Source organism: Hyphomicrobium sp., assembly GCF_047600905.1.
Classification (GTDB): Bacteria; Pseudomonadota; Alphaproteobacteria; order Rhizobiales; family Hyphomicrobiaceae; genus Hyphomicrobium_B.
On record NZ_JASGKD010000001.1, the window covers coordinates 902,032 to 959,702 of the forward strand.

Annotated in this window: 48 protein-coding genes (2 of these 48 only partly in view); 30 read left to right on the forward strand and 18 right to left on the reverse strand. The window is 59.8% G+C overall.

The annotated features are described in order from the left end of the window. The 10 genes in view from QM780_RS04540 to QM780_RS04585 are tightly spaced (at most 27 nt apart) and all read left to right on the forward strand, a layout consistent with a single transcriptional unit that may run on beyond the window. On the forward strand, nt 1-99 hold the final stretch of the coding sequence (locus QM780_RS04540) for a sarcosine oxidase subunit delta (RefSeq protein WP_415069297.1). It extends 201 nt beyond the left edge of the window; only the last 99 of its 300 coding nucleotides appear in the window; its start codon lies beyond the left edge, outside the window; its stop codon occupies nt 97-99. Continuing rightward, nucleotides 96-3,131: a sarcosine oxidase subunit alpha family protein gene (locus QM780_RS04545; protein WP_415069298.1), complete on the forward strand. Its 3,036-nt coding sequence runs from the start codon at nt 96-98 to the stop codon at nt 3,129-3,131. Before QM780_RS04540 ends, QM780_RS04545 begins: the two co-directional genes overlap by 4 nt. Continuing rightward, the gene (locus QM780_RS04550; protein WP_415069299.1) at nt 3,124-3,756 is read left to right on the forward strand and encodes a sarcosine oxidase subunit gamma; all 633 of its coding nucleotides are present in this window, start codon (nt 3,124-3,126) and stop codon (nt 3,754-3,756) included. The genes QM780_RS04545 and QM780_RS04550 overlap by 8 nt, the downstream gene beginning before the upstream one ends. Then, on the forward strand, nt 3,753-5,156 hold the full coding sequence (locus QM780_RS04555) for an L-serine ammonia-lyase (RefSeq protein WP_415069300.1): 1,404 nt from the start codon (nt 3,753-3,755) through the stop codon (nt 5,154-5,156). The genes QM780_RS04550 and QM780_RS04555 overlap by 4 nt, the downstream gene beginning before the upstream one ends. Before the next feature lie 27 nt (nt 5,157-5,183). Then, nucleotides 5,184-7,250: an FAD-dependent oxidoreductase gene (locus QM780_RS04560; protein WP_415069301.1), complete on the forward strand. Its 2,067-nt coding sequence runs from the start codon at nt 5,184-5,186 to the stop codon at nt 7,248-7,250. 2 nt (nt 7,251-7,252) lie between these two features. Further along, the gene (locus QM780_RS04565; RefSeq protein ID WP_415069302.1) at nt 7,253-9,133 is read left to right on the forward strand and encodes a (Fe-S)-binding protein; all 1,881 of its coding nucleotides are present in this window, start codon (nt 7,253-7,255) and stop codon (nt 9,131-9,133) included. Beyond that, entirely contained in the window at nt 9,130-10,248 is a 1,119-nt protein-coding gene (locus tag QM780_RS04570) for an electron transfer flavoprotein subunit alpha/FixB family protein (protein WP_415069303.1), read from the forward strand. The genes QM780_RS04565 and QM780_RS04570 overlap by 4 nt, the downstream gene beginning before the upstream one ends. Then, nucleotides 10,245-11,012, forward strand: a complete 768-nt coding sequence (locus QM780_RS04575) for a hypothetical protein (RefSeq protein ID WP_415069304.1) — start codon at nt 10,245-10,247, stop codon at nt 11,010-11,012. The genes QM780_RS04570 and QM780_RS04575 overlap by 4 nt, the downstream gene beginning before the upstream one ends. A 26-nt stretch (nt 11,013-11,038) precedes the next feature. Continuing rightward, on the forward strand, nt 11,039-12,319 hold the full coding sequence (locus QM780_RS04580) for an aromatic ring-hydroxylating oxygenase subunit alpha (RefSeq protein WP_415069305.1): 1,281 nt from the start codon (nt 11,039-11,041) through the stop codon (nt 12,317-12,319). A gap of 5 nt (nt 12,320-12,324) precedes the next feature. Continuing rightward, nucleotides 12,325-13,434, forward strand: a complete 1,110-nt coding sequence (locus tag QM780_RS04585) for an FAD-binding oxidoreductase (RefSeq protein WP_415069306.1) — start codon at nt 12,325-12,327, stop codon at nt 13,432-13,434. Nucleotides 13,435-13,456: 22 nt separating this feature from the next. Here QM780_RS04585 and choV read toward each other — a convergent pair whose 3' ends face one another. The 4 genes from choV to QM780_RS04605 form a co-directional block, all read right to left on the reverse strand. Next, on the reverse strand, nt 13,457-14,647 hold the full coding sequence (gene choV, locus QM780_RS04590) for a choline ABC transporter ATP-binding protein (protein WP_415069307.1): 1,191 nt from the start codon (nt 14,645-14,647) through the stop codon (nt 13,457-13,459). Next, complete coding sequence (gene choW, locus QM780_RS04595; RefSeq protein ID WP_415069308.1) at nt 14,644-15,498, reverse strand: choline ABC transporter permease subunit; 855 nt, start codon at nt 15,496-15,498, stop codon at nt 14,644-14,646. Before choW ends, choV begins: the two co-directional genes overlap by 4 nt. Before the next feature lie 101 nt (nt 15,499-15,599). Next, nucleotides 15,600-16,529 carry a choline ABC transporter substrate-binding protein gene (choX, locus tag QM780_RS04600; protein WP_415069309.1) on the reverse strand — a complete coding sequence of 310 codons (930 nt, stop codon included), beginning with the start codon at nt 16,527-16,529 and terminating at the stop codon, nt 15,600-15,602. Between the two features lie 263 nt (nt 16,530-16,792). Further along, nucleotides 16,793-17,833 (reverse strand): GlxA family transcriptional regulator, encoded by a 1,041-nt coding sequence (locus QM780_RS04605; RefSeq protein WP_415069310.1) that lies wholly within the window; start codon nt 17,831-17,833, stop codon nt 16,793-16,795. A 408-nt stretch (nt 17,834-18,241) separates the two neighbouring features. Between QM780_RS04605 and betB the strand changes: the two genes are divergently transcribed. Beyond that, a complete protein-coding gene (gene betB, locus QM780_RS04610; protein ID WP_415069311.1) occupies nt 18,242-19,702 on the forward strand; it encodes a betaine-aldehyde dehydrogenase in 1,461 nt (486 codons plus the stop codon). Between the two features lie 43 nt (nt 19,703-19,745). Beyond that, on the forward strand, nt 19,746-21,407 hold the full coding sequence (betA, locus tag QM780_RS04615; protein ID WP_415069312.1) for a choline dehydrogenase: 1,662 nt from the start codon (nt 19,746-19,748) through the stop codon (nt 21,405-21,407). 3 nt (nt 21,408-21,410) lie between these two features. Here the strand turns inward: betA and QM780_RS04620 are convergent, their stop codons facing one another. Both QM780_RS04620 and QM780_RS04625 read right to left on the reverse strand, forming a co-directional pair. Further along, entirely contained in the window at nt 21,411-22,964 is a 1,554-nt protein-coding gene (locus QM780_RS04620) for a DHA2 family efflux MFS transporter permease subunit (protein WP_415069313.1), read from the reverse strand. Continuing rightward, nucleotides 22,951-23,838: an HlyD family efflux transporter periplasmic adaptor subunit gene (locus tag QM780_RS04625; protein ID WP_415069314.1), complete on the reverse strand. Its 888-nt coding sequence runs from the start codon at nt 23,836-23,838 to the stop codon at nt 22,951-22,953. Before QM780_RS04625 ends, QM780_RS04620 begins: the two co-directional genes overlap by 14 nt. 537 nt (nt 23,839-24,375) lie before the next feature. Between QM780_RS04625 and QM780_RS04630 the strand changes: the two genes are divergently transcribed. Beyond that, nucleotides 24,376-25,020: an N-acetyltransferase gene (locus QM780_RS04630; protein ID WP_415069315.1), complete on the forward strand. Its 645-nt coding sequence runs from the start codon at nt 24,376-24,378 to the stop codon at nt 25,018-25,020. Nucleotides 25,021-25,036: 16 nt separating this feature from the next. Here QM780_RS04630 and QM780_RS04635 read toward each other — a convergent pair whose 3' ends face one another. Further along, complete coding sequence (locus QM780_RS04635; protein WP_415069316.1) at nt 25,037-25,219, reverse strand: hypothetical protein; 183 nt, start codon at nt 25,217-25,219, stop codon at nt 25,037-25,039. A gap of 188 nt (nt 25,220-25,407) precedes the next feature. Next, a complete protein-coding gene (locus QM780_RS04640; RefSeq protein WP_415069317.1) occupies nt 25,408-27,066 on the reverse strand; it encodes a L,D-transpeptidase family protein in 1,659 nt (552 codons plus the stop codon). 529 nt (nt 27,067-27,595) lie between these two features. Here QM780_RS04640 and QM780_RS04645 point away from each other — a divergent pair. Both QM780_RS04645 and QM780_RS04650 read left to right on the forward strand, forming a co-directional pair. Beyond that, nucleotides 27,596-28,936: an undecaprenyl-phosphate glucose phosphotransferase gene (locus tag QM780_RS04645; RefSeq protein ID WP_415069318.1), complete on the forward strand. Its 1,341-nt coding sequence runs from the start codon at nt 27,596-27,598 to the stop codon at nt 28,934-28,936. Nucleotides 28,937-29,034: 98 nt separating this feature from the next. Beyond that, nucleotides 29,035-29,904 carry a DUF1194 domain-containing protein gene (locus QM780_RS04650; RefSeq protein WP_415069319.1) on the forward strand — a complete coding sequence of 290 codons (870 nt, stop codon included), beginning with the start codon at nt 29,035-29,037 and terminating at the stop codon, nt 29,902-29,904. 17 nt (nt 29,905-29,921) lie between these two features. Here the strand turns inward: QM780_RS04650 and QM780_RS04655 are convergent, their stop codons facing one another. From QM780_RS04655 to QM780_RS04675, 5 genes are all read right to left on the reverse strand, one after another. Further along, complete coding sequence (locus QM780_RS04655) at nt 29,922-30,122, reverse strand: hypothetical protein (protein ID WP_415069320.1); 201 nt, start codon at nt 30,120-30,122, stop codon at nt 29,922-29,924. Nucleotides 30,123-30,232: 110 nt separating this feature from the next. Beyond that, nucleotides 30,233-31,045, reverse strand: coding sequence for a formylmethanofuran dehydrogenase subunit C (locus tag QM780_RS04660; RefSeq protein ID WP_415069321.1), 813 nt, complete (start codon nt 31,043-31,045; stop codon nt 30,233-30,235). After that, a complete protein-coding gene (gene fhcD / locus QM780_RS04665; RefSeq protein ID WP_415069322.1) occupies nt 31,045-31,950 on the reverse strand; it encodes a formylmethanofuran--tetrahydromethanopterin N-formyltransferase in 906 nt (301 codons plus the stop codon). Before fhcD ends, QM780_RS04660 begins: the two co-directional genes overlap by 1 nt. Continuing rightward, nucleotides 31,947-33,611, reverse strand: coding sequence for a formylmethanofuran dehydrogenase subunit A (locus tag QM780_RS04670; protein ID WP_415069323.1), 1,665 nt, complete (start codon nt 33,609-33,611; stop codon nt 31,947-31,949). The genes fhcD and QM780_RS04670 overlap by 4 nt, the downstream gene beginning before the upstream one ends. Nucleotides 33,612-33,631: 20 nt before the next feature. Continuing rightward, the gene (locus QM780_RS04675) at nt 33,632-34,915 is read right to left on the reverse strand and encodes a formylmethanofuran dehydrogenase (RefSeq protein WP_415069324.1); all 1,284 of its coding nucleotides are present in this window, start codon (nt 34,913-34,915) and stop codon (nt 33,632-33,634) included. Between the two features lie 220 nt (nt 34,916-35,135). Here QM780_RS04675 and QM780_RS04680 point away from each other — a divergent pair, with 220 nt between their 5' ends. The 4 genes from QM780_RS04680 (at nt 35,136) to QM780_RS04695 (ending at nt 37,893) form a co-directional block, all read left to right on the forward strand. Next, nucleotides 35,136-35,681 carry an SRPBCC family protein gene (locus tag QM780_RS04680; protein WP_415069325.1) on the forward strand — a complete coding sequence of 182 codons (546 nt, stop codon included), beginning with the start codon at nt 35,136-35,138 and terminating at the stop codon, nt 35,679-35,681. Between the two features lie 66 nt (nt 35,682-35,747). Continuing rightward, on the forward strand, nt 35,748-36,644 hold the full coding sequence (locus QM780_RS04685) for a YncE family protein (RefSeq protein ID WP_415071969.1): 897 nt from the start codon (nt 35,748-35,750) through the stop codon (nt 36,642-36,644). Between the two features lie 188 nt (nt 36,645-36,832). After that, entirely contained in the window at nt 36,833-37,522 is a 690-nt protein-coding gene (locus QM780_RS04690) for a hypothetical protein (protein WP_415069326.1), read from the forward strand. Beyond that, a complete protein-coding gene (locus QM780_RS04695; protein WP_415069327.1) occupies nt 37,519-37,893 on the forward strand; it encodes a hypothetical protein in 375 nt (124 codons plus the stop codon). The genes QM780_RS04690 and QM780_RS04695 overlap by 4 nt, the downstream gene beginning before the upstream one ends. Nucleotides 37,894-37,951: 58 nt before the next feature. Here QM780_RS04695 and QM780_RS04700 read toward each other — a convergent pair whose 3' ends face one another. Beyond that, nucleotides 37,952-38,920 (reverse strand): quinoprotein relay system zinc metallohydrolase 2, encoded by a 969-nt coding sequence (locus QM780_RS04700; RefSeq protein WP_415069328.1) that lies wholly within the window; start codon nt 38,918-38,920, stop codon nt 37,952-37,954. A 447-nt stretch (nt 38,921-39,367) separates the two neighbouring features. On the opposite strand from QM780_RS04700, the gene QM780_RS04705 reads away from it, so the two are divergent. The 5 genes from QM780_RS04705 to QM780_RS04725 all read left to right on the forward strand — a co-directional run bounded on the left by QM780_RS04705 (nt 39,368) and on the right by QM780_RS04725 (nt 46,064). Next, the gene (locus QM780_RS04705; RefSeq protein WP_415069329.1) at nt 39,368-41,188 is read left to right on the forward strand and encodes a methanol/ethanol family PQQ-dependent dehydrogenase; all 1,821 of its coding nucleotides are present in this window, start codon (nt 39,368-39,370) and stop codon (nt 41,186-41,188) included. A 294-nt stretch (nt 41,189-41,482) separates the two neighbouring features. Continuing rightward, nucleotides 41,483-42,154, forward strand: coding sequence for a c-type cytochrome, methanol metabolism-related (locus QM780_RS04710; protein WP_415069330.1), 672 nt, complete (start codon nt 41,483-41,485; stop codon nt 42,152-42,154). Nucleotides 42,155-42,327: 173 nt separating this feature from the next. Further along, the gene (locus QM780_RS04715) at nt 42,328-43,269 is read left to right on the forward strand and encodes a substrate-binding domain-containing protein (RefSeq protein ID WP_415069331.1); all 942 of its coding nucleotides are present in this window, start codon (nt 42,328-42,330) and stop codon (nt 43,267-43,269) included. Nucleotides 43,270-43,354: 85 nt separating this feature from the next. Next, nucleotides 43,355-43,960, forward strand: coding sequence for a PQQ-dependent catabolism-associated CXXCW motif protein (locus QM780_RS04720; protein ID WP_415069332.1), 606 nt, complete (start codon nt 43,355-43,357; stop codon nt 43,958-43,960). 241 nt (nt 43,961-44,201) lie between these two features. Beyond that, complete coding sequence (locus QM780_RS04725; protein WP_415069333.1) at nt 44,202-46,064, forward strand: monovalent cation:proton antiporter-2 (CPA2) family protein; 1,863 nt, start codon at nt 44,202-44,204, stop codon at nt 46,062-46,064. 1 nt (nt 46,065) lies between these two features. Here QM780_RS04725 and QM780_RS04730 read toward each other — a convergent pair whose 3' ends face one another. Further along, nucleotides 46,066-47,226: a mannosyltransferase family protein gene (locus QM780_RS04730; protein ID WP_415069334.1), complete on the reverse strand. Its 1,161-nt coding sequence runs from the start codon at nt 47,224-47,226 to the stop codon at nt 46,066-46,068. Between the two features lie 294 nt (nt 47,227-47,520). Between QM780_RS04730 and tkt the strand changes: the two genes are divergently transcribed. The 5 genes from tkt to QM780_RS04755 all read left to right on the forward strand — a co-directional run bounded on the left by tkt (nt 47,521) and on the right by QM780_RS04755 (nt 54,089). Continuing rightward, nucleotides 47,521-49,530, forward strand: coding sequence for a transketolase (gene tkt / locus QM780_RS04735; protein ID WP_415069335.1), 2,010 nt, complete (start codon nt 47,521-47,523; stop codon nt 49,528-49,530). Between the two features lie 44 nt (nt 49,531-49,574). Continuing rightward, the gene (locus QM780_RS04740; RefSeq protein ID WP_415069336.1) at nt 49,575-50,786 is read left to right on the forward strand and encodes a phosphoglycerate kinase; all 1,212 of its coding nucleotides are present in this window, start codon (nt 49,575-49,577) and stop codon (nt 50,784-50,786) included. A 32-nt stretch (nt 50,787-50,818) separates the two neighbouring features. Continuing rightward, nucleotides 50,819-51,616, forward strand: coding sequence for a cytochrome c biogenesis CcdA family protein (locus QM780_RS04745; protein ID WP_415069337.1), 798 nt, complete (start codon nt 50,819-50,821; stop codon nt 51,614-51,616). 13 nt (nt 51,617-51,629) lie between these two features. Beyond that, entirely contained in the window at nt 51,630-52,448 is an 819-nt protein-coding gene (thiD, locus tag QM780_RS04750) for a bifunctional hydroxymethylpyrimidine kinase/phosphomethylpyrimidine kinase (RefSeq protein WP_415069338.1), read from the forward strand. A 393-nt stretch (nt 52,449-52,841) separates the two neighbouring features. Beyond that, nucleotides 52,842-54,089: an OmpP1/FadL family transporter gene (locus QM780_RS04755; RefSeq protein WP_415069339.1), complete on the forward strand. Its 1,248-nt coding sequence runs from the start codon at nt 52,842-52,844 to the stop codon at nt 54,087-54,089. 70 nt (nt 54,090-54,159) lie between these two features. On the opposite strand, the gene QM780_RS04760 is transcribed toward QM780_RS04755, so the two are convergent. Next, on the reverse strand, nt 54,160-54,708 hold the full coding sequence (locus QM780_RS04760) for a hypothetical protein (RefSeq protein ID WP_415069340.1): 549 nt from the start codon (nt 54,706-54,708) through the stop codon (nt 54,160-54,162). Between the two features lie 142 nt (nt 54,709-54,850). Here QM780_RS04760 and QM780_RS04765 point away from each other — a divergent pair, with 142 nt between their 5' ends. Further along, complete coding sequence (locus tag QM780_RS04765) at nt 54,851-56,065, forward strand: MFS transporter (protein WP_415069341.1); 1,215 nt, start codon at nt 54,851-54,853, stop codon at nt 56,063-56,065. Here the strand turns inward: QM780_RS04765 and dgcA are convergent. Together dgcA and QM780_RS04775 are read right to left on the reverse strand one after the other, a co-directional pair. Then, nucleotides 56,062-57,039 carry an N-acetyl-D-Glu racemase DgcA gene (dgcA, locus tag QM780_RS04770; RefSeq protein WP_415069342.1) on the reverse strand — a complete coding sequence of 326 codons (978 nt, stop codon included), beginning with the start codon at nt 57,037-57,039 and terminating at the stop codon, nt 56,062-56,064. The genes QM780_RS04765 and dgcA overlap by 4 nt on opposite strands. 53 nt (nt 57,040-57,092) lie before the next feature. After that, nucleotides 57,093-57,671: the final stretch of a hypothetical protein gene (locus tag QM780_RS04775; RefSeq protein WP_415069343.1), read on the reverse strand. It continues 2,184 nt past the right edge of the window; only the last 579 of its 2,763 coding nucleotides appear in the window; its start codon lies off the right edge, out of view — the gene reads right to left on this strand; the stop codon is at nt 57,093-57,095.

Consider the following 57,671-nt stretch of genomic DNA (forward strand, 5'->3'; position numbering starts at 1 on the left):
TTCGTGGTGAAGCGAAACACAGCAACCAATGCTGTCGCGGGATCGTGGACGCTTGCCGAAGGCCGCAAGGCTTATGATTCAGAAGGTGAGACGCAGTGACGAGCTATCGCGTCAAACATCCCGAAGCGCGCGTCGATTTCGGCCGACCGCTGACGTTCTCCTTCGACGGTCAGTCCTATGACGGCTTTGCGGGCGATACGCTTGCCTCGGGTTTGCTCGCAAATGGCGTGCGGATGCTTGGCCGCAGCTTCAAGTATGGACGACCGCGAGGCATCGTCGGCGCCGGGCCTGAAGAACCGAACGCGCTGACGCAAGTTGAAACCGGCGCGCTGACGATTCCGAATCTCAAGGCGACGCAGGTCGAGCTTTACGATGGCTTAGTCGCGCGGCGAACGACCGGCTGGCCGACCCTGGCGTTCGATTTCAAAAGCTTCTGCGGCCCGTTCTCGCGTTTCATGCCGGCTGGGTTCTATTACAAGACGTTCCAGAACCGAAAGCTGTGGCCACGTTTCGAGCACATCATTCGGCAGGCGGCCGGGTATGGCACTGCGCCGGAAGAAGCGGATACCGAGAAATACGATCATAAGAATTGCCATACACAGGTTCTGATCGTCGGCGGCGGAGCTTGCGGATTGTTGGCGGCGCTAGATGCGGGACGTGCCGGCCTTAACGTCGTCCTGGTCGATGAGCAGAGCGAGATGGGTGGCTGGCTGCTATCGTCGCCCCATTCGAACATCGGAGGAGAGAGCGCGGGAGATTGGCTCAAAGCCGTGCTCGGCGAACTGGAAAGTCTGCCTAGGGTACGCCTGTTGACGCGCACGAGTGCGTTTGCATTGCACGACATGAATCTGGTCCTCGCTGTCGAGCAGCTTCAGGATCATCTTCCGCCTGCGAGCCGTAGCGATTCGGTGCCGCGGCAAAGGCTGCATCGCATCCGGGCCGAGCGAATCGTTCTCGCGAGCGGCGCGATTGAGCGGCCTCTGGTGTTCGGCAACAATGATTTGCCGGGCATTCTGACGGCATCATCGCTGACGACGTATCTCAATCGTTATGGAGTGGCCGTCGGTAAACGCGTGTTGCTGCAGACAAGCAATGACTCTGTCTATCAAGGTGCGTGCGATCTTGCCCGTGCCGGCTGCTCAGTGGTGTTGGCGGATACGCGCTCGCATCCCAATACCCTCTGGGAGCAGCGAGCGCACGCTGCGGGCGTCGACGTGCGGCCTGGTTTTGGCATTGGCGCGGCGTTCGGCAAGCAAGCCGTCAAGGGTGCACAGCTCGTCAAGCTCGAGACGGACAGAAACGAGATCGTTGCCAACGGCCCAATGATCGAATGTGACGCGATCGGAAGTTCCGGTGGCCTTTCGCCGACGGTTCACCTCTATTGCCATGACGGCGGGCGTCCGCTGTGGGATGAAGCGAAGCTCGCGTTCGTCGCTCCGGCGTTTGGCCGGGCTGCAGCGGGCATTTATTGCGCCGGGGCGATTTCCGGAACGTTCGGGTTGCAAGCATCGCTGGAGCAAACGCAGCAGGTTATCGATGCTGTGATCGGCTCTTTCGGGAAGTCGTCCGTTCGGGGCGCTCGCAGCCTTGAGACCGATGAGCCGGAAAGCATCCCGGCACGTCGCATCTTTCGGGTTCCCGACGGCAAGGCCGAGGGCCACGGCAAAAAAGCGTTCGTCGATTTTCAGAACGACGTAACGGCCGCCGATATTCATTTGGCGGTGCGCGAGAACTATCGCTCGATCGAACATATCAAGCGCTATACCGCTCTCGGATTTGGAACCGATCAGGGTAAGCTCTCCAACGTCAACGGATTTGCGATCGCTGCTGATGCGCTGGGCAAGAGCATTCCCGAAGTCGGGACGACGACCTATCGGCCGGCTTATTCGCCCGTGACATTCGGAACGCTCGCGGGCGCACACGAGGGAGATACGTTCGAACCGAAGCGATACACCGCCATGCATTCGGCGCACGTGGCAAGAGGCGCCGTGTTCGAGACCGTCGGGCAGTGGTTACGACCGCAGTATTTTCTACGGGCGGGCGAAGACAAGGATGCGGCGGTGCGCCGGGAGTGCATGGCGGCGCGGCGGGGCGTCGGCATCATGGATGCGTCGACGCTCGGCAAAATAGACATCCAGGGCAAGGACGTCCGTGAGTTTCTCAATCGAGTTTATGCCAATGCATGGACACAGCTCGCGCCCGGCAAATGCCGCTACGGGTTGATGCTCGACGAGAACGGCATGGTGATGGACGACGGCGTGACCGCTTGTCTGTCCGACAATCATTTTCTCATGACGACGACGACGGGCGGCGCCGGTCGTGTGCTGACATGGCTGGAAAACTGGCATCAAACGGAATGGCCGGAACTCGATGTCTATATGACATCCGTCACCGATCATTGGGCGACTGCGGCGGTTGTCGGACCCAAAAGCCGGGAGGTTCTGGCCAAGCTCTGCTCCGATATTGATCTTTCGCCGTCTGCATTCAAATTCATGGATTGGCGAGAGGGGATCGTCGCTGGCGTTCCGGCGCGCGTCTTTCGCATCAGTTTCTCGGGCGAACTGGCGTTCGAAGTAAATGTCGATGCAAGTTACGGACTGCATGTCTGGGAAGCGCTCATCGAGGCTGGCGCCGAGTTCGGTATCACGCCCTACGGCACCGATACCATGCACGTGCTGCGTGCCGAAAAAGGTTTCATTATCGTCGGCCAAGATACGGACGGATCGATGACGCCGTTCGACCTCGACATGGCATGGGCGGTTGCGATGAAGAAGCCTTTCAGCTTCATCGGCAAGAGGTCGTTCGCGCGCAGCGATACCTCGGCACCGAACCGGAAGCAGCTTGTCGGTTTATTGACGGAGGATTCTGCCGTCGTGCTGGCGGAGGGGGCGCAGATCATCGAGCAGCCAGATACGACGCCACCTGTTCCGATGCTCGGGCACGTTACATCGAGCTATTTCAGCCCGGAACTCAACCGTTCGATCGCAATGGCAGTGGTCAGGGACGGCATCAACCGGCGTAGCGACGAGAAGCGGGGCTCGCTTTATGCCTATTCCGGCGGCAAGACGCATAAAGTGAAAGTCGTATCGGCGGTGTTCGTGGACCCAAAGGGAGAGCGGCAGAATGCCTGAGCCGGTTATGCAATCGCCTCTGCGCTCTTTTGGGCTTGCGAGCCAGGCACAGCCTGTCGACGCCTCCCGCGGCGTATGGGCCAACGAGGATCCGCTGCTCGGGTACATCAGCCTTCGTGGCGATTCCGCCGATCCGACGTTCGTCGATCGCGCCACCGCGGCGATCAGTGTGCCGCTTCCGATTGCACCCTGCACGTTTGCGGTCTCGGGTGCGGTCAAGGCACTTTGGGTTTCACCGGACGAATGGATGATCGTTTGTCGCCGAGATCAGCTCGCCGCATTGTCGAGCGGTCTCAAATCTTCGCTACAGGGTCTTCGCAGCCAGGTGGCCGACAATTCGGGCGGATACACGCAAGTCCTGCTTTTCGGCCCGAACGCGCTCGATGTGCTTGAACACACCAGCGTCTATGATTTTGCCGGGCTCGCAGCCGGCCGTGTGGTCGGGACGACGTTCGGCAAGGCTTCGCTGTACGCCCACCGGACGACCGACGGCTTCTGCCTCTTAATGCGCCGCAGTTTCGCCGACTACATTTGGCGCTATCTTGCGCGCGCCGCGGCGCCGTATGGACTGGGGATTGCCGCCATCGAGGCGACGGGCCGCGCCGCGCATGGAGTGGCAGGATGAACTATAGCGTTTTTGAAGTTTTCCGGATCGGCATTGGGCCATCGAGTTCGCACACGGTCGGGCCGATGAGCGCCGTGAACAGCTTCATCGCGGAACTGCGTGCCAAGAAGCTGGCAAATCTTGTCGAGCGGGTGGTGGTAGAACTTTACGGATCGCTGGCTCTGACGGGCGTCGGGCACGCTACAGATTTTGCCGTGATCGGGGGATTGCTCGGAGAAACGCCGGAGGATGCCGATCCTGCGACGCTGGCAGAGCGCGTGGCGGACGTCGGTAAGACGAAGCGGCTGATGTTCGCCGGCGAGCGAGAAATCGCGTTTGCTCCGGAGACGGATCTGCTTTTTCATCGCGACCGGATGCTGAGCGAGCATCCGAACGGCATGGTCGTCGAAGCTTTCGATAAGCTTGGCGCCTCGCTGCACCGGAATGTCTATTTTTCGATTGGCGGTGGCGCTGTTCTGGATCAGGCGGCGCTGGCGGCGAGCCGCCGCTCCGGAACCGACGAAGTTCCGCATCGGCCGGTGCGATATGGTTTCAGCAGCGCGAAAGAGTTATTGGCCCTCTGCCAGCGTTACAATCTTTCGATTGCCGACATCGTCTGGCGAAACGAGTTGGCGTATCAAAATGAAGAGGCGACGCGGGCAAAGCTACTCAAAGTCTGGGAAGCGATGAATGGCTGTTTGCAGCGCGGACTTGCCACCGAAGGCGTTTTGCCGGGCGGCCTCGGCGTCAAGCGGCGCGCGCCGGCGCTTTACCGTCAGGCTTGCGCGGTCGACGGCAAGCTGACCTCTGATTTTCGCGCGATGGACATGGTGAGTTCGTTCGCGATTGCCGTCAACGAAGAGAACGCTGCGGGCGGGCGCGTGGTGACGGCGCCGACCAACGGCTCGGCGGGCGTTATTCCTGCGGTGCTTGCCTACTATACGCGCTTTTGCGACGCCGCTGCCGATCCCGATACGCGAGACGATCATATTGTGAGCTTTCTGCTCACCGCGGCGGGGATAGGCATGCTTTATAAAAAGAACGCGTCGATCTCGGCTGCTGAAATGGGTTGTCAGGGAGAGATCGGCGTCTCGTGCTCAATGGCTGCGGCCGGCCTCGCCGCGGTGATGGGCGCGACCGCCGAGCAGGTCGAGAATGCAGCCGAAATCGGCATGGAACACAATCTCGGCATGACTTGCGATCCGATCGGTGGGCTGGTGCAGGTGCCATGCATCGAGCGCAACAGCATGGGTGCCATGAAGGCCATCAACGCTGCGCGCCTCGCCATGATGGATGACGGCGGCCACCTCGTGTCGCTCGACGCGGTAATCGAGACGATGCGGCAAACCGGGCACGATCTGCAATCGAAGTACAAAGAGACGTCGCTCGGCGGGCTCGCCGCGACGGTCGTCTACTGCTGAGGCTCGACGCGACCCAAGGATCCAGCGATGGCGGCTTATCCTCATGTCTTCACCCCGATCAAGCTCAATCAGCTGACGTTGCCGAACCGCATCTATTCAACGGCGCATGCCGAAGTTTACGCCGATGCCGGCGGCTTGCCGGGCGACCGCTATATCCGCTACTACGAAGAAAAGGCCAAGGGCGGCCTCGGTATGGCGATCTGCGGCGGTTCGAGCCCGGTCTCGATCGACGTGCCGCAGGGTTCGTGGAAACCCGTCAATCTCACCACCGATCGCGTGATCGAGCCGATGGCGCGACTGGCCGAAACCGTCCACCGCCACGGTATGAAAATCATGATCCAGGCGACGCACATGGGGCGGCGTTCAGCTTACGCGGGCGATCCGTGGCCGCATCTCGTTTCGCCGTCGGGGGTGCGCGAGCCTGTGCATCGCGGCAACGCCAAGGCCATCGAAATTGAGGATATCCGCCGCATCATCGCCGATTTCGCGGCAGCGGCGAAACGCGTCAAGGCATCAGGTTTTGACGGTATCGAAATTTCGGCGGCGCATCAGCAACTCATTGATCAGTTCTGGTCACCGCGCACCAACATGCGCACGGATGAATGGGGCGGCAGTCTCGCCAACCGCATGCGGTTCGGGATCGAAGTGCTGAATGCCGTGCGCGACGCCGTCGGCCGCGATTATTGCGTCGGCATGCGGATGTGTGCGGACGAATTTCACGATGATGGATTGGACCATGAGACCCTGAAGGAGATCGCGCAGGCGATGTCCGAAACCGGGCTCATCGATTTTATCAGCGTCATCGGATCAGGTGCCGATACCCACAATACGCTTGCCAATTGCATGCCGCCGATGGCGTTGCCACCCGAGCCGTTCGTGCATCTGGCGGCAGGAATAAAATCGGTCGTCAAAGTCCCGATCCTGCATGCACAAGGCATTCGCGACATAACACAAGCCGAGCGAATTCTTGCCAACGGCATGGTCGATATCGTCGGCATGACGCGCGCACATATCGCCGATCCGCACATTATGAACAAAGTGCGCGAAGGGCGTGAGGATCAGATCCGCCAATGCGTCGGCGCCAATTACTGCATCGATCGCATGTATTCGGGCTCCGATACACTGTGCGTTCAGAATGCGGCGACGTCGCGCGAGGCGACGATGCCTCACATCATAACGCCGACGAAAGGCCGGAAGCGCCGCGTTGTGGTCGTCGGCGGCGGCCCCGCCGGTCTCGAAGCGGCGCGCGTTTGTCGTTCGCGCGGGCACGACGTGGTGCTGTTCGAGCGGAACGACGTTGTCGGTGGGCAAATCAATCTGGCTGCGAAAGCGCCTCAGCGCGAGCAGATGGCAGGTATCGTGCGCTGGTTCGATCTTGAAACGAAGCGATTGGGCGTCGACCGGCGGCTGGGCGCTGAGGCGACGACTGAGATGGTCCTCAGCGAGACCCCCGACATCGTCGTTTTGGCGACGGGAGGCCGGAGCCATGTCGATCAGGTCGAGGGCTGGGGTGCTGCCGAGGGACTTTCGGTCAGCGCCTGGGACATTCTTTCCGAAAAAGTTCCACCCGCTGAAAACGTGCTGGTTTACGATGGCATTAGCACGCACGCGGGCTTTGGTACTGCCGATTTCCTAGCGAGCCGGGGGTGCACGGTCGAGATCGTCACGCCGGATGTCAAAGTCGGTGACGACGTCGGCGGCACGACGTTTCCGATCTTCTATCGGCGTATGTATTCGCAGGGGATCATTCCGACACCGAATTTTTGGCTCGATCGGGTCTACGCCGAGGGAAACAAGAAGATCGCGGTGCTTCGCAACGAGTACACCGACGAGCTTGAGGAACGCGCCGTTGATCAAGTGGTGATCGAGAACGGCATAACGCCGAATACCGAGCTCTATTGGTCTCTCAAGGAGAAGTCGCTCAATCGCGGACAGACGGATCTCAATTCGCTCTATGCAAATGAGCCGCAGCCGGCGCTGAACGAAGCTACGGACGGCGATCGTTTCGTCCTGTTCCGCGTCGGCGATTGCGTGTCGATGCACAACATTCACGCCGCCATCTACGATTCACTCAGGCTCTGCAAGGATTTCTGATCGTGTTCGTCGCGGCTGCCATCACGATCTTGTTCTGGCTGACCATGGCGACGCTGGCGGTGGGGCTTTTCCGGCGCGCGGCGCTATGGAGGATGGGACAACCATCGCCAATAGAGTGGTCGGCGTTGCTCACGGTTCCGAAGCGGTATTTCGTCGATTTGCATCATGTGGTCGCGCGCGAGCCGTATATCGCGCATACGCACGTCGCAACTGCCGGTGGGGCGGTCCTAGCGTTGCTGCTCGTGGCTTTGAATTATGGGCTGGCGCTTTATTGGCCGGTTCTCGATTGGGCTATTTTGATAGCGGCCGCCGTGATGCTGACGGGCGTCTATTTCGTTTGGCAAAGGCGCCGGAATCCGCCATCGCGGCTTTCGCATGGCGCATGGGACAGGCTGCCATTTACGCTGGCGGCGTTTGCTGTCGGTCTGGCCTTGGCGGTTGCGCTCCCGACCCATTTCACTTCAGCGGCGATCGCGGCAATCGCGCTGTTTTTGCTTTTTGTAGGATCAGCGGAACTCGCGCTGGGGATCGGACTTGGCGCGCCGATGAAGCACGCCGTTGCAGGCTTGCTGCATCTCGCTTTTCATCCGCGTCCGGAGCGTTTTGCGGGTGTGCGATCGACAGGTTTGAAACCGCTGGCGCTTGATCGGCATGAGTTCGGTGTGAATGCTCCTGCTGATTTTCGCTGGAATCAGCTGTTGAGTTTCGATGCCTGCGTCCAGTGTGGAAAATGCGAGCAAGCTTGTCCAGCGTTCGCGGCGGGCCAACCCCTTAATCCGAAGAAGCTCATTCAGGATCTTGTGTGCGGACTCTCGGCGTCGGCCGACACGGGCTATGCGGGCAGCCCCTATCCGGGCATCGCAATAGGCGTTCATCGGGGCGCGCCGCACGAGGCGATCGTTCCGGAACTGATTGAGCCGCAGACGCTTTGGTCATGCACGACGTGCCGGGCCTGCGTGGAAGAATGCCCAATGCTCATCGAGCACGTCGACGCCATCGTCGGCATGCGCCGGAGCCTCAATCTGACGCGTGGAGATGTGCCGGGAACTGCGCCGGAGGTGCTCGCCAATCTGCGAGAAACCGCCACTCAAGGCGGTTACTCGAATTCATCGAGATACAACTGGGCAATCGATCTCGATGTACGGACGGCCGAGGCCGGGAAGGCTGTCGATATTCTGCTGTTTGCGGGCGAGGGAGCTTTCGATACGCGCTATCAGCGGACACTGCGGTCACTGGTCAAGATTTTAAAGGCCGCAAAGGCAGATTTCGCAGTGCTTGGAGATGTCGAGAGCGATACCGGCGATACGGCGCGGCGGCTCGGGGACGAGGCGACGTTTCAAGCGCTGGCGAAAAAGAACATAGCGACTTTGGCGGCGCTCAACTTCAAGAGAATTGTTAGCCCAGACCCGCATGTGCTGCACAGCCTCCGCAACGAATATCCCGCGCTTGGAGGTCGCTACGTCGTGATGCACCACACGGCGTTGATCGACGAGTTGATGGCAAACGGCACGTTGCCGGCATCGAAGCTTCAGGACGCGCGCGCGATCACCTATCACGATCCCTGCTATCTTGGTCGGTACAACGGCGAGTTCGAGGCGCCACGTGCGGTTTTGCGTCGGCTCGGCATCTCGGTTCGCGAAATGGAGCGTTCGGGATTTCGCGCTCGCTGCTGTGGTGGCGGTGGCGGCGCTCCGCTGACAGACATTCCGGGCAAGCAGCGGATTCCCGACATGCGCATGGGCGACGTTCGCAGCACCGGCGCCGAAATCGTCGCCGTCGCATGTCCGCAGTGTACGGCAATGCTCGAAGGTGTCGCCGGAGATCGGGCTGAAGTGCTCGATATTGCCGAACTGGTGGCTGGCGCTCTGGAGGCGCGGCCATGAACGCCAAGCGCGTCGATCCGCGGCGTCCTTATCGCGTCGGTCCGAATGGACTTCGCAGGATCGTTCTGGGTGAGATAGGGATAGCTGACATTTCAGCGGGGCCGGGAAGTCTCGGCGCGATGGCACGCGCGAAGCCCCTGCGCACCAATGTGCAGCCAACGGGATGGTATATGGCCGTTGCGCACGCCTACCGCGGACGGCTGGACGATCATGCCCGTGAGGCTATTGCCGCCGCCGCGATCCTGGCAGGTCCGGAGACGGGAGTCATCGCGGTCATTTTCGGAGCCTTCCACGAAGATGCGGCGGTGGCGGGCGCCGATAAGGTCGTTGTCGTGGATGCTGTGGACGCGGCGCGTTTTGATCCGGAGCGTGAGGAGTTTGTGATTGAGGCTCTTCTTGAGGAGTTCAAGCCAGAGCATGTTTTCATGCCGGATAATCTGCTCGGGGATGGCGATCTCGGGCGGCGTCTGATTGCGAGGCAAAGAGCCTCGGCTGCGACCCACGTCGTTGAATTGGACGGCAAGCACGTCGCTGTCGGGTGGTCGGGCGGCGCCAGAATGGCAGATCAACCACTCCCGCGATTTGTTCTTCTCCAGCCGGGCGCGGTCGATTCCAGCCTGCCGTTTTTGGGCGCGGGCGAGATGCTGAGGGCACCGGAGCCGGACATATCGACCAAGCGATACCGAGATCTCGGATTAGAGCCCACGGAATCGGGCGCGATTGCTCTCGAGGAGGCGGATTTCATCGTATCGGCTGGCAACGGCGTTAAAAATGTTGCGACACTGGAAGCGCTCGCGCAATCGCTGGGTGCCACCGTCGGTGCAAGCCGCGTCGCGGTCGACGACGGGAAATTGCCGCGCAGCAAGCAAATCGGTGCGTCGGGCAAAACCGTCAGCGCGACGACTTATTTCGCAATCGGCATTTCCGGCGCGGTTCAGCATCTGCAGGGCATCAAGGCATGCCGCCACGTCATTGCGATAAATCGTGATGCCGGCGCTCCCATCGCGAAGCGTGCCGACCTGACTGTTATCGCCGATGCCGAGGACCTGATGCAGGCGCTGATCGCGCGCGTCGCGCAGGCGCGGTTGCAGTCCGAACCGGAGACAAAGGCATGAGTGCTGTCTCGGTTGCGGCGTTGATTTCATCCGGCCGGCATTCCGTCAGCGGTGCGCCTCGTGCCTGTCGCGGCGATGCCGTCGCGCTGGCGGTCGGCATGTCTCTGGTGGGCGATAATTTGCGCGTCGTGCATGCCGGAGATGCGCAGGAGCCGTCGCTGCGCGATTACCTCGCGTACGGCGCAACGAAAATAGAAGTATTGCCGGCTGCACCGGACGTTGACGTTGTTTCATTGCTCACGAATGCGCTTGCGGACGTCGACGTGATTTTGACGGGCTCGCGGACTGAGTTGGGTGAGGGCAGCGGACTGCTTCCCTATCTGCTGGCACAAGCGCTCGGACGGACCGTCGTCGCCAACGCACTTGAGATCAGGCTTGGTGATGGGGAGGCGCAAATTCGTCAATTCCTGCCCAAGGGGCAGAGACGCCTGGTTGCTTGCAGTCTACCGGCAGTCATAGCCGTTCATCCTCTCGCACCGGTGCGTCTCGGATATGCTTATTCGCGGCGTATTTCGGGTTCGATCGAGACGGGAACTGAGGTCGGGCCGCCGTCCGTCGCAATCGAGCGAGCCTGGACCGTGGAGGTGGAAGCAAGGCACCCTATCCGCTTAAAGGCGCAGGAGAAAAAGGCCGGTCACGCGCGCATGCGTTCGGCGATCGTGTCTGAGGCAAAGGGTGGTGTTGTCGCTTTTGAAGGGACAACCGTCGATAAAGCACAAGTGGTGCTGAATTATCTGAGAGAACATCGCCTCGTCGATTTTTGAGCGAGCCCTTTGATTGGGAGGACCACATGCAAATTTCCAGTGAACTGCGGTCCATGATTGCGCGTCGGCGGCCGGGCTATAGCCTCGAAGCGCCATTCTATCAGAGCAAAGAGATCTTCGACCTCGACATGGAGCTGATCTTCGGCGGCACCTGGATTTACGTCGGCTGCGAGCCGGACATTCCGGAGCCAGGAGATTTTTTCACCGTCCCCGTCGGGAAAACTTCGATCGTCGTCGCACGAGATGACGACATGTCGATTACGGCGTTTCATAACGTTTGCCGTCATCGCGGCGCGCGGCTTTGCGACGGCGACAAGGGAAGCGTCGGCAATGTCGTCTGTCCCTATCATCAGTGGACCTACGACCTGCGCGGCAATCTCATTCACACCGAGCACATGGGTGATGGCTTCGACCGCAGTAAATTCGGCCTGAAAATGGTTCATGTCGGCAACGTCGGGGGGCTTGTCTTCATTTGTCTTGCCGATCAGCCGCCGGTGGATTTCGAGCAGATGCGGCGAGAGATGGAGCCCTACATCCTTCCGCACCGGATCAGCGAATGCAAAGTCGCCTTCGAGGAAGATCTGATTGAAAATGGCAATTGGAAGCTCACGATGGAGAACAATCGTGAATGCTATCATTGCAAGGGAAACCATCCGGAGCTGACGATCTCACTCTACGAATTTGGGTTCGGGTATCAGCCATCGCCCGAGAACGCCGATGATGTGCGTGCATTCAAAGAACTGACCCAGCAAGAGCACGCGCGGTGGGAATCGTGCGGTCTGCCGTCGGTGGAGCTGGAATTTCTCGACAGCCGCGTGACGGCCTTCCGGACGGAACGTCTGCCCCTCGACAAGGCAGGCGAGTCGCAGACGATGGACAGCAAGGTGGCGTGTAAAAAGTTGCTCGGCAGCTTGGAGCAGAGAAATCTCGGCGGCCTGTCGTTCTGGACGCAGCCGAATTCCTGGCACCACTTCATGAGCGATCACATCGTGACGTTCAGCGTGCTGCCGATCGATGCCAAGCACACGCTGCTTCGTACCAAATGGCTCGTGCATAAGGATGCCGTCGAAGGGCAGGACTACGATCCTAAGCAGCTCAGTGCGGTCTGGCACGCGACAAACCTGCAAGACGGCTCGCTGGTGGAGCGCACGCAGATCGGTTCAGAGAACTCGGCCTATCAACCGGGACCCTATTCGCCCTATACGGAAGAGCTGGTCGAGAAGTTCATGTCCTGGTATTTCCAGCGGCTCAGGACGGGAACCGGTCATAAATCGGCAACCATCAGTCCGTTTGCCGCGAGCGCATAAACACTATGACCGATACGCAGGAGAGACCCGGTCCGGCTTTATGGGATGCCGTGCCGGGCAAGTGGAATTCGGACGAGGACGACACGCTGATCTGCACGCATGTGCGGCAGGAGACGCATGACGTCAAAAGCTTCCTGTTTCGTTCGACGTCGCCGAAGCTGTTCAGGTTCCGGCCCGGACAGTTCATCACCATCGAGGTGGAGATCGGCGGAGAAACGATCAATCGGTGCTATACGATCTCGTCGCCACCGACGCGGCCCGATACCCTATCGATTACGGTGAAGCGGGTTCCGGGCGGCAAGGTATCGAACTGGCTGCATGAGAATTTGAAGCTCGGAAGCGCGATCAAGGCGCTGGGACCTTCCGGCGAATTCAGTTTCACGCTTCATCCGGCGCGGAAATACCTGTTTCTCTCCGGCGGTTCGGGTGTAACGCCGTTGATGTCGATGTCGCGAACGCTCTATGAGCTTGGTGAGGATCGGGACGTCGTTTTCGTGCATAGCGCGCGGACGCCGCGCGATATCATTTTTCGCAATGAACTTACGATGATGACGCACGGTTCGGAACGGTTTCGAACCGCCTTCGTCTGTGAGCAGAGGGGCGAGCATCGGGATTGGAGCGCGCCTACCGGATACCTGACGCTGCCGCTGTTGAAATCGATCGTTCCGGACCTCGCCGAACGTGAGATTTTTTGCTGCGGGCCGGAAGCCTACATGACGAATGTCCGGTCGATGTTGAAGGACGCTGGCTTCGACATAGCGCACTATCACGAGGAAAGCTTTTCGTTCGAGCGGTTGAGTCCGGAAGAGAAGGCAGAGGTTGAAGAGGCTCTGGCGGCGGACGCGGCCAGCGGCGGCTTCAAGATCGAGTTTACAAAGTCGGGCCGCACTATCGATTGCCGCCCGGACCAGTTCATTCTCGATGCGGCGAAGGCAGCGGGTCTGAGGCTGCCGTTTTCATGCAGCAAAGGCGTTTGCGGGACCTGCAAGAGCAAGAAGCTGTCGGGTCAAGTGGTGATGACCCATGGCGGCGGGATTCGTCAGCGCGAGATCGACGCCGGCATGATCCTGATCTGTTGCAGCAAGCCGCTAAGCGACGTGGTGGTCGAGAAATAGTATTACCACGCGGCGCGTTTCATCAATCGGATCGGCGCAGGATGGCCTGCAGAACATCCGGCACGCTGATCGCGCCGACGAAGCGATCGGAGTCGTCAAAGAGCGCGACTGGGGCGGCGGCGGTCTTGTGCATGGCGAGAATGACGGTCTTGAGGCTCGTGCCGGGACGAGCCCAGTAGATCGGGTAGGCATTTTCGCGTAGCGGGTCTTCGACATTGCTGCAGGACACCCACTGTGCCGATCGGCCTTCGCATTCGGCGCCGATAACGGTGCCGTTGTCGTCGATGCGGAACTTCGTGGTCTTCTTGCTGTCGAGCCAGATCCAGTTGTCGTCGGCCGGTATGAGGTCGTGCTTGGTGCGCATGACGTTCCAGGCCGTCAGGACGGACAGCGGATTGACGTTAGCGATGAAGTCACGAACGTAGTCGTCGGCGGGTTGCAGGACGATATCCTCGGGCGCGCCCGACTGCACGATCCGGCCGCTTTCCATAATCGTGATGCGGTTGCCGATCTTCAGCGCTTCTTCTAGGTCGTGGCTGACGAAGATGATGGTTTTCTTGATCGTCTTCTGAAGCTGGAGCAACTCGTCCTGCAACTTCGTGCGGATGAGAGGATCGAGGGCTGAGAACGGCTCGTCCATAAGCAGGATCGGCGCGTCGGTTGCAAATGCGCGCGCCAGGCCGACGCGCTGTTGCATGCCGCCGGAGAGCTCGTGAACATATTTGTTGGCCCAGCTGTCGAGACCGACGAGGTGCAGCTGGCGATCGACACGCTCCTTGAGTTCCGCCGGGGGCACGCCGGCGAGTTCGAGGCCAAGCCCCGCGTTCTCGCGTACGGTTCGCCAGGGCAGGAGTGCGAACTGCTGGAACACCATCGCGACCTGGTTCTGGCGCATATGTCGAAGAGTTGCGGCGTCGCAGGAAGCGATGTCGACCATGCGGTCGCCGTCCTTGACCAGAAGGGAGCCGCGCGAAACTTTGTTTAGGCCGTTGACGGCGCGTAGCAACGTTGATTTGCCGGAACCGGACAGGCCCATCAGAACGGAGATCTCGCCCTCGTTGACGGTGAGATTAGCGCCGGCGGCGCCAAGCACGGCGCCGGTCTTGGAGAGAATTTCCGCGCGCGAATCCCCGGCATCGACCATCGCGAGCACGCGCGGGATGTCCTTGCCGAAGATGATATCGACATTCTTGAAGTCGACGGCGACGCTCATTTCCGTACCTCCGGTTTCACGGCGAGGGCGCGATCGAGAATGATGGCAAGGATAACGATCGCGAGGCCGGCTTCAATGCCGAGTGGAATGTTGCGGTTGGCGAGGGCGCGGTTGACGGGGTTGCCGAGGCTCGGCGCGCCGATCAGTGTTGCGAATACGACCATCGAAAGCGAGAGCATGATGCACTGCGTGAGGCCAGCCATGATCGAGGGGAGGGCGGCCGGAAGCTCGACCTTCCATAGAAGCTGACGCTTGGTGGCGCCAAAGCTTTCGCCGGCTTCGAGCATCGGCTTCGGGATGGATGTCAGGCCGAGATAGGTCATTCGGACCGGGGCCGGCATCGCAAAGATGATCGTCACGATCAGAGCCGGAGCGGCGCCAAGTCCGAAAAGGATGAGGATCGGAATGAGATAGACGAAGGTCGGCATCGTCTGCATGAGGTCGAGGATCGGCTGGGTGATACGCCACACGTGCGGCTTATGGGCTGCCCAGATGCCGATGGGCACGCCGATGAGCATCGATAGCGCTGTTGCCGAAAGCACAAGCACCAGCGTTTGCACAGTTTCTTTCCAAAGACCTTGATTGAGAATGAAAAGAAGCCCGAGCAGAACACCGACCGCCAGCGTCGCCGACCGCCTCAGCCAGTAGGCGAAGCCCGCGAGAATGATGGCGAGGATTACCGGTGGAATTTGGAGCAGAAGGCCGGAAGTGCCATCGACGAGCGTTTCGAGGACTGTCGAGACGGCGTCGAAGAACCACTGAAAATAATCGGTGACGAAATCGAATATTGCCTTGCCGAATTGGCCGATTGGAATTTTCCAAGCGGTTATCAGCTTCGATACCGGATCCATCTGCGCCGTTCCCAGTGGTCAAGCTTCTCTTTGCTGCGAACGGCCGCCGGGATGGCGACCGTCCGAGCTGTGCCGGGTGGTGTATGCTTTTGCGACGTTCCCTATTTCGCGAGAGCAGCTTTGAGAGCGGCCGCCGCGTCCCCGCCGTCGAATGTCGTCACGCCTGCAAGCCAAGGTGTGGCGGCATCGGGATTCTTCTTCAGCCATTCGAGCGCGGTCGCCTTCGGATCGGCGCCGCTCTTCAAGACCGGATCCATCATCGCGCCTTCCATGGCGAGATTGAATTTCAGGTTTTTCAGGAGTTTGGCGACGTTGGGGCAGTCGTTTTCGTAGTTCGCGCGCACGTTGGTGCTGACGGTTGCGGCGCCGAAGCCTGAATCACCCATGCCATCGAGGTAATGGATTTTCATTTCGCCCATAACCGGATGCGGCGTCCAGCCGAGGAAAACGATCCATTTTTTCTTTTTCATGTCTTTTTCGGCTTCGGTCAGCATGCCCGCCTCCGAGCTTTCGACAAGCTCGAAGCCCTGCAGGTTGTTCTCGGGCTTGGAGATCATCGTGCTGATGATGCGGTTGCCGTCGTTGCCAGCTTCGATGCCGTAGATTTTGCCCTCGAACTGATCCTTGTGGGCGCCGAGATCCTTGAGGCTCTTGACGCCTGCGTCGGCGACGTAGTCGGGCACGACGAGGCCATAGCCCGCATTGTCGAGGTTGACGCCGAGCACTTCCACCGACTTGTCGTCGATATAAGGCTTGATGTCGGCTGTCATGCTCGGCATCCAGTTGCCGAGGAAAACATCGATGTCCTTGTTCTTCAGTGAGGCGTATGTGACCGGTACCGAGAGGGTTTTGACCTCGGGCTCGTAGCCCAATGCTTCGAGGATGTTGGCGGTGGTTCCGGTCGTTACCTGGATGTCAGTCCAGCCGACGTCGGCGAAGCGGACTTTTTTACAAGTTGCACTGTCTCCTGCGTGCGCCGTTGTTGCGGCGAGGACGAGGGCGAAAGCCGCCCCAATCGCAATGCGTGTCATGACAACTCCTGTTGTTGGCAATGCAGGCGATATTCACAACAGTCCGCTTACGGGGATCAAAAAGACGACCGCCCTTTGTCGGTTGCCTGTTGAAAGGCGCCACCCGGCTTGGGCGACCGCGTTAGCTAACAGCAGGCGCCCGCTATCCATTTTTGCAATTGCGACGCGATCTAGCGCTTACGCGCCTAGGACACACCCCTTTCTTTAAAGAGGTCGGTTCAATCCTCTGCAGTGCGAAAATCCTGATGTTTGGGATCTTCGCATCAAATGGAGGAGACGCGCGCGCGGCCGCTCGCTCGGCGCAGCGGCGGCGGAGCGCCAAATTCTGCCTTGTTGCCTTGAGGCTGGCGCTCGCTGCGGGGCGTCCGGCCGTAAAGGGCTCTGTAGGATTTGCTGAAATGGCATGTCGATTGGAAACCGCAGGAAATTGCGATCTGAGTAATCGACATTTGCGACTGCAAAAGGAGTTCGCGTGCCCTGCGAAGGCGGAGCTGCAGGTAATATTTGGTCGGTGTCGTATCGAGCGAGACCTGGAACATGCGCTGAACCTGGCGGAGGGATAGTCCAGCCAGCTTGGCGAGTTCGACCGCGGTCAGCGGCTCTTCGAAATTGGCTTCCATCAGTTCGGCGATGTCGACGAGGGCGCTATGGTTAAATCCAAGGCGTGCCGCCATCGGAATGTGCTGGCGATCGAAGCCGTCGCGAACGCGCTCAAGGATGAACTGGTTGGAGATGTCCGCAACCAAGGTTTTGCCGAAGGCGCTTTTGACGATGGTCAGCATCATGTCGGCGGGTGCGATGCCGCCGGTGCAGGTGATGCGATCGCGATCGATGACGAAAAGCTCTTCCTGGAACTGGACGCGCGAATGAAATTCACGCAGGCCGGCCATGTTTTCCCAGTGGACCGTGCAGCGGTAGCCGTCGAGAAGGCCCGATTTCACAAGGGCATAGGTTCCGGTGCAGAGTCCTCCGAGTACGACGCCGTCGTGCGCGATTCGGCGGAGCAGGCTCACGACCTTTTCATTGACGAATTTTTCGACGCTGGTGCCCCCGCAGACGAGCACCAAGTCGAGATCGCCTGCATCATCATAGGTTTTCGCATCGGCGAACGAGAGGCCATTGCTGCAAGACGTTGGCTTGCCGTCCAGCGTCAGGATGGTCCACGAATAATGCTGCTGGCCGCTCAACCGATTGGCCATTCGCAGGACCTCGATCGCGCTTGAGAGCGCGATCATGGTGTATTCGTTCAATGTCAGAAACCCGATCCGACGGATCGTGCTTAGTCGAGCCGGAACTTCATTCACGCAGCAAAGCTCCCGGATGCTCCGCAAATCAACTCGCGCTTTGAGCCCATCGGGCTGCGGCGGCGACCCGTGATCGAGTATGACCTCGAACAGAAGGCCGTCATAAAATCTTAGCACCCCGTCGTTTTTTGACAAGTTCCAGAAATTCAATTTCGTGCTGCGGAAATAAGCTTATTGTGCTGCAAAAGCAGGCGTCTTCCGCGCTTATGCATTCGATAGTGTTGGTCTTTTTGGCAGTGCCGCCCCTGTCGCGGCGGACAATATTCGCGTCGTATCTGACAATGCCTGCCGAATGCCGGAGCGGCATAGGGTTGACCTTCTTCGGTGCGCTCGGGCGGACCGCTGACGAGAGCAGCTCCGGGGTGCCGCGCTCCATGGCTGCCAGAGCAGATCCAAAGAGTGTGGGTGATGGCGCAGCTACTCCAGAACTACATCGGTGGCCGTTTCGTCGCTGCGGCCGACGGCGAGACCTTTGAAAATACCGATCCGGCGACCGGGGAACTTATTTCACGGGTGGAGATTGCGTTGGCGCCGGAGGTCGATGCGGCTCTCCACTCCGCGAAGGAAGGTCTGGCCCGCTGGTCGGGAATGTCCGGCGCCGAGCGCGGGCGCGTACTGAACAAAGCGGCGAGAATTCTGAGAGATCGCAATCGCGAACTCGCCGAGATCGAGGTTCGCGATACGGGAAAGCCGATTCAGGAGGCCGAGGTCGTCGACGTCGTCAGCGGCGCCGATTGCATCGAATATTTCGCGGGCGTCGCGGCAACGCTGCATGGCGAGCAGATCGCACTCAACAATGCTTTTGTTTACACGCGTCGCGAACCGATCGGGATTTGTGTCGGCATCGGATCCTGGAACTATCCGATTCAGATCGCATGCTGGAAGTCCGCTCCAGCACTCGCGTGCGGCAATGCTATGATTTTCAAGACCTCAGAGATGACGCCGACTACGTCGGTGAGACTTGCTGAGATCTACTCGGAGGCCGGTCTTCCGGACGGCGTATTCAACGTCCTGCATGGCGATGCCCGCACCGGGGCGATGCTGACGACCGACCCACGCGTTGCCAAGATTTCGCTGACGGGGTCGGTTGGCACGGGCAAAAAGATCGTCGCCGCCGCGGCTGCGACCCTTAAACGGACCACGATGGAACTCAGCGGCAAGTCGGCCCTGCTGGTATTCGCTGACGCCGATCTTCGCCAGGCTGTTTCGGCGGCGATGCTCGGCAATTTCTATACGCAGGGTGAAATCTGTACGAACTGTACGCGGGTCTTCGTGCATGACGACATCTACGACGCATTCATCGACATGGTGGTCGAGCGGACGAAGAAGCTTCGCATCGGGCTGCCGCTGGAGCCAGAAACGCAAGTCGGAGCGCTGATCTCGCGGCCTCATCTGGAGCGGGTTTTGGGATTTATCGCTGCGGGAAAATCGGACGGCGCGCGGCTTTGTTATGGCGGTGAACGGATCGACGAGGCTCCACTCAATCGCGGCAATTACATTCGGCCGGCCGTTTTTGCCGACTGCACCGACGAGATGAGCATCGTCCGGGAGGAGATTTTCGGGCCTGTCATGTCGGTGTTGAGGTTTCGTGACGAGGACGAGGTGATCGCGCGAGCGAACGCCACGCGGTTCGGCTTGGCGGCGGGGCTGTTCACTCGCGATCTGGCGCGGGCGCATCGGGTTGCGGCGCGGCTCGAAGCCGGCATCTGCTGGATCAACAACTACAACGTCACGCCCGTCGAGATGCCGTTCGGCGGCATCAAGGAATTGGGCTTCGGGCACGAGAACGGTCAGGCAGCCGTCGAGCACTACACGCAATTGAAGAGCGTCTATGTCGAGCTTGGCGACGTGCAGTGCCCATATGAATGAGACAGCCTTTCGCTGAGCCAGCAGAACTGAGGTCATCAGAGCGATGAGCAGCAGCCAAGAGTACGACTACATCATCGTTGGTGCCGGTTCGGCGGGTTGCGTGCTGGCAAACCGTCTTTCTGAGGATTCCGGTGTGCGCGTCCTCGTACTCGAAGCCGGGCCGCAAGATCGCAGCATTTTCATTCATATGCCGTCGGCGTTCGCCTATCCGCTGGCGGGCACGAAATACAACTGGTGGTATGAATCCGAGCCAGAGCCCTATCTCAATAACCGGCGAATGTATTGTCCTCGCGGAAAAGTGGTTGGCGGGTCGTCGTCGATCAACGGCATGATCTATATCCGCGGACATGCTTTCGATTATGACGCCTGGGCGCGCCGGCAGGGGCTGGAAAACTGGAATTATTTTCACTGTCTTCCCTATTTCAGGAAAGCTGAGACGCGTCTCAAGGGCGGCGACAAATATCGCGGCGATTCCGGTCCGCTCTACGTCACGACGGCGCCGTGCACGAACCCGCTGTACGACACCTTCATCGAGGCTGGGCGGCAGGCTGGCTACCCGGTGACCGAGGATATGAACGGTTACCAGCAAGAAGGCCTCGGCCGCATGGACATGACGGTCTACAAGGGCCGACGGTGGAGTGCAGCGCAGGCTTTCCTGAGGCCGGCTCAGAAACGCGGCGGAGTAGACCTGAAGGCAAAGACGCTCGTCACGCGTGTTCTGTTTGAGGGACGCCGCGCGGTCGGAGTTGAATTCGGCCACGGCGGCCAGCTTCAGACGGCGCGGGCAACGCGCGAAGTGATTGTGAGCGGAGGGGCGATCAACTCACCGCAAATTTTGATGCTGTCGGGTATAGGCAATGCCGACGAACTGAAAAAGCACGGCATTCCCGTTGTGCAGGACCTGCCAGGCGTCGGCGAGAATTTGCAGGATCACATCGAAGCCTATGTCCAGTACGAATGCACCAAGCCGGTTTCGATCTATAGCGCGAACAATCCGCTGGCGAAGCTCAGGATCGGTATCGAGTGGATCCTGACCGGAAAGGGCCTCGGCGCCACCAATCATTTTGAATCGGGCGGGTTCATTCGCAGCGAAGCGGGCGTCCTGCATCCGGATCTGCAATACCATTTCTTTCCGATGGCGATCAGCTACGACGGAACGTCGGCGGCCAAGGGACACGGCTTCCAGGCGCACATCGGGCCGATGCGGCCGACGAGCCGAGGATATGTCAAGCTCAAGTCGGCTGATCCCCGCGAGTATCCGCGGGTGCTCTTCAACTACATGCAGACCGAGCAGGACCGGAAAGAGATGCGCGCGGGCATCCGTTTGACGCGTGAGATTTTTGCGCAGAAAGCGTTCGATCAATATCGCGGCGCGGAACTCGCTCCCGGCCCGAGCGAGACGGGCGACGATGCCATCGATGCGTTCATTCGGGCGAAGGCCGAGAGCGCCTACCATCCTTCCTGTTCCTGCCGGATGGGTACGGATGAGATGGCCGTCGTGGACGGTTCCGGACGGGTCTATGGCGTGGAGGCGTTGCGTGTGGTCGATGCGTCGATCATGCCGGACGTAGTCAGCGGCAATCTCAACGTTCCCACTATCATGATGGCGGAGAAGCTGGCTGATGCGATCCGTGGCCGGCCGCCGCTGCCTGCGGAAGACGTGCCCGTTTGGTTCAACCCGAACTATCAGACGCGGCAGCGGTAACCGCTACTTCTTCGAGTCCATCGCGAACGGTGACGCCACGCCCGTCTGTTTCAAAAGCAGCACGAATGGGATGAGGACCAAGAAGCTCAAGGTGACGAAGCCAAAGGCTTCGATGAAGCCGATCATCGTGGATTGGCGGTGCAGCTCCAAGCTCAGGATCTGTTGGATGGTCGGATCGGATGGCGCCAGTCCGGTCGAGTTGAGCCAAGATTGGAGCGCGGGATTATATGGATCGATCCCGGCTCTCAGAGTCTGAAGATTTTCCTGCGTCACGCGCGTCAGAATCGTGGCGCCCATCGCAATGCCGAGTGAGCCGCCGATGGTTCGGGCGATGTTGAAGATGCTAGCTGCCTGATCCGAGGCGTCCTTCGGCAAAGTTTGATAAGCGAGGGTGGAGAGCGGCACGAAGATCATACCCATGCCGATGCCTTGCACGATGCTGGGTGCGATGATCCAGAAGCGATCGACGTCGAGGTTATAGCCGGTCGTGACATAGGTTCCCGCGGCAGACAGCGTCAGGCCGAAGAAGACGAGCCATCGAGAATCGATGTGCTGGATCAGCGTCGCGACGACGATCATGCCGACTGCGACTGCGATGCCGCGCGGTGCCATCACCAGCCCGGCGGTGCTGGCGGGATAGCCCAGCAAATGTTCGAGGAACAGTGGTTGCAGCGCGATCGTGCTCAGCATCCCGACGCCGAACGCCATAATCAGGAACGTCGATGTCGCGAGGTTGCGATCTTTCAAGAGATTGAGCTTCAGAATTGCGTCTGGTCGGTTGAAGCTTCGGACCGTGAATGCCGTCAGGCAGATGAAGGACACGACGGCCAGACCGACGATCAGCTGGGAGCTGAACCAACCTTCGCTGTTTCCGCGGTCGAGCAGCATCTGCAGGCTGCCGAAGCCAACCGCGAGCATCAGCGCGCCGATCCAGTCGAACGCGGCGCCGGAAAAGGGCGAACGTTCGATGTAGGCAGCGATAAGAAAAAGATTGATGATACCGATCGGCAGGTTGACGTAGAACACCCATTGCCAGCCGAGGTGGTCGGTGATGAAGCCGCCGACGGTCGGGCCCATGATGGGGCCAAGCAGAACGCCGATGCCCCAAATCGCCATTGCCTTGCCGCGCTTTTCAGGTTCGAAGCTGTCGACCATCGTCGCTTGCGACAGTGGAACGACGCTAGCTCCGAATGCGCCTTGAAGCAGGCGGAAGATCACCATTTGCAGAAGCGAATGTGCCTGGCCGCACAGTACCGAGGCGATGACGAAGCCTGCGACGCTGACCGTCAGAACGCGTTTTCGTCCGAAGCGTTCGGCGAGAAAGCCGCTCATCGGGATGACGATGGCTTCGGCGACGATATAGGACGTCAAGACCCATGTGATCTGGTCGGGGGTCGCGCCGAGCGTGCCCATCATGTCGGGAAGGGCGACGTTGACGATGGTCATGTCGAGGATGACCATCAAGACCGCCAGAAGAACGGCGATCGAACTCAGAATTTTTTGCGGGCTCAAGGACGTGTGGGCGGGCGGCGCCGCAGGCCCGCTACTTCCCGCCACTGTCCGCTCCGTTCGACGTGGTATCGATGGTGACAGAGGCCGATGCGCCGACGCCGAGGGGAGGATCGTCCGGCTGAAGCGTTAGAGCTATCCGGACGGGGAAACGCTGCACCACTTTGACCCAGCTGCCGGTCGCGTTCTCGGACGGCATGAGCGAGAACGACGAGGCGCTGGCACGGCTCACAGCTTCGACCTTGCCAGTCAACTTGCGAGAGGGGTCGCTGTCCAGCCAAACGGACGCGGGCTGGCCCGGCTTGATGCGTGCGAGGTCGGTTTCCTTGAAGTTGGCGTCAACCCACCAGGTCGAAGTATCGACGAGCGGGAACAACGGCGTGCCGGCCTTGGCGACTTCGCCGGGACGAATACGGACTTTACCGACTGTGCCGTCGATGGGTGCTTTGATGGTCGCGTGCTGCAGATCGGCGTGTGCCTTCGCGACTTCGACATTCAGCTGTTCGATAGAGTTCTTCAGCGCCGCTGCCTGGGCGCCGGTGGCCTGGGCTGCCTGCTGCTGCGCGAGATCCCGTTTTAGCTCTGCAACTTTGACTTCGCCCTGGAACGGCAATGGATTGAGTTCGACGAGAACGTCTCCCGCCTCTACGGCCGAGTATTCCTTGACGTTGACCTCAGTGATGACGCTGGTCACCAGAGGTGTAATTTGAATGATGTTCGCTGCGACCTGAGCGTTATCGGTCGAGGGGTAAAGCGTCTCGTGACGCCAATAGGCATAGCCGGCCGCGATGACTGCGAGGACCGCCAATGCGCCGAAAATCGCAAAGCCTTGTTTCGACAGCAGCGCCTTTGCCTGAGAGGGCGCCGGTGCAACCTGCGAGCCATTGGCCGGGGATTTTCGGTCTTGCAATCGCTCCTGCAACTGCTTTTTCCGGGTGTTCGAAGGCTGCAACTGTTATCGTCCTTTGAAGATTGCCATGAACGGAAGCGATCCGGTAATGGGCGAAATGTACGCGTGCGGTCCGACGCTCCAAACATGGTATACGGCGGTTGGCTTATTGATGGGTCTGAGCAGCCATCTCGCGGGAAGACCCCGGCCCGACATGGTGCGCAATGGAAGCAATCGAGCCCCCTCTATAGGCTGTTTTAGGTTTTGTCACCCATGCGTCCGGCTGTCCGGTGATGGCAGGCGAACGGCCGGAGGGAGATTAAAGACGACTGCCGTGATTGCGACGTGCGGGGTATGAGCCGAGGGTTCCGCGCCAATCAAACGTTAACGGCAACGCCGAGAAGTTTTGGGTAGGAAATCCGGCGGGTTCCCAGAGTCTGTGGAAGTAATGTCTTCGATACAAAGACTGCGCGACTTTTAACAGATCACGAGGGATTGGGGGCGCAATATCCCCCCAAACTTAAAATTCAATTTTCATAGCTTTCTGCGACCTCAAGGGACCGCCGCGCCGTGAATGGTTCGAAAGGACTGGAGCAAGCCGAGGCATCTTACGCGCATCTGATCGCTCAATACGCGAAGAAGGCGCAAGTGCCTGATGATACCGAAAGGCGATTGGCGGCGCTGGTCCGCGTCGAGCCGATGGGGGAACTGAAGACAAAGAACCAGAGGCCGTTTTTCGTCGGCCGGTCAATTTCCGACGACAAAATAACGTATCGGGTTTTCCAAACGGAGTTGTCTGCGATCGTCAGTGAGAATGCCATTGGGTTCTGCGAGATCGGGAAAGCCGCAAACGGCATCTACGTCATAGACAATGCCGAAGTGGTGCGATCCCATCAGAGGCGGGGCATCGCGACAGCCGTCTACGATCTCATCGCTTCGGACATGTCGAAAATTGGCGGCATCCTATGGCCGGTGTCGCCGAAAAAGATGACGGAAGCGGAATTCAAAGTCTGGTGGCGACGTTCTCCGGCACTCGTTTTCTATTATCCGCATCGCTATCGCCTCGGGCTTGATCCGCGGCCGGAGTTCGAACAATTGTTCGACGAGGCAATGAGCGTCTCGTTCCGGCAGGGATTTCTCGCCCGGATTTCGACGATGCTATCGCGTGCATTGCGGTCGGCAGGCGCCGTCTTCGCCAAAGCTGACAAGAGCTAATGGAGTGCCGCAGCGGTTATTGGGTCCGGCGCTGCACGCAGGTCAGATACCACTCGGCGGCGTTGACGGCATCCCGCACCTTGCTGGAAATCACGCACCGGCGCTGCAATTCGCTTTCGGCAAATTGCAACGCGTCGTGAAGCTGCTCGATCACTCTTAGAGCCGCCATGTCGTCTGCAAGACGCTCGTGCGCATTCATGTCTCTTCTCCCAACCCGTACAGTCAGGACGCAATAGCGCTCTCGCGGCAATTTCATGGAATATTTTGCCGGCGCAGAGGTTTTTTAGGTTCTGAGAGGGCAGGCCACGATAAATGTGACGATGCGCCGGCCCAGGATCAGTTCCTGGGCGCGGCTTGCGATGGTTGCGGAGACCCAAAGTCGGGCCTTCACCACCAGCCAAAGAACGACTTCTGGCGCGGATACATTTGGCGGCGCCCATAGCGATCGTAGCCGTAATAGAAATCGTCGGCGCTATCGCTCATGAAGTTGTCGCCGCGGAAGAATTGCTTCGGTCGCTTCTTGATGCCGCCTTGCGGCTCGGTGCTGATCAAGACCACGAAGTCGGTTGCTTTGCCGGTTTCCTTGCTGGCGGGCTCATCGGAAACGATGAGCGATGTGCCGGGCCATACGGCGCTCGACAACTTGGCGGCGACGTCCGGAGAAATGGTGATGCGATCGAGCGCGGCGCCGGCTTCGCCGACGTCGGTGAGGGGAGGCGAGTCAGCGTCGCTCAGCCGCTGGCGCCGGTCGTCGTTGAAAGCATAATCCTTGTCACGGTGCTCAAGCGAAACGGCTGTCCAGCGAACGTTCTTACCGCCGTCGGTATAGTTCACGGCCGTGAACACGTGGGTTCCGATTGGTTTCTCGGGATCGGCGATCGTCACCGGAGCGTCAAACACCGGCTCGTGCCCCTGCCGAACGTAAAGGCGCTGGCTCTTCAAGCTAATGAAAATCGAGAGGGGAAGCGTTTTGCGCTTGGCGCCGTTGAGAGCAGCGACGGCGGCGTCGCGAGCGGCCAGCGCCGGCGCTGCAACGTCCGTTGCCTTTTGTAGCTCGGCTTCCGCGGCTTTGAGGGCATCTGACGCGGCAGCGAGTTTCGCTGAAGCGTTGTCGGCGGCTTTCGCCGCCCGAGCTTTCTCGTCCGACCAGCGTTTTTTGGCTTTGTCGGATTTGGCGTCGGCGAGGCTCTTGTCGATGTTGGCAACGCGCTTGTCGGCGGCCGTTTTGGCGGCTTCGGCTTTACGAACTCCCTTCGCCGCTCTATCGCGCGGCTCCTTTTTGTCGGCGATGAGTTGTTCCATCTCCTTGGCTTGGTCGATAGCGGCGTCGGCCAGGATCTGCTTGCCATCGGCAAGAGACTTCAAGGCGTTGAACTCGGCCTGGCGGGCCGGCCAATTGCGAAGGTCGGGGGTAAAGGCGCTCGTTGACGTGTCATCGTCCTGGTATGGGTCCTGGTACGACATCGGAATGGCGACAGCCGACTGCGTAGCCTGAAGCGGTGTCGGCTTCATCAGCAGCGGATGGGAAATCTCCGCGGGTGCCGTATCGTCATATGCAACGATGACGCGCATGCCGATTTTTGTCTGCGGGAAGAGGCGCTGGGCGAAGCTGTCCGGCATGCGAACGCAACCGTGCGAAGCGGGATAGCCGGGAAGCTGGCCGGCATGAAGAGCGACGCCGGACCACGTCAGCCGCTGCATGAAGGGCATCGACGCGTCGTCGTAGAGGTTCGAGTAGTGTTCTTCCTCTTTCTGGAGGACGCTGTAGACGCCGACCGGCGTTTCATAGCCCGTCCGCCCGCTCGAGACGCGCGCGGTCGAGGTGCCGCCGTTCGCGTCGTAGATCGTAACGCGCTGATCTTTGATCGACACGATCGCCATTACCGGCGAGCCGGCTAGGGTGTCCTGAGGGGTGTCTTCAATGTCGCGCGGCCGACGCTTGCCCGCTTCGGCGGTGTCCAGGGCCGCGCTCAATGCCATGACCGCGAGTGCGAACGTCGCTATCCGGGAGAGCAGTTGCTGACGCTCAAGATGCAAACTGAACATTTTTCAGACCTTAGAAGTGCCGCCGACGCGGGAAAACAGAGAGTTACAGCGTAGTCTGAATGTGGTTGCGTATTACTTAGCGCATGTTCCGAGTTCGCTGTCTTCCTTGATCTGTGTGGCGCGAAAACAGCAGCTTCAGAAGGTTAACGCATAATCAAGACCATCGGTGGGCCGGAACGAAAATCCGCGCCGGCGAGGCTTGCATCTCGATTTGGCACGGGGGGCAACGGCTTTTTGACCGTGGATCCGCGGAGCTGCCAGCTTCGCTCGCATCGATATGCGCCGATGGCATTTTGTTTACCAGGGCCTCACTTCCTTGGCGGTATGCCTTCGTTCGAGATTTGCTGAGTACGCGGTTTCGGTGATGGTTGAGAAGTCGGGGTCCGCCCAATCGATATTCAATGAAGGATCGTCGATGCACGCGGAAGCCAGGCGGGCGTGGGCACGATCCCTGTTTTTTGACCGACTTGGGAATGCCTCAAGGCCCAAACTCCTTTTAGCGGTAGCGGGTGCCGACGCACTGGCGGTCATGGTCGCGTGGCCGCTTGCCGATCTTTTCGCCGGCGATCCCGTCAGTCTTACATGGACGAGCATTGGGACGACCGGAATCGTCGGGATCCTGATGATCGCCGTTCTTCGCTCGCAATGGTCTTATACGATCCCATCGCTCCGAAAGTTCGCATCACAGGTCGTCAAGGTCCTCATTTCGGTCGGTGTGGTCGCTCTTGGGATTTCGGGCATCCTCTTCTTTTTTGGTGACGCTGCGGTCGCGCCACGCAAGGTTGCGGCCTGGATGGAACTATCGGCATTGCTTATGTGCCTCGTCCGTTTTGTTGCGGCCGAGATCGTTCGCAAATTGACGCGTGCCGGAGTGCTTGTCCGGCGCACGGTTATCGTCGGCGGCGGAAAAGAGGCCGAAGGTCTTATTCGCGAACTTAGGGCAGATGGCGAAAATCATTTGAAGATCTTGGGCGTTTTCGATGATCGGCGCGGAGACAGGTCGGCGGGAGATTTCGGCGGCGTTGCCCGACTCGGGACCTTCGAAGGACTGACGGACTTCTGTCGTAAATCCAGAGTGGACCTTTTGATCGTGACGGTGCCGGCGCGGGCAGAAGAACGCCTGATGCAGATCCTGGAAAAGCTTTTCACGCTGCAAGTCGACGTGCGGATCTCCGCGCTCAACTCAAAGCTGCGTATCAATTCGCGTGCTTACAGCTTCATCGGTCGCGTGCCGATGCTGGCCGCGATGGATAAACCTCTGGGCGATTGGGACCACCTGCTGAAGAGCGTCGAGGATCGCCTGCTTGGGGCGCTGCTGCTGTTGCTGGTGTCGCCTATTATGGCGATCGTTGCGATTGCTATTCGCCTGGAAAGCAATGGTCCGGTCTTCTTTCGGCAGAAGCGCTATGGCTTCGACAACGAGCTGATCGAAGTTTTGAAATTTCGCTCGATGTATGTCGATCGAGAGGATGCAACGGCGAGCAAGCTCGTCACCCGGGATGATCCTCGCGTGACGCGGGTCGGCCGCATCATCCGGCGCGCCAGCATCGATGAACTGCCTCAGCTGCTCAATGTCGTGCAGGGACAAATGTCGTTAGTAGGACCGCGTCCGCACGCAACGGGGGCGCGGGCTCATCGCGATCTTTACGAGAATGTCGTGCAGGGCTATTTCGCACGTCACCGCATGAAGCCGGGCGTCACAGGCTGGGCTCAGATCAATGGATGGCGCGGCGAGACGGATACACACGAAAAGCTCGAAAGACGCGTCGAGCACGATCTGTACTACATCGATCATTGGTCTGTGTGGTTCGATCTTTATATCATCGCGATGACTCCGATCTCGCTTCTGACGGGCAAGAACGCCTATTAACGGCCTTTCCGCGCTTCGACCTTATGGCCGACATGAATTTGGGCCGAGGCGATGATAAGCGTCCAGTAGGTAGGCAGCCGGGGAAACTCGGAGGTGGCTTGGCGGAAAAATTCCTGTTTGCTAGGGTCATCAGGCGTCGTGCGATCGTGCCGCGCTCGTTCCTGCGGGAGTTTCGCATTTTTACATTCATTAGACACGGCTGGGCGGCGATCAAAATTTTCACGCAGGCCGCTGCCTGTGCCGTTGCTTTTGCGGCGGTAGCCCAGGCTCAGGAAGGTCCTCCGGTCGACACGGCGCTTGTCGTTTCCGTTGACGTCTCGAATTCCGTCGATGAAGGCCGCTACAAACTGCAGATGGAAGGAATTGCGAAGGCGCTCGAGGATCCGGGCGTGATCGACGCCATCACCGGTGGTTCTGCCGGGGGCATTCTTTTTTCGATGGTGACGTGGGCTGATACGCCGTCGTTCGTCATCCCGTGGATCAGAATTGCGAACAAAGCGGATGCGTTGGCCGCCGCAAAGCGCGTGCGTTCGCTGCCGCAGCAAGGCGGCGAATTCACGTGCATGACGCGCATGCTCCGCTCGGCAAACGACAAGATCGTTCCTCAGATTCCGGCGAAGGCCGCGCGCGTCATTATCGATGTTTCAGGAGACGGCCCCGACAACTGTAACGCCGAAGAGCCGATCGACAAGGTTCGCGGGGAACTCGTCAGCAATGGTGTTACGATCAACGGACTCCCGATCCTGCTCGACACGCCGGAAGATTCGGCACTGCTTCCGAAGGCCGTTCCAGGCGGTAAGCCTCCCCTCGAGCAATGGTACCGCGAACACGTCATGGGCGGACCAAGCAGCTTTGTGCTGCCAGCCCAAGGGTACGGCGATTTCGAGCGAGCGATCCGCCAGAAGTTCGTGATTGAAGTCAGCGGTCTCGAGCCGGAGCGCTATTCACTCGCGACGTCCGGGAGATAAGCGGAAGCTCTAGCCTGCTAGATCTTCTCTTCGCTTGCCGATCCACATCGCCAGCGCCGCACCTGCCAACCGGGATGTTCCTCCGCCCATCTTGCGAAGTGCGGTGGGGCCTGCACCATGCAGGTCATCGCGTCGATGTCGGCATCGATCGGAATTTTGTAGTCGCGGCAGACATTCGGGTCGGCTGTCATGCAGGCGGAGAGAATGATCGCGATCATGAACTTCAAATCCCGGAGAGCGGATTGCTACAACGTTATCATATAGCGACGTTGCGCTCCGGGACTTTGTTTCACGCTTGGCCGCGCAAAAAATTGTCCGTTGCGGTTTTCTAAGCGGCGGGAAGGAGGATTTCGCCCCGGCCGATGGTAGCCGTGTCGCCGCCAATCTTTTGAACAAACAACGGCATAGGCTTTGGCGCCAGGTCGCCGAGCGTTGATTTGAGATAACGGGCGATGACGCGGACGATCACGAGATCGTGTTTGCCGCAATCGACGAACGTCGGTAGCAGGCTCTCGACGCTCGGACCAATGAGTGTTCCGCGTCGCATCATGAGGCCTGGCTCGGCGCCGAAGCCGCCTTCGGCCCAGATCGTGCCGCCAATCATGCGTGAACCCGCGCCGGTGCCGGTCTTGCCACGGACGACGATGGTGCCGCGACGCATCTTGTCGCCTGCACGGGCGCCGATGTTGCCCCCGACCCAGACGGTGCCACCGAGCAATCCGAAGCGATCGCCGGTTGCGACGCCGCCGATATTATCGCCCGCGTTGCCAGATACCTGGATGAAACCGCCTGTCGCGCCAGAGGCGAGGAAGTCGCCTGCGTTGCCACGAATTTCGAGTTTGCCTCCTGACATGGAGCGGGCGGCGAAAGCTCCGACGTCGCCGACGACGCGGATGGTGCCGCTATCGAGGCCGCCGCCGACGAAGTCGATGGCCGGAGTTCCGCCTTCGATCGTGAGCGTGTCGCCTGAGCTCCCTGAGATGTCGAAAGCATCACCAAGTGCAATGCCGCCCTTTTCGATCCCGACATTGAGGTTGGCGGTCTCGTGCGACGAGAGCGCGGCGAGTTTCGATGGCGTTATGCCGGCCAGCGTGATCCGTTCCGTTGCGGGCGCCTTGAAGCGCAGCGTGATGCCGCTCATCAGATCAGATCCTTCAGATGATAGTGGTGCTGTCCGAGCTTGCCGCCATAGTTGCCGGCGGTGATCCTGGTGACGCCGCGACTGGCGCCGACGTCCGTCACGGCTTTAAGCCCCACGCGCATCGCATCGGCGACGGCTTTTGAGGTCAGGCCGTCGATAACGATTTCGAGAACGGCCAGCGTGTCCGGCGACACTTCGCTTTTTTTGATGGTGCCTCGAAGCGTCGGGCAGAATGCATCGTTGGTGGAGGCGAACATGCCGGTATATTTGGCGCCGACTTTCGAGCCAGAGCGGACGATGCCCCCCGGGAACGGCGTAATGACGTCATCGACCTTCGCGATCGCGGCGACGGCGTCTTCGGCGGTTTCGAGCAAGCCCTTGCGATCCCGGCCCACGATTAGCATGTTGCCGCCGCCGACGGCGTCGGTCGTGATGCCGGTTTCTTCTTCGACGACGAACTCGCCGTCCATGACCGGGACGCGCCAATAGCGGCTATCGCCGAGCTTCTTGGCTGTCTGGTAGCCGTCACCGAAGAGGCGTGGCCCCTTGCCGAGGGCGGTCGTCTTGTCCGACTTCAGACCGGAATAACAGGCCGAGCCGGGGCTCGTCAGCACGCACTGGCCAATGCGGTTGCGGATCTGCGGAACGAGAGCGTCAGGCGAAAAACCGAAGATCAGGATGCGGACCCCGGGGCGCCCATCGGGCGTCTCGTCGGGCGATAATTCCTTATCGATGCCGCATTCGGCGCCGCAGCCGATAACGGATGTTCCGAAGCCGGTTGCGACGGTGGCTGCGATGAGCGCCCATTTCAGAGTATCGGCGGTGATGATGATGCCGGTGCCCGTCATGCCGAAGGCTTCGGCGAACGTGTCATCGATCGTGATGCCGTTGACCGTCTTGCTCATGCTGCGCGTGCCCCGGTCGGTTGAATGATCAGCGAGCCACGGCCGCCGTTGATGATCTCTTCATCGGAGAGGCGGAAGTTGTCCATGCGGATCGTGTGATAATCGTCGAAGTAGGGTTTCAAGGATTTTTCGATGCTGTGATCGTATGTGGGTCGGGCAACGTGGGTCGCACCGTTGACGACTTTGATGATCTTGCCGTTGCGCACGATCAACTCGCCGTTCTTGAAGAGCAGTTCGGGCGTCGTGAACATCGCCTCGCGATCAGGATTGTCGTCATAGACTGTGATGTCTGCCCAGGCGCCGATGCCGAGATGGCCGCGGTCCTTGAGGCCGAGGCTGCGTGCAGGCCCGGCGCGGGTCATGATGGCGATTTCGTAGAGCGAGTATTCGCGATCGAGTGACGCCAGGGTCGAATACTTGAGGGCGTCCGGATTGATCTTCTGCATCATGTCGTTGCGGAAGGCCTTGTCCATCAGCAGTCGGATCAGGTGCGGATACCAAGTGAAAGGTCCGCCGTTCGGATGGTCGGTCGTCAGGAACAGTCGCCAGGGATCGTTGATCAGAAGGAAAAGTTCCAGTCCGATCGCCCATTGGAGCGCGTTGACAAAGCTCTTGTCGCGATACTTGAACGGAACGACACCGCAGCCGGCGTCGCATTCGATGTCCATCACGACCCATTTCTTAGGTGTCGCTGAGCGCGAGGTCACGAACTGGCGCATCGAGTCGCCGGATGCCGTGCACGTCTGCCCGAACATCACCTGGCCGACATCGCACGAGACGTTTTTGTGCGTGTTGACGGCTTCGGCGACCTGGGCGCCGGCGGAAGAGAATTTCAGATCGCCTTCGGTGCCGTAGCTGTGGAACTGGATGTGAGTCAGATGGATCGGGAGTCCTTCCGATCCTTTGATGGTCGCCAGCGTCGTTTCATACCCGCCCGGTACGCCGAGGTTGCAGCCGTGAATGTGGAGCGGATGGACGACGCCGAGTTCCTTTAGTCCGCGCGCGAGCGTGACGATGATGTCGCGCGGAGTGACACCGTAATAGGTATGCTTCTCATCGAGGTCGAGCTTGCGCTGATTGAACTTGAAGGCGCTGATGCCGCCGGGGTTCACGACCTTCACCGCGATCGCCTGCGCGGCGTGCATGGTCCAGGCGATGTAATCCTTGATGGCAGAGAAGTCCTTCTTGCCAGCGAGCTGGCGCAGGAAGAAATCGTCCGAGCCGAGCATGACAAACGCGCCCTTGTCGATGATCGAGGTATCGGCCATCTCCATGTGCGCCTGCCGGGCATTCGCGGGCAGCATCGCGGGCTCGAAAGCGGCGGTATAGCCCATCTCGGCATAGCGGTAGCCGGTCAGCATCGTCGAGGGGACCGCGTGGCCGACGCCGGCACGCGTGATGTCGGTGCGGGCGACCGTATCGTGCATGTGATCTTCGGGCAGCATCATACGCGCGATGGTCATCTTGCCGCCGCCGATGTGCGAATGCGGGTCGATGCCACCGGCCATGATCACCTTGCCGTGGACCGGATATTCATGGGCGACTTTGGCGTTGGGATCGGGCGAAACGATGCGGCCGTCCTCGATGAAGATATCGCGGACCTCGCCATCGATCCCGTTCGCGGGATCGTAGATTTTGCCGCCAGTGAGCTTGATGAGCATTCTCGATCTCGGAATTTGGCCTAGAGGGCAGCTTCGATTTTTTCGAGCACGTCGGCGGCGCTGGGTAGCGACGACGGGCGAAGTTTTTTCAACGGCAGCGAGACGACGTTGTCGACGCGGACCATGGTGCCTGCATGATCGATGCCGGGTGTGCCGACGGGAATGTAGACCTTCGGGGGGCGCGAGGGTTTGATACCCGGCGCGGCGATGAAGATCGTCGGCGCATCGGTATCAGGCTCCTTGATGTCGGGAGAGAACGAGGAAAGCCAAAGCAAGAGATCGCTTTCCTTTGCCGCCAGCAAACGGTTGGCCGCATAGCGCTCTGGATCATAGTCGGGCTTGCCGGACGCGAACGAGACACGAAGCGGGAAGCCGGATTGCCAGCTGCAGACTGCGCCGGCCGATGTCGCGCCGTCGTTGCCGCCGAGTGAGAGGCCGGCGAAGCGCGAGGTCAGGTTGATCTCTTTGACGAACTCGGAGATCGCCTGGACGGTCAGGTCGGCGTTGGCGAACGACAGGCTCGGCGGCGCCCAGACGATGACGCCATAGCTTGCGGCTTTGCAGCGGGCCAGGAGATCTTCGACAGCCGCGCGTGGCAGGCCGCCGATGGTGTCGCCGGAAATGGTCGCGCCCTTGTTGAGCGCGCGCATTGCGTCGAGGATTTCGCCGATGCGGTCAACGTTGACAGGGAGCGTGAGGACTTCGCCGATGCGTTTGCCCACGACGGCGGAGCGATCGAGCTTATCGCCGAGAAACACGATCGTTCGCTTCGGCGGATTATCCGAGAACATCGAGGCTTCATTGCAAACGACGCGTTCGAAAAAGCGCGGATGCAACTTGTGGATGTCGGTGCCGGCGACAATGAAAAGATCGGCGCGGTTGCGCGCTTCTGTGAGCGTCGTCAAAACCCAGCCTGTGCTTTGGAGCACCCGGAAGTTGCGATACTGGCCTTCGCTCAGAGCATGATCGACGATGCCGCCGCCTTTTTCGGCCAGCGCGAGCACGGCGCGAATGCCATCGACGTCGGTGCCGAGACCACCAAAGACCGGGAGGCGGCTGTTCTTGATCAACCGGGCCGCAGCGGCGACGGCGTCATCGAGGGAAACATCCTTGCCGTCGACTTGGGGCTTCGGCTCGCTGAGGGGGCGCTCGAAACCTGCAACGGACTTTGCGCAACCGTTCTTGAGAACTTTCAGTCCGTCACCGGAAGGGCCGATTTCGAGATCATCGCATAAGATGCCGCAAAACGGGCAGGTAACGTTCTCATAGTGGTTGGTGCCGTTCCTCGACTTTTGGGATTCCAAATCCGGCTCCTCATGGATCCTTGGCCTCGCGACCGCGGGATTCGACCAAAGTATGCGCGCAGGTAAAACAACGTTACACGGGCGGTCAAGCTCGGCGAATGGTCAGTTCAAATGCGACACATTTTGCCGTCTTTTCGTGGAGAATGAACCTGCCTAATGTCCCCCCGCTCGCCGCAAGGCGCCGGGTCCGCCCGTGCGTTAGAAATCTCCGGAGGAAATTATGTTGAAACGCTTGGTGATCGCCGCGACGGTCGTCGGCCTCGTGCCGCTGTCGTTGTGCAGTGCGGCTTGGGCTCATGGACCCAGCCGCCAGAAAGTGTCCGAAACGATCGAGATTAACGCGCCGGTCGATAAAGTCTGGAAGGTCGTCGGCAATTTCCAGGATGCGAGCTGGATCCCGGTGGTGGCTAAGACCGAGGGCAAGGGCGGAAACGACATCAACGCCACGCGGACACTCACGCTCAAGAACGGCGGCGTGATCGAAGAGCAGCTCGATAAGTACGAGCCCGACGATCACATGTATGCCTACGAGATCACCAAAGTCGATGTGAAGGTGTTTCCGGTCAACGATTATTCATCGCACATCACCGTCGAAGCCAGTGGCGACAACAAATCGACGGTCACCTGGTGGGGCGGGTTTTATCGCGGCTACATGCTGAACGATCCGCCGCCGGATCTGACGGATGAAGTGGCCTTGAAGGCGGTCACCGGTCTCTACAAGGCCAGTCTCGAGAACCTGAAAAAGAAGATCGAAGGCGGGAACTGAGTGCGCGGAAACCCGCGACAGCAGCGCATTCTGAATCTCGGGTTCGGCCTTCTCACGCTCTGTGCGATGGCCGTTCCCGCGATTGCCCACGAAGCGCTGCTGACGGACCAGCCGTCGGACACTCTTTCGTTCGTCGATCTCGATACGATGAAGGAAAGCGGTCGGATCGCGGTCACCGGCAAGCCAGCCGGGATCGCGCTTTCGCGCGATAAGGCGACTGCTTACGTGACATCGCCCGACAGCGCGGAATTGACCGAGGTTGATGCGGTCGCGCGAAAGATCAAGCGGCGGCTGACGCTCGGCGGTGGACCGCTCGGAATAGCTGCGCATCCGAGCCGGCCGGAAGTCTACGTTGCCGACTGGTACACGCATAAGATCCGGATCGTGGATACGAATAAATTCGCGGTCATCGGCGAGATCAAGGTCGGTGACTCGCCTTCCGGTTTGGCGGTTACGCCGGACGGCAAACTTCTGCTTTCAGCGGATCGCGACAGCGATAGCGTTTCGGTCGTCGATGTCGAGAGCCGAAAGGTGCTCGCGACCATTCCCGTCGGCAAGCGGCCGTTCGGCATAACGATCGATGCGCGCGGCGAGCGCGCCTATACGGCCAATGTGAAAAGCGACGATGCGACCATCATCGACATCGCGGCGCGCAAAGTGGTCGGGAGCGTCAAGACCGGGCGGCGGCCGTATGCCGTGGCGCTTGCGCAGGGCAGGGGCTTCGTCACAGACCAATACGGGGGGACGGTGACCGTGTTCGATCTGGCGACGCTCGCGGTCATCAAGCGGATCAATAGCTGTGATCACGCCGAGGGGATCGAGGCTGATGATGGCGAGCAGAATGTCTACGTCGCCTGCTGGGGAGAGGACATTCTGTTGCGCATCGATGCCCAAAAACTGGCGGTCACGGGCAAGGCGCCGGTGGCGGACGGCCCGCGCGCGTTTGGTAAGTTTCTTCGTTAAATTTTGAATGGTTACCGGGTTGTAAGTTGAGAGTTGCCGGTCTTCCGGCGACTTTCGGGAGAACTTGCCAACCGGCGGGCGTCTCAGCGGTGATTGCCAGAATTTCCGTCGATCTCTGGCCAATTCTTCCTCGTCTCGCTAAAAGCCGGGAAAAAACTTACCCAAGCGGTCTAGGAGGATTGCTATTTATGCCTACGTTTTCTTTCCGTGTGGCCGGTCTTTCGGTTGTTGCGGCTACGTGCATCAGCGGTGCCAGCATGGCGACGGAGGCCCCCAAGCCGACCGACATTCTGTTCGAACGACCGCATATCGCCTCGGTCGCGCCGGGCACGAACCTCGTCTACAAATTCGAGCGTAAGCCGTCCAACCCGAAGCTGATCGGCGACGGTTTTACCGACGATATTACCGTGACTGTCGAGAGCGACGGGGCGCCCGGAAAGAAGAACGTCCGGGTTCAGGTGTTCACAGGTGATCGCGCACGCGACCCGCAGGAAATCACCGACATGGACGGCAATCCAATGCTGATTGTCTTCCTCGACAACGCCGTTTCTCATTACCGGCTGCTCGCCGGGGGAGACAGCATGTATCTCAAGGGAATGTTCAAAAAGAGCTTGGCGGAGGACTCGCAAATCGCTCCGGTCAAGATCGACTACAAAGGTCAGCAGGTCGACGGCTACCGCGTGAGCCTCAAGCCCTACATCAACGATCCGGCCAAAGGCAAAATGAACGGTTTTGAAGGTTCGGTCTTCACGATTGCGCTGTCGGACAAGATCCCGGGATATTTCGCCAAGATGGTTTCGGACTACACGAACACCGACAAGAATGCGCCGACGCTCGAAGAAACGACCACACTTGAAGGCGTGGGAGACGTCAAATGAGCAATCGATTTTCCGCGGGCGTGGCTTCTCTCTTCATCGCCGCTGCGGCCGTTGCCATTCCTGGGTTAACGGCCAACGCATGGGCGCAGGAGTTGCCCGGAAATGATTATCCGACCGTCGCACGCGCGGACTACGTCTACGCGTGCATGGCGGTCAACGGGCAGACGCGCGCCATTCTCGAGAAATGCTCTTGCTCGATCGACCAGATCGCGAACATTTTGCCCTACGATCAGTATGAAGAGGCCGAGACGCTGATTTCTGTCGGACTTCGTGGTGGTGAGAACGTCGCCTGGACTCACGCTCCGGAGTTCCAGGAAAAGGTCAAAAACCTGCGACGCGCGCAGGTCGAGGGCGAGTTGAGGTGCTTCTGATGTTCGTGTCCGGCTCCTCCCCGATGGAGGAGCCCGCAGCCGGACACGGCATCTTGTTTCATTCCCATTCAAGCTCGGTATAGGCGGCGGTGACGTTGCGGGGATGGTGCTCATCGAAGAGCGCCCACTTGCCGCGTTCCGACTGGCCGGCGGTCGCGACCGCTTCTTCGAGCGTTTTTCCGTCCTTGATCATTTGGCGCACGTCCGTGGCGAGCACGGTCAGATAGCGCTCTACAGGGTCGATGGCGTCGGGCCACGACATGGACTTTGGTCCGTGCCCCGGCACGGCGCGGGCGGCCTTTTCGAGCTTGAGCTCGGGGATGAGTTTCAGCCAACCGACGATAGAGCCGTCGAGAGTTGGGATGTGACCTGAAAACAGGAGATCGCCCGCAAAGAACGTTTCGGTCGGGTGGTCGTAAATTGTCAGATCATTATCGGTGTGTGCGGTCGGCCGCGATTTGAGGGTCAGGACGCGATTGCCGAGATCGAGGTCGCGGCTGCCTTGGACCAGCAGCGTCGGCGGGATGATCTCAGTGCCCCGGAAGGCTTCCTCCCCCAAGCGTCGTCGCGCATTTGCCAGATAGCTCTCCTTGCGCGCGGCAAGGGCGGCGGGAAGTTTGTAGTGGCCGATGAATGTAACGTCGGGCGCCTTGAAGGCTGCGTTTCCCATGACGTGATCGGGGTGCATGTGGGTGTTGATGACATAACGGACGGGCTTGTCCGTGATCTTGCGGATCGCGGTGTGAAGATCGCTGCCCATCGCGAATGAGCCGCTGGTATCGATGACGGCCACCGCGTCCGATCCGATGATGCAGCATGGGTTGGAGATGTCGCCGCGATTGGCCTCGTTAACCAATTGATATTGGCCGACGTGAACGAAGATTCCCGGGGCAATTTCCAGGACCCCAATGCGCTCCGCTTCGGCCCGCGAGATCCGAGGGAGAAGAGGCAGGAGCGCGGTAATTGCTGCTCCCCGGAGAAAGTCTTTGCGGGAAGGTTTTCCAAAATAAGGGGGAATTTCAGTCATGCGTTTTGTGTCGGCCCATTTCGTAGTCACTATGCACCTTACATGGCGCTCGGTGCCGGCGCCGTTTTCACGAAAACGCGAGGATTCGTGATCGAGGGGGCCATTTTCCCCCTGTCAGGAACAATTAGACGTGCAATGCACCATTTTTGGTGCGGCGCAGTTTTTCCCCATGATTACAGGGTTTTTTTGGGTCAGAAGCGTTGTCCTATTTTGCCGCAGGAGAATGATCGTCGCACTTCGTGTTGCGGGCGGAAAAAAAAAGTGTCTACATGCGGCCGTTCACGAGGACTACCGGTTTCTACACGGTTTCGTGAAGAACTCCTTCTCTGGCCGGGCAAAGACGGGAGAAAATCCCGCAATTCCTGAGATTAGAGCCGGGAGATATCGGCAGTCCTCGCGATCGACTTGCAAGCGTGGCAAGACTTTTCTCAAAACGGAGGAAGCGCGATGCGCAAAAGTGCATTCGCATACGGCTTACTCGCAACTGCCGCGTTCTCGGCGCCCGCATGGGCGAACGATGACGTGATCAAGTTGTCGAGCGATCCGAATAACTGGGCTATTCAGTCCGGTGACTATGCTGGTACCCGCTATTCGAAGCTGGACCAGATCACGACCGACAACGTCGGCCAGCTTAAGGTGGCTTGGACGTTCTCGACGGGTGTTCTTCGTGGTCACGAAGGCGGCCCGCTCGTCATCGGCGACGTGATGTATCTTCATTCGGCGTTCCCGAACATCGTGTTCGCTCTGAACCTCGCCGACGAACAGAAGATCATCTGGAAGTACACGCCGAAGCAGGATCCTTCGGTTATTCCTGTTATGTGCTGCGACACGGTCAACCGTGGCGTGCAGTACGCTGAAGGCAAGATCTTCCTCCACCAGGCCGATACCGCTCTCGTCGCTCTCGACGCGAAGACGGGCAAGGAACTGTGGAAGGTCGTCGACGGCGATCCGAAGAAGGGCGAAACGGGCACGGGTGCCCCGCTTGTCACGAAGGATAAGGTGATCATCGGTATTTCGGGCGCCGAATTCGGTGTTCGTTGCCACGTCACCGCCTACGACATCAACAGCGGCAAGAAAGTTTGGCGCGCCTACTCGATGGGCCCGGATTCTGACATCCTCGTCGATCCGGAAAAGACCATCTCGCTCGGCAAGCCGGTCGGCAAGGACTCGTCTCTCAAGACGTGGAATGGCGACCAGTGGAAGATCGGTGGCGGTTCGACCTGGGGCTATATGGCCTTCGATCCGGACCTCAACCTGATCTACTACGGGACGGGCAACCCCTCGACCTGGAACCCCGCTCAGCGTGCGGGACCGGACGGCAAGCCGATCGACCAGAAGTGGTCGATGACCATGTTCGCTCGTGACGTCGACACCGGTATCGCCAAGTGGGCATACCAGATGACGCCGTTCGACGAGTGGGACTATGACGGCATCAACGAGCCGATCCTGGCCACGATCAAGATCAAAGGTGAAGACCGGAAGGTTGCGGTTCACTTCGACCGTAACGGCTTCGGTTACACTTGGGATCGCGTGACCGGCGAGCCTCTCGTTGCCGAGAAGTATGATCCGGTCGTCAACTGGGCGACGGGCATCGATCTCGACAAGTCGAGCCCCCACTATGGCCGTCCGATCCGTGTAGCGAAGTACTCGACGTTCAAGAACGGCGCGGACTTCAACACGAAGGGCATCTGCCCTGCGGCTCTCGGCTCGAAGGATCAGCAGCCGGCTTCGTTCTCTGAGAAGACGGGCCTGTTCTATGTTCCGACGAACCACGTTTGCATGGACTACGAGCCGTTCAAGGTCTCGTACACGGCTGGTCAGCCTTACGTCGGCGCCACGCTGTCCATGTTCCCGGGTCCGGATGAACCAAAGCGCATGGGTAACTTCATCGCTTGGGACGCTTCCGAAGGCAAGATCGTCTGGTCGAAGCCTGAGCAGTTCTCGGTCTGGTCAGGTGCTCTGACCACGGCTGGCGGCGTTGCCTTCTACGGCACGCTCGAGGGCTACTTCAAAGCAGTCGATCAGAAGGACGGCAAGGAACTGTTCAAGTTCAAGACGCCGTCGGGCATCATCGGCAACGCTATGACTTACTCGCAGGGCGGTAAGCAGTACGTTGCAGTGTTCTCGGGCGTTGGCGGATGGGCCGGTATCGGTCTGGCTGCTGGCTTGACGAACCCGACCGACGGTCTCGGCGCCGTTGGTGGTTATGCCGGCCTTTCGGAGTACACGAACCTCGGTGGCTCGCTCACCGTGTTCGCTCTCCCATAGGCGATAGCCTCGACATAAGGGAGCCGGCGTGGGGAAACCCGCGCCGGCTCTTTGCCATGAAGCTTACGCGCAATTAATGCCGTAGCCGAAAAAACACCATTCAAGTGAAAGGTGCGATCTGCTACGAGGGCGACAATTTGTAATAGTCTAACATGCAGGAATGCGACGGTAATTATCCTGCTCGCTGTTCCAGCCAACGGCAAGTGAATGGGTCCTGAAATCAATTGGACCCCCAAGAAACGCAGAACGGGCGGTGGCGACCCACACAAACCAATCCAGGAGAAGAGGAACCTCGTGAACAAGTCGATTAAGATACTTGCAGTCGCATTGATGGCGTTCGGGGCTGCAGGCGCTGCCGCTGCAAAGGAACAAACGAAAGCCGAAGATACCCGCGCCGGCGCGCCAGCGGCGAAGCTGATGCAGGTTGCGGAAGATGTCGCGCCCAATCCGGATGATCCGAACGCACCGCCGCCTGGATCGCGCAAGGCCGATGGCAGTGCTGTTTATCCAAACCCCGTCAGCGACCTCGCGAAGAAGGACGGTTATAAATTCGAGGATGGCCGTTATCGCAACAAGGACGGCGATCCGCAGCCGATCGTGACGAAGGACTATCAGGTCGACTGGGGCACCTGGAACGGTTTCCGCCGCTATCATGACGCTTGCCACGTCTGCCACGGCCCGAACGCGCTGGGCAGCACGTTCGCTCCGGCGCTCGCCGACTCGCTGAAGACGATGGATTACAACACGTTCATCGCGACCGTTTCGGGCGGCAAGCGCGAAAGCAAGGGCGGTACGGAATTCGTGATGCCGTCGTTCGGCGAAGACAAGAACATCATGTGCTACATCGACGACATCTACACCTACATCAAGGCTCGCTCGCTCGACATCCTGCCTCCGGGTCGTCCGAATGGACGCGAAGATATTTCGCCGGATGCTAAGAAGGCCGCCGACGATTGCACGGGCTGAGACCTGGAAGTTTTTCCAGACGTGCTCATATGACTGGCTTCGGGCGTCGGTGTCGTTCGAAGCAGTTAGGAAATTCGGTAAACTTGATCGGGGGCGGGTCGCAATCGCGGCGTGCCCCCACTCCGTATCAGGGGCCGTGACGTTCACGCCGCCATAACAAAAAGGTTACCTACGTGAGGAAACAAGCGCTCAAGATTTCAAGTGTTCCGGTCGCTGCCGTGGCAGTCGGAGTGCTCGCGACTGCCGCATCGATGTTGGTCGGATTTGCCGGAACGCTGCGGGCGGCCGAGGTGCCGAAAGCCGATCTTGTCAACCGCAGGGAGCTTCGCGTTTGCGCCGATCCGGCCGATCTGCCGTTCTCGAACCAGAAAGGCGAAGGGTTCGAAAACAAAATTGCAAACATCATCGGCGACGAGCTGAAAATTCCGGTCGTCTACACTTGGTTTCCGAAGGCAACCGGTTTTGTGCGCATGACGCTCAACGCAAAGCGGTGCGATCTGGTGATCGGCTGGGGTCAGGGCGACGACATGGTCCTCAACACGAATGCCATTTACCGCTCGACGTCGGCGCTGATCTATAAAAAGGGGACCGGCCTCGATGGTGTCGAGTCGCTCAGCGATCCGCGTTTGCAAGGCAAAGTGATTGGCATGCAGCAGGGTTCGGCCGGCGCGACGCTCGCGGCCAAATATGGGCTGATGGCCAATGTGCATGGGTATCCAATGATCGTGGATCGCCGCTATGAAAACCCGGCGGCGGACATGATGAATGATATTCGCAAAGGCGACATCGCGGCCGGTATTCTGTGGGGGCCGATCGCTTCGTATTGGGCCAAGCAGGGCGGTGAGCCGCTGGTCGTCGTGCCGCTCGTCAAAGACATCGGTTCGGCGCGGATTGCTTTTCGCATCACGATGGGCGTGCGCAATGGTGACGACAACTGGAAGCGCACACTCAACGATGTGATCCGCAAACGGAGAAGCGACATCGACAAGGTGCTGCTGGACTACGGTGTACCGCTTCTCGTCGACGATGATACATCGACCGAACTTGTCACCACGCCACGGCCCTCGGAGGTGACCATGGCGCCGGCATCGGCCCCGGCGGCTGCTACGCCCTAAGGGCGACCTCTGGTGAAGCCGCTCGCAATCGGACTATGTTGCCGCCGATTGGGCCGGGTTCATGTCGGCGGAGCAGTGATAACGAATGCAGTCGGAGCGGCGTTTTTTGGCGTTGGCGATGGTGATCGCGATGATATTGGCGCCGGCATTTGCATTCCAAGCGATGCCGGTAGCCGCCGCTGAAGATGTTTCGGGACCGGCACCCGCCGGGCCGCCGCCGCCAGAGCCCGAAACCTATCGCACCGATCTCTATCGCAGACCGGTGCCGTTGACACTCAAAGGCGCGACGGTACTCACGAGTGCCGACGCGATGAAGCTCTGGACCCAAAAGCGCGCGATTTTCATCGACGTCTATCCGCATCCGCCAAAGCCCCAGGGGCTGCCCGCCGGGACGATCTGGCACGAGGCGTCTCATATGACGATCGAGGATGCGGTTTGGCTTCCGAATGTCGGCTATGGGGTTCTTTCGCCTAAGTACGATGACTATTTCCAGCACAACCTCGAAAAACTGTCCAAGGGCGACAAGGCAAAGTCGCTCGTCTTTTTCTGCTTGAAAAATTGCTGGATGAGTTGGAATGCCGCAAAGCGGGCATTGAGTTACGGCTACAGCAATGTTTCTTGGTTCCGTGACGGCACTGATGGATGGCAGGAGGTCGGTGGACTTGTCGTCGATGCGCACCCGCTGCCCTGAGATTTCGCTGAACGCGAACTGCCAATGAGCTCCGTCCGCCGTTCACCGGCGCTGAGCCTTCGCGGCTACTCAATGTGTCGCAGCGCAGGCCTCCCGGCCGCTAATTTACGGACCGGCCGATAACAAGAGGGCAATTGCCACAGAGTTTTGGGTTGTCATTCCGGGGTTTGGGAGGCGTATTGGCAGACGTTGCCTGATCCGCTTCGGGCCATGTGCCGGCTCGCGAGCACGGGGGAATGACGTGACACTGAATGAACTCGCAGTCTTATTGGCAGCGCTGGCCCTGGCGGCTCCGCTCGCGCGGTGGCTCGGCATTGCGGCCGTGCTCGGCTATCTCGTCGCCGGCGTCGTTCTCGGGCCCTATGGCGTTGGACGGATGTTCTCGGAGCAGGACGCCGAACAAGTTCTGCATTTCGCGGAATTCGGCGTTGTTCTGCTACTGTTTCTGATTGGTCTTGAACTGCGTCCGAAACGTCTTTGGGCGATGCGCCAAGCGATTTTCGGTTTGGGGACGCTGCAAGTCGCGATCACGGGTGTGGTCCTTGCGTTCGTCGGTATTCTGTTTCTCGGAACGCAATGGCAGCCCTCGCTTTTCGCCGGTGCGGCGCTGGCGCTGTCGTCGACGGCGTTTGCCCTGCAGGTGATGGAAGAAAACGGTGAGCTTTCGACGCGGCACGGCCGACTCGGTTTTTCGGTTCTGCTGTTTCAAGATTTGGCGGCCATTCCGCTGATTGCACTGGCGCCGTATTTCGCGGTTTCTGCGGCAAAAGCTCAGCCCGCCATCGATTACATTGCGCTGGCCAAAGGGCTCGGCACCATCGTGGTTGTCGTGGTCGTTGGCCGCTACGTTCTCGATGGGCTCTTGCGTCTCGTGGCGCTGTCGCGCGTGAAGGAAGCGATGACGGCGGCGGCGCTGCTGACGGTCGTCGGCATCACGCTGATCATGGAGGCGGTCGGGCTTTCAGCGTCACTGGGTGCATTCATCGCCGGTGCGCTGCTGGCCGAGAGCAGCTATCGGCACGAACTCGAGGCCGATATCGCGCCGTTCGAGGGTCTGCTGCTCGGCATCTTCTTCACGGCGATCGGCATGTCGCTCAATCTCGGTCTGCTGGTCTCGGTGCCGACGTTGATCATTACGGCGACTTTGGTTCTCATCATCATCAAGTCGGGCATTCTTTATTTGCTCGGCCGCTGGCAGGGCTTGGAGCCCGGGCCAGCCCGGCGCCTAGCGTTCGCGCTGTCACAGGGCGGTGAGTTCGCATTCGTCCTGTTGTCGGTCGGACAAGCGGCGGGCGTGCTGGGGGCGGGAACGTCTCAGATCATGGCCGTCGTCGTGACACTCTCGATGGCGATGACGCCGCTGCTGCTGGGCCTCGACAAGCTGTTTTTGAAGAAGGCGAAAGTCGAAACGCGGCCGTTTGATCCTTTGCCCGAAAACGACGGTCATGTCGTGATCGCGGGCTTCGGCCGGTTCGGCCAGATCGTGGCGCGAGTTCTGCGTGCGAAGGGCATTCCTTTCACCGCCCTCGACATCAGCGTCGAGCAGGTCGATTTCGTGAAACGGTTCGGCAACAAGGCGTTTTACGGAGACGCAAGCCGCCCGGAAGTGTTGGAGGCGGCGCAAACCGACAAGGCTCGCGCGTTCGTTCTGGCGATCGACGACGTGGAGGCGTCGATGCGCGCTGCCGAGATCGTCAAGACGCATTATCCGCACGTGCCCATTTATGCGCGTGCCAGGGATCGCATGCATGCTTACCGGCTGCTCGATCTGGGTGTGGCGGCACTCCGGCGCGAAACGTTTCTTGCATCATTGGATCTGACGCGCATGCTGATGCTCGGTCTTGGGTTTTCCGAGCGCGTGGCGAGCCGAACCGTGCAGACGTTCCGAGACCATGACGAGAGGCGCCTCAACGAGGATTACAAGCTCGCGACCGATGTCGAGAAACTGTTGGAGCGGGCGCGGACGTCACAGGCCATGCTCGAAAAACTCTTTCGTGAGGATGAGGTCGAGGAGGCGAAACTCACTCAGGCCGAGAAAAGCCAGCGCGAAACGAAAGCTTCGCGCGACGCCAGCAAGGTCAAGGCCGGGAGTTTTCCGTCCTGAGCTAGCCGACCCAATACCATTGGGAAAAAAGCGCGCTCTGCTGGAACAGAAAAGCGCTGAAGACAGCGATGATCATGCACGCGATCAGCGGCCGAGTTCTGCACAGCATCGCCGCAGCGATGAAGGCCGGGAAGCACATAAGCACAAAACGGTTCATCGAATGCGTGATGCCGAGCGTCAGATACGGAAGCATCAGAGCGCCGAGCCCATAAAGGGCGATCGGAAACTGAAGCTTTCCGAATGACCAGATGACGAGCGGCAAAAAGACCAGGAACCAGCCGCCATGGTGAAGCGGGCGGAGCGACAAAGCGTCGACGAAGCGACTTACGAACGTGCCTTGGTGCCACGCGGCTTGGCTGGTTGCGAATGCCGTTGGATCTCCGAATGTCGTTCCAAGATAGATCATGTAGAGGGTAAGTCCGGACGTCGCGAGGACGACTGAAAGCACCATGGTCGCGAGGGTTCGCGGCCAGGATGGTGACCGATGGCGATAGATTTCCCACAAGATGACGGGCAAGAGAACAATGCCCACCGATCGGCTCGCGAGCGCCAGGCCGGCAAAAGCGGATGCGAGAAGAAACCTTTCGTCTCTGAGGGTAATGAGCGACAGCAACACGAAAACAAGACAAAGCGACTCTGTATAACCTGCAGAGAGGAAAAACGCGGTCGGAAAGAACAGGAAAAACGCGAGCGACCAGAGCGCAATGTCCTCGCCCACTTCGTCCTTCACCAATTTCGTCATCAGGAGAGCAGCGATCAGCAACGAAACGTTGGCGATGATGAGCAGCGCGACACCGACGTCGAGGCCTGTGGCCGACGCCAACGCGCGCCCAAGCAACGGGTAGAGAGGGTAGAAGGCTGTGGAGTTGTAGGCCGATGGATCGGAGCTGTGCTGATAACCGGTTTCCGCGATCCGGATATAAAAACCGGAATCCCATCTCAGTAATCGATGGTACCAAGCAGGCCCGGCATTCCATCGAGTGGGATCTGGGATCACGGTGAGCAATTCGCCGAATTTCACACCGGCAATGACGACGGCGCGCGATGCCGCAAAAATGGCCAGTGCTGCGATGTAGGCGGCGTAAGGCCTCGCTCTCTCGAAAATGGCGAGCCAGACGGCCGCCGCACCCGAGCGGCGCAGAAAAAAGGCATCGGTCGACATGCCGGACGCTCCCCCCAAGCTCCCGCGGGGAGAATGCGGATGTTTGGCTATTGTGGCAAGGCGCCTCGATGACATACCTAGGCCATAGCGACCTTAGCGAGAACCTCGAGAAATAGGCGTTGGGCGGCTGTCCAGCAGGGGTGGCATGCGCTCCGATCGCATAGGTCTTAGGATGTGGTCTTTTGCCGTGCACCACCCATGCGGGTGCGGTAGACGCCGCTCCAATCCCCCGGTAAATGTCCACCACTTTACGGCGCGGCATCTGCGCTCAACGAAACGGAACCAAGTGAGATAATGAGCAAAGCCCAGACCAAGGCGGAGACATTGCAGGCACCGAGCCTCCGAGAAATGGCCAATGCCATCCGCGCGCTTTCGATGGATGCAGTTCAGGCTGCCAACTCGGGACATCCGGGCATGCCGATGGGGATGGCGGACGTCGCCACGGTGCTGTTTACGGAAGCGCTGAAATTCGATGCCAGCGCTCCGCAGTGGCCGAACCGCGACCGCTTCGTGCTGTCGGCGGGCCATGGGTCGATGCTGCTCTATTCACTGCTTTACCTCACCGGCTATCCGGAAATGACGATCGAGGAGATCAAGAATTTTCGTCAGCTTGGATCGAAGACGGCCGGCCATCCCGAATATGGGCACGCGCCGGGCATCGAGACGACCACCGGTCCGCTAGGTCAGGGCATCGCCAATGCGGTCGGAATGGCGGTTTCCGAAAGACTGCTCGCTGCCCGCGTCGGTTCGGATCTGATCGATTATCATACCTACGTCATTGCGGGTGACGGTTGCCTGATGGAAGGCATCAGCCAGGAAGCGATTTCGCTTGCGGGCCACCTGAAGCTCGGAAAGCTCATCGTCTTCTGGGACGACAACTCGATTACGATCGACGGGCCGACAAGTCTTTCGGTGTCGGACAGCGAGTTGAAGCGGTTCGAGGCATCGGGCTGGAATACGGCGCGGGTCGACGGGCACGATACGGCGGCGATCTCGGCGGCGGTCAAGACCGCCAAAAGCGATTCATCGCGGCCGTGGCTCATTGCTTGCAAAACCCAGATCGGTTTCGGTTCGCCGAATAAGGCGGGTAAAGCATCGGCGCACGGCGAGCCGCTGGGGGCCGACGAGATCAAGGCAACGCGCGAAAAGCTCGGTTGGCCTTATGGCGCATTCGAAGTGCCGGAGCATATTCTTGCGGCTTGGCGCAGCGTCGGCAGCCAGCATGGCAAAATTCGCGAGGCGTGGACTAAGCTCGAAGCCAATGCCGAAGCCGAAACGAAGGCGCTGATTGCTGGGCGAGACAAGAAAGCGGCCATTTCGAAGGCGATCGTCGCAGCCAAGGCAGATTTCGCGGCCGACAGCGCCAAACGCGCGACGCGGGTGTGGTCACAGTTGACGATCGAGCGCCTGATGCCGGTACTCCCTGAGCTGATCGGCGGCTCGGCGGATCTTTCCGGCTCGAACGGTACGCGGACGAAGCATCACGTGTCGGTGACGCCCGAGAATTTCGCGGGCAACTACATTCACTATGGTGTGCGCGAACACGGCATGGCCGCGGCTATGAATGGCATCGCGCTGTCGGGATCATTCATTCCGTACGGTGGCACGTTCCTGGTCTTCGCCGATTATTGCCGGCCGTCTATCCGTCTGTCTGCATTGATGAAGCAGCGTGTCATCTACGTGCTGACGCATGACTCGATCGGTCTTGGCGAGGATGGTCCGACGCACCAGCCGGTCGAGCATCTAAGCGCGCTTCGCGCGATTCCGAACCTCAATGTCTTCCGGCCTGCCGATGGCGTCGAGACGGCGGAGTGTTGGGAGCTGGCACTTGCGGCGGAGGAGACGCCATCGATTCTTGCTCTTTCGCGGCAGGCGGTGCCGAACCTTCGTGGCAAGGGCGAAGAGAACTTGAGCGCCAAGGGTGCCTACCTTTTGGCGCCGACCGATGGTGCTCGCGACGTGACGTTGATTGCCACCGGCTCGGAAGTAGGACTTGCGGTCGAGGCCGCTGCAACTTTGTCCAAGGACGGTATCAAAGCAGCAGTCGTTTCAATGCCGTCGTTCGAGCTTTTCCGCGCGCAGCCGGAAAGCTACCAGATGGACGTTCTCGGAACCGCCCCGCGCATCGCAATCGAAGCGGGTATGCCGCAAAGCTGGTTCGAGTGGTTGCGGAAATCGGATGCCTTCATTGGGATGCACGGCTTCGGTGCCTCGGGTCCCGCTGGCAAGCTCTATGAGCATTTCGGGATCACGTCTGCCCACGTCGTCGAAGCGGCGTGCAAAGCGATCGCGAAAACTTCGTGACCGGCTGAAACGCCATCTCATCGCAAATCGTATTGGTGTTCTGGATGAACCTAGACAAGCTCAAGACGACGGATGACATCGACGTTGCTGGAAAACGCGTGATCGTGCGCGCCGATTTGAACGTTCCGATCAAAAACGGCAAAGTGACTGATGCGACTCGTCTTGAACGCGTTTTGCCGGGCGTGAAAGCGCTGGCGGATCGCGGTGCGAAAGTCATCGTAATCTCGCATTTCGGACGGCCGAAAAGCGGGCCGGAAGCAGAGCTGTCGCTGAAGCCGATTGCCGAGGCGATGCAGAAGCTTCTCGGGCGGCCGGTGGCGTTCGGCGAGGATTGCATCGGAGACGCTGCAGCTGCCACCGTCAGCGGCTTGAAGAATGGAGACGTCGCGCTTCTCGAGAACCTGCGGTTTCACAAGGGCGAAGAGAAGAACGATCCGAAGTTCGCGCAAGAGCTTGCAAAGCTCGGCGATATTTTCGTCGGTGATGCGTTTTCGTGTGCGCACCGTGCGCACGCATCGACGGAAGGCATCACAAACTATCTTCCATCATTCGCCGGTCCACTGCTGATGGAAGAGATCAATGCGTTGCGAACCGCGCTGGAAAAGCCGCAGCGACCGACTGCTGCCGTCGTTGGCGGCGCCAAGGTCTCGACCAAAATCCCGGTGCTGACCAACCTCGTCGCGAAAGTCGATAAACTCATCATCGGCGGCGGAATGGCAAATACGTTTCTTCAAGCCATGGGCGTGATGGTCGGCAAGTCGCTGGCGGAACCGGAGTTCGCCGGAACTGCGCGCGATATCATGACGGAAGCGAAAGCGAAGGGGTGCGAGATCATTCTTCCGGTCGACGTTGTGATCGCGTGCGAATTCAAGGAAGGTGCCGCGCACGAGGTCGTCACTCTCGAAAACGTACCGTTCGATGCGATGATTCTGGACGTCGGGCCGAAATCGGTCGAGCGGACCGCCAGCGTGATCGAGAATTCGAACACATTGCTCTGGAATGGGCCGCTCGGCGCGTTCGAAATTTCGCCCTTCGGCGAGGGCACGTTTGCGCTTGCCCGCGCAGCAGCCAAGCTGACCAAAGCCGGTAAACTAGTATCCGTCGCCGGTGGCGGGGACACTGTCGCTGCATTGAACGCCGCCGGAGTGACCGACGATTTCACGTACGTCTCCACGGCTGGCGGCGCGTTCCTCGAATGGCTCGAGGGAAAGGAATTGCCGGGTGTCGCAGCGCTGGCGCGTGAAAAGGTGCATTGAACCCGCGTGCGGGTCTTTAGGAAGTGGATGGCATGCTGGCTGATGCGCAGATTTATCTTGGTGTCGCTCTGGCTGGTTTGGTGAGTTTTCTGTCTCCCTGCGTGCTGCCGCTTGTGCCGCCTTATCTCGGATACATCGGCGGGACGACGCTCGATCAGTTGACGGGGGAAGAGGCGGTCGATCGCCGTGTCTGGCTGCGCGTCGTCGTGTCGGCGGTATTCTTCGTGCTGGGGTTCACGACCGTATTCGTTTGTCTCGGGGCGGGTGCCAGCACGGTCGGCCAGGTCCTGCTTTCTTATCGCGCGTCGCTCGGTACGCTCGCGGGCATTGTCATTATTCTATTCGGCCTGCATTTTCTCGGCATCCTCAAGGTCCACCTGTTTTACAGCGAAGCGCGCTACTCGACGGCCGCGACGGAAGCGAGCCTCGCCGGCGCTTACGTCATGGGGCTTGCCTTCGCGTTCGGTTGGACGCCGTGCATCGGTCCGGTGCTTGCGACGGTACTGACGCTGGCGGCCAGTGAATCGAGCCTGCTGACAGGCGTGAAGCTTCTTTTCATCTATTCGCTGGGATTGGGTATTCCCTTCATTCTCGCCGCGGTCGCGGTGCGGCCGTTTCTCGGCTTCATGCACAAATTCAAGCGGCATTTTGCGACGCTGGAAAAGGTGATGGGGTTGCTGCTGGTCGTCACCGGCCTGCTGTTCGTATTCGGCGCGCAGAACTGGTTCAGTCAATGGATGATCGAGAATTTCCCCGCTCTCGGCCGGATCGAATCCTATGTGACGCCCGCCGATCTCGGCGCGGAAATTCTGAAGCAGGGGTCGCACTGAAGGCGGGCCGCCCATGATTGCCGAAACGCCTCCAATAGCGCTGACGATCGCCGGATCCGATCCATCCGGGGGTGCTGGCATTCAGGCGGATCTGAAAACGTTCTCTGCGCTCGGTGTCTATGGGGCGACCGTCATCACGGCGCTGACGGCCCAGAACACGACCGGCGTTTCAGGGGTCTTTGCTATTCCGGCGGACTTTATCGCCGCCGAGTTCCGGTCGGTTGTGTCGGATCTGAAAGTGGCCGCAATTAAAACCGGGATGCTCGGAGATGTGCCGACCGTCGAAATCGTCTCGTCGCTTTTGGCGGAAGCTGAAGGGGTGCCGATCGTCGTTGACCCGGTCATGGTGGCCACAAGTGGGGACGTGCTGCTTCGGGAAGATGCCATCGACGCCGCGCGGCACGCACTTATCCCGCGAGCGACGTTGATCACTCCCAACATTCCGGAAGCGAGCCGCCTTCTCGGTTGTCCCGCTGCGGGGACGGAAGCTCAGATGCGCGAACAGGCGGAGTTGCTGATGCGGCTCGGTTGCGGCGCGGTGCTTCTGAAGGGGGGGCACGGCGTGGGGGCGGATGTCGATGACGTTCTGTTCGACGGCACTCGGCATTTGACGTTTCGCAGGCCACGGATCGCGACGACCAATACGCACGGGACGGGCTGCACTTTATCGGCTGCGATCGCGGCAGGTCTTGCCCGGGGTATGCCGATGCAGGAAGCCGTGTATGAAGGCAAGCTGTTCGTTTGGAATGCGTTGTCGGCTGGGGCGAACATGCGTATCGGAAAAGGCGAGAATGGTCCGGTTGACCACAATTTCGCTTTTCGAAAAATGTAAGCTCAACTTATCAAGTTCACTGTTTACGGGCTCTAATCGGGTGATCTGTTGCGAGTACGCATCTTAAAAGCCCGAACTCGCGTCAATCGGAGGGTGTCAAGTCTTGCACCCTAGGTAGGACTTTGGCAGTTTGCCCGCGTTTTTGGCGGAGATTCCGCCGCTTAAAGACTCCGGGGGGAGCGCCAAGCAACGTTTCGAGGGATTGAAACTGGGCTTGGCAGAACCGGTCCGCTTCGGCGGGCCGGTTTTTTGTTGCCCTGGAGGCACAGCTGCCTCGTTTGCGATTGCATTGCATATTTGTTGTTCGAAAGTTTCGTGCCTCGACGCACCGACGCACGTATTGTGGCAGAGTGGGGGCAGGCACCGACTATCGTGCCCGAGGGAGCCAAAGATATGCGGAATTCAAGAAAAACTAGAAATGCGATCCGTCTGGTCGCTCTCGGTCTGAGCGCCGGTGTGACGACGGCGGCTTCCGCAGGTGGGTTCGATATTCACGAACAATCGACCGTGTTCCTGGGCTCGGCTTCGGCAGGCTCCGCGGCGGGGGGCAGCCTTGGCTCCATGTTCTGGAACCCGGCGGCGACGGCGCAGTTTCCGGGGCTGAACTCTGAATCGTCGTATACGCTGATCCTGCCCTACGCGAATATCGACATCAAAAATTCTGCGTTTGGTTCGGGCAGCAGCGGCAATATCGGCATCGACGCGACGACGAGCGCAAGCTACGGCGCGATGCAGATCAACAAAGACCTCTGGCTCGGCATCGCCATTAACTCGCCGTTCGGCTTGGCGACCAAGCCCAATAACGTGAACTATCCCGGTTCGTATCTTGGTGTCACAACCAAGCTTTTGACGATCAACGCCAATCCGACAATCGCCTATCGAATTGCCCCCGGAATTACCATCGGTGCGGGCGTTCAGATGGAATGGGCGCAAGCGAAACTGCAGTTCCGCGACCTGATAACGAATTCGGTCGACCGCTTCGGCGGTGCGGATTGGGCATTTGGCGGCACGGCCGGCATCACGCTCGAGCCGACTTCTGGGACGACCATCGGTCTGGGTTATCGCTCGCAGATGACGCACGACATCGACGGCTCGTTCAAGACGCTCGTGCCTGGCGTCAGCGGTCCGGCGACCGGCACTGTCAATCTCCCCGATATCGTGACGCTCAGCGGCCGGCAGGTGATAACGCCGACGACGCGGTTGCTCGGTACGGTCGAATGGACGAACTGGAGCCGCTTCAAGGATTTGCCGCTGTCGCTACCGGTTGGGGGCCTCAGCCTGCCAGCGAATTGGAACGATGGATGGTTCTTCTCAGTCGGCGGCGAATATGATTACACGCCGTATCTGACGTTGCGCGGCGGTGTCGCCTACGAGATTTCGCCTATCGATTCGGCCACCGGGCGGCTTGTGCAGATACCGGACAACAATCGGGTTTGGCTGAGCGTCGGCGCCAGCTACCAGTGGACTGAAGCAACCACTTTCGACGTCGGATACTCGCACATCTTCATTCAGGATGGCGGGATAGATCTGAAGACGGCGGAAGGTTCGGGAGGGCTTGCCGGTCTTCCGCAGGTGGAATTCCAGGGCAGCAGCCAAGCCGCCGTGGATCTCGTTTCCTTCGGCATGCGGACGAAGTGGTAAGCTAGCCTTTCAGGGCAAAGAAAAACCGGGCCTCGAGCCCGGTTTTTTGTATCCGGATGGCGAAAGTGGGTTAGGCGACGGTGTCGACCTGCAACTCATGCAGAATGCTTTCGAGGATGCCTTCCAGTTTATTCGCCGATGTTTCAAGGGCATTTGCCGCGCCAACGACACGCCCCGACAGCGCTGCCTGCGATTGGCTCATGGCGTAGAGTTTGCCGGCGTTTCGAGCGATCTGTTCGCAACCCTGCGCGTCGAAGGGATTGGCCTGAAGCGACCAAGCGATGTCGTGGATATCCTCGGCAGCTTTCAGCATGGCGTGTGTCGGCAGAACACTTTCATCGACGGTCGGCCGCGCCAGCAGGGAGGCGCGCGTTTCGGCGAGTTGGGCTTTGACGGCCTCGATTTCGGCCTTGAGCTGGCCGAGGAGGGCAGGCGGCTCGCGCAATGAGTTCTGCAACCGCCGGATCGCGTCTTCTAAAAGCGCCCCGTCGAGCCGGCGTGCGCGACGTCCGTGTTCGGCCAGAAACCAGCGGCCGCGTGCGGTTTCGAGTAAGGTTGCCTCGATGGCGCGATACTCAGAGTCGATATCGTCTGGGACGGACGACGTGAGAACCTGCATGGCCGGTTGTGCTCCGCAAAAAATTGCATCAACGGGTATGCGATTCGGAGGGGGCGAGATACAACCTCCGGCTGAACTAAACAGGACTATCAAGCGCTGGATCTTATGCGGTGGCGTGAGCATAGAGCTGCGAGACATGGGTATGGCCTTTGCTGCCGATACGGGACGAAATTTTGCGATACGCGTGGGGGTGTTCTACGGCGCGTTATTCGTTTTTTACGGAATGCACACGCCGTTTCTGCCGGTCTGGCTGAGCTGGCGGGGCCTGACCGCCGGTGAGATCAGCATCGTCGTGGCGTCCCCACTTTTTCTCAGGGTGTTTGTCTCGCCTGTCATTGCCATGGCCGCAGACCGGAGCGCCGCGCATCGGCGGTATCTCGTTTTGCTGGCGTGGCTCAGCCTGGTGTTCGTGCTTGCGCTTTCGACGTGCTGGTCGTTCTGGCCGGTGCTGGTGATGGCGAGTGGGTTGATGCTGTGCAATTCGACGATCATGCCGCTGATCGAGACGATTGCGGTGGCGGGTGTCCGGCATCGCGGACTGGATTACGGGCAGATGCGGCTTTGGGGTTCGCTGACGTTCGTTGTGGCCAATTTCGTCGGTGGCTTTGCGATCTACGCCTTCGGCGGCGGGGCGGCCTTGTGGCTGATAGTGTTCGGCTCATTGCTGACAGTTATTGCCGGGCATTTTCTGCCGGCGGACGAGCGTTTTGAGGAGACGATCAAGCCAGGACTTCCGATGTGGCGATCGTCGGCGCTGCATGATTTGTTGTCGCGAAGGGAATTTCGCCTCTTCCTGGTCGCTGCCGGGCTCGTCATGGCGGCGCACGCGACGTTTTTCACCTTCGGGATTCTGATCTGGCAAAAGCAGGGGCTCTCGGCGGCGTGGTCGGGCACGCTCTGGGCGATCGGGGTCTTTGCCGAGGTCGTGCTCTTTTCGATGTCGGGCCGCGCTGTGTCGCGCATCGGGTCTTTGTATTTGATCGGGCTTGGAGCAGCAGCGTCCGTGGTCCGCTGGTCGGTGATGGCGTTCGAACCGCCGCTCGCGATTCTGATCCCGGTGCAGTTGCTTCATGGCGCGACGTACGGCGCATCGCACATCGGCGCGATCCATTTCATTCACGAAACGGTGCCTCGTGATAAACAGGGAACCGCGCAATCCCTCTATGCGACTGTTGCCGCCGGCGTCGCCATGGGATGCGCAACTCTCGTCGCAGGCTGGAGCTATGATCGGGCCGGATCCTATTCCTATCTCGGTATGACGGTCATGGCGCTCGTATCGTTGGCTGCCGCCGTCCGGCTGATCAAACAGAGGAGAGGCGTTCCGCTGGCCGCAGCAGAAGCGAGCCCGGGGACTTAGCCCCAAAGCTTCGGAATTGGCGGATAGACGATGCCGTTTTCAATGTGCAGCCCGTCAGCACGATCGTGCGCGAGAAGAAGAGGACCGTCGAGATCGATCCAATCGGCGTAGGGTGCAAGCAGCATTGCGGGGGCGACGGCGAGGGAGGTTGCCACCATCGATCCGATCATGATTTTGAGATTGTGCCGTCGCGCTTCGTTGAGAAGTCGAATTGCGCCCGTCAGACCACCGGCTTTGTCGAGCTTGATGTTGACGGCATCGTAGAGTCCCAACAGCCGCTCGACATCATCGGCGGTGTGAACGCTTTCATCGGCGCACAGTGGAACGAGATGCGTGATGACTCGCAGGATCTCATCGTGCCCCGCAGGAAGCGGTTGTTCGATCAATTCGATCCGGCATTCGGCGGCTACGGTAAGTAACGGCGCAATGGTTTCGGCGGTCCAGGCTTCATTTGCATCGACGATCAGACGGGCATCGGGGCGCGCCTGCCGCACGGCGCGCATCCGCAAATCATCGCCATCTCCGCCGAGCTTCAATTTCAACAGCGACAGATGCGGTACGCGCGCGGCTTTGTCGGCCATCACGTCGGGCGTATCAAGACTGAGGGTGAATGCTGTGATCTTCTCGGTCGGTTCGGCGAGGCCGGCAAGCTTGGTAAGGGACACGCCTGTGCGCTTGCTTTCGTAATCCCAAAACGCGCAATCGAGGGCATTGAGAGCGGCCCCGGGTTTCAAGAGCTGCGTGAGATCGGAACGGGCAGAAATGCGATCTGCCACGGACTGGATCGCGGTGAGAGTGCCATCAACGGTTTCTCCATAGCGCGCGTATGGGACCGCTTCGCCGCGGCCGCGGTGCATGCCGTCCGACACTTCGGCGACGACGGTTTCGGCGGCCGTCTTGGCGCCGCGGGAAATGATGAAGGTCTCTCTAAGCGGCCAGGTTTCGCGTCTGGCTATGATCGTCAGCGAAGGCATGGATCGTGGATCTCACAGCTCATCGCGATACGGCGGCTGCGCTGGGTCTTGGGTTAACGGATGCGGCCCACGGCGTGCGCGAGGAAGAGGTAGACGCGGCCCGTATCGGACACGAGGTGGGTCTGAGCCGTGCGCCCCGATGCATCGCGCGCGTCGGCTTCCTTGATGATCCGCTCGAAATCGGTGAGGTAGCGAAAGATCGACTGAGAAAGATCAGCGTCGGTTTGGGCGCGGCTTGAGATCTCGTCGAACAGCATCCGCGCTTCGGGGGCATAGATGCTGCGCACGAGAACGTTGCGTTGACCGGCGCGAATGCGGCTCCAGATGGCGCCGGCCGTCTGCGAGTCGAGCGCGCGTGCGATCATGCCGACATCGAGACGGACTGGAGACGAGGCCGTCGGCGGAGGCTCTGGCGCCGGTGGGACGTGGGCCGGCTGCGCGTCTTCGTCGTGGGAGGCGCGAGCCAATAAATCGCCGAGCGACCAGCCTTCGCGCTGATCCTGCTGAGAGGCGCCGCGGCCGCGACTTGGTGTGCTTTCCTGCTGGATCAGCGCCGAAGTCAGCGACGTCGAGGGCGGTAGACGGGTTGCTCCAGGCTCAGGGCGGGTTATTCCGCGTGGCGTGTTGGCGCG

Bases quoted from the DNA above. Each gene is read 5' to 3' on its own strand.
- QM780_RS04550 (WP_415069299.1), top strand. From the start codon at position 3,124: ATGCCTGAGCCGGTTATGCAATCGCCTCTGCGCTCTTTTGGGCTTGCG.
- QM780_RS04555 (WP_415069300.1), top strand. From the start codon at position 3,753: ATGAACTATAGCGTTTTTGAAGTTTTCCGGATCGGCATTGGGCCATCG.
- QM780_RS04560 (WP_415069301.1), top strand. From the start codon at position 5,184: ATGGCGGCTTATCCTCATGTCTTCACCCCGATCAAGCTCAATCAGCTG.
- QM780_RS04570 (WP_415069303.1), top strand. From the start codon at position 9,130: ATGAACGCCAAGCGCGTCGATCCGCGGCGTCCTTATCGCGTCGGTCCG.
- QM780_RS04575 (WP_415069304.1), top strand. From the start codon at position 10,245: ATGAGTGCTGTCTCGGTTGCGGCGTTGATTTCATCCGGCCGGCATTCC.
- QM780_RS04580 (WP_415069305.1), top strand. From the start codon at position 11,039: ATGCAAATTTCCAGTGAACTGCGGTCCATGATTGCGCGTCGGCGGCCG.
- QM780_RS04585 (WP_415069306.1), top strand. From the start codon at position 12,325: ATGACCGATACGCAGGAGAGACCCGGTCCGGCTTTATGGGATGCCGTG.
- choV (WP_415069307.1), bottom strand. From the start codon at position 14,647: ATGAGCGTCGCCGTCGACTTCAAGAATGTCGATATCATCTTCGGCAAG.
- choW (WP_415069308.1), bottom strand. From the start codon at position 15,498: ATGGATCCGGTATCGAAGCTGATAACCGCTTGGAAAATTCCAATCGGC.
- choX (WP_415069309.1), bottom strand. From the start codon at position 16,529: ATGACACGCATTGCGATTGGGGCGGCTTTCGCCCTCGTCCTCGCCGCA.
- betB (WP_415069311.1), top strand. From the start codon at position 18,242: ATGGCGCAGCTACTCCAGAACTACATCGGTGGCCGTTTCGTCGCTGCG.
- betA (WP_415069312.1), top strand. From the start codon at position 19,746: ATGAGCAGCAGCCAAGAGTACGACTACATCATCGTTGGTGCCGGTTCG.
- QM780_RS04635 (WP_415069316.1), bottom strand. From the start codon at position 25,219: ATGAATGCGCACGAGCGTCTTGCAGACGACATGGCGGCTCTAAGAGTG.
- QM780_RS04640 (WP_415069317.1), bottom strand. From the start codon at position 27,066: ATGTTCAGTTTGCATCTTGAGCGTCAGCAACTGCTCTCCCGGATAGCG.
- QM780_RS04645 (WP_415069318.1), top strand. From the start codon at position 27,596: ATGGTCGCGTGGCCGCTTGCCGATCTTTTCGCCGGCGATCCCGTCAGT.
- QM780_RS04655 (WP_415069320.1), bottom strand. From the start codon at position 30,122: ATGATCGCGATCATTCTCTCCGCCTGCATGACAGCCGACCCGAATGTC.
- QM780_RS04660 (WP_415069321.1), bottom strand. From the start codon at position 31,045: ATGAGCGGCATCACGCTGCGCTTCAAGGCGCCCGCAACGGAACGGATC.
- fhcD (WP_415069322.1), bottom strand. From the start codon at position 31,950: ATGAGCAAGACGGTCAACGGCATCACGATCGATGACACGTTCGCCGAA.
- QM780_RS04670 (WP_415069323.1), bottom strand. From the start codon at position 33,611: ATGCTCATCAAGCTCACTGGCGGCAAAATCTACGATCCCGCGAACGGG.
- QM780_RS04680 (WP_415069325.1), top strand. From the start codon at position 35,136: ATGTTGAAACGCTTGGTGATCGCCGCGACGGTCGTCGGCCTCGTGCCG.
- QM780_RS04685 (WP_415071969.1), top strand. From the start codon at position 35,748: ATGGCCGTTCCCGCGATTGCCCACGAAGCGCTGCTGACGGACCAGCCG.
- QM780_RS04690 (WP_415069326.1), top strand. From the start codon at position 36,833: ATGCCTACGTTTTCTTTCCGTGTGGCCGGTCTTTCGGTTGTTGCGGCT.
- QM780_RS04695 (WP_415069327.1), top strand. From the start codon at position 37,519: ATGAGCAATCGATTTTCCGCGGGCGTGGCTTCTCTCTTCATCGCCGCT.
- QM780_RS04700 (WP_415069328.1), bottom strand. From the start codon at position 38,920: ATGACTGAAATTCCCCCTTATTTTGGAAAACCTTCCCGCAAAGACTTT.
- QM780_RS04705 (WP_415069329.1), top strand. From the start codon at position 39,368: ATGCGCAAAAGTGCATTCGCATACGGCTTACTCGCAACTGCCGCGTTC.
- QM780_RS04720 (WP_415069332.1), top strand. From the start codon at position 43,355: ATGCAGTCGGAGCGGCGTTTTTTGGCGTTGGCGATGGTGATCGCGATG.
- QM780_RS04730 (WP_415069334.1), bottom strand. From the start codon at position 47,226: ATGTCGACCGATGCCTTTTTTCTGCGCCGCTCGGGTGCGGCGGCCGTC.
- tkt (WP_415069335.1), top strand. From the start codon at position 47,521: ATGAGCAAAGCCCAGACCAAGGCGGAGACATTGCAGGCACCGAGCCTC.
- QM780_RS04740 (WP_415069336.1), top strand. From the start codon at position 49,575: ATGAACCTAGACAAGCTCAAGACGACGGATGACATCGACGTTGCTGGA.
- QM780_RS04745 (WP_415069337.1), top strand. From the start codon at position 50,819: ATGCTGGCTGATGCGCAGATTTATCTTGGTGTCGCTCTGGCTGGTTTG.
- thiD (WP_415069338.1), top strand. From the start codon at position 51,630: ATGATTGCCGAAACGCCTCCAATAGCGCTGACGATCGCCGGATCCGAT.
- QM780_RS04755 (WP_415069339.1), top strand. From the start codon at position 52,842: ATGCGGAATTCAAGAAAAACTAGAAATGCGATCCGTCTGGTCGCTCTC.
- QM780_RS04760 (WP_415069340.1), bottom strand. From the start codon at position 54,708: ATGCAGGTTCTCACGTCGTCCGTCCCAGACGATATCGACTCTGAGTAT.
- QM780_RS04765 (WP_415069341.1), top strand. From the start codon at position 54,851: ATGGCCTTTGCTGCCGATACGGGACGAAATTTTGCGATACGCGTGGGG.
- dgcA (WP_415069342.1), bottom strand. From the start codon at position 57,039: ATGCCTTCGCTGACGATCATAGCCAGACGCGAAACCTGGCCGCTTAGA.